Annotated in this window: 52 protein-coding genes and 2 tRNA genes (1 of these 54 running past the window's edge); 19 read left to right on the top strand and 35 right to left on the bottom strand. The window is 62.1% G+C overall.

The window, feature by feature from the left end:
- Window positions 1–4: 4 nt before the first annotated feature.
- Together QKE30_RS05200 and QKE30_RS05205 are read right to left on the bottom strand one after the other, a co-directional pair.
- Window positions 5–75, bottom strand: a tRNA-Gly gene (locus tag QKE30_RS05200).
- Window positions 76–187: 112 nt separating this feature from the next.
- Window positions 188–260: transfer RNA gene (locus tag QKE30_RS05205), tRNA-Thr, on the bottom strand.
- Window positions 261–429: 169 nt separating this feature from the next.
- On the opposite strand from QKE30_RS05205, the gene QKE30_RS05210 reads away from it, so the two are divergent.
- From QKE30_RS05210 to otsB, 5 genes are all read left to right on the top strand, one after another.
- Complete coding sequence (locus QKE30_RS05210) at window positions 430–2,049, top strand: threonine/serine exporter family protein (RefSeq protein ID WP_347934320.1); 1,620 nt, start codon at window positions 430–432, stop codon at window positions 2,047–2,049.
- Between the two features lie 70 nt (window positions 2,050–2,119).
- Window positions 2,120–2,527: a hypothetical protein gene (locus QKE30_RS05215; protein WP_070487281.1), complete on the top strand. Its 408-nt coding sequence runs from the start codon at window positions 2,120–2,122 to the stop codon at window positions 2,525–2,527.
- A 46-nt stretch (window positions 2,528–2,573) separates the two neighbouring features.
- On the top strand, window positions 2,574–4,040 hold the full coding sequence (locus QKE30_RS05220) for a trehalose-6-phosphate synthase (protein ID WP_347934270.1): 1,467 nt from the start codon (window positions 2,574–2,576) through the stop codon (window positions 4,038–4,040).
- Complete coding sequence (locus tag QKE30_RS05225; protein ID WP_347934271.1) at window positions 4,040–4,522, top strand: hypothetical protein; 483 nt, start codon at window positions 4,040–4,042, stop codon at window positions 4,520–4,522. The genes QKE30_RS05220 and QKE30_RS05225 overlap by 1 nt, the downstream gene beginning before the upstream one ends.
- Window positions 4,523–4,526: 4 nt before the next feature.
- A complete protein-coding gene (gene otsB / locus QKE30_RS05230) occupies window positions 4,527–5,363 on the top strand; it encodes a trehalose-phosphatase (protein ID WP_347934272.1) in 837 nt (278 codons plus the stop codon).
- Here otsB and QKE30_RS05235 read toward each other — a convergent pair.
- Window positions 5,328–6,437, bottom strand: a complete 1,110-nt coding sequence (locus tag QKE30_RS05235; RefSeq protein WP_347934273.1) for a LacI family DNA-binding transcriptional regulator — start codon at window positions 6,435–6,437, stop codon at window positions 5,328–5,330. The genes otsB and QKE30_RS05235 overlap by 36 nt on opposite strands.
- Before the next feature lie 138 nt (window positions 6,438–6,575).
- Here QKE30_RS05235 and QKE30_RS05240 point away from each other — a divergent pair, with 138 nt between their 5' ends.
- From QKE30_RS05240 to QKE30_RS05255, 4 genes are all read left to right on the top strand, one after another.
- Window positions 6,576–7,589, top strand: coding sequence for a zinc ABC transporter substrate-binding protein (locus QKE30_RS05240; protein ID WP_347934321.1), 1,014 nt, complete (start codon window positions 6,576–6,578; stop codon window positions 7,587–7,589).
- A complete protein-coding gene (locus tag QKE30_RS05245; protein WP_347934274.1) occupies window positions 7,589–8,290 on the top strand; it encodes a metal ABC transporter ATP-binding protein in 702 nt (233 codons plus the stop codon). Before QKE30_RS05240 ends, QKE30_RS05245 begins: the two co-directional genes overlap by 1 nt.
- Window positions 8,287–9,225, top strand: coding sequence for a metal ABC transporter permease (locus QKE30_RS05250; protein WP_035004658.1), 939 nt, complete (start codon window positions 8,287–8,289; stop codon window positions 9,223–9,225). Before QKE30_RS05245 ends, QKE30_RS05250 begins: the two co-directional genes overlap by 4 nt.
- Window positions 9,226–9,311: 86 nt before the next feature.
- The gene (locus tag QKE30_RS05255) at window positions 9,312–10,967 is read left to right on the top strand and encodes a carboxylesterase family protein (RefSeq protein ID WP_347934275.1); all 1,656 of its coding nucleotides are present in this window, start codon (window positions 9,312–9,314) and stop codon (window positions 10,965–10,967) included.
- A gap of 45 nt (window positions 10,968–11,012) precedes the next feature.
- On the opposite strand, the gene rlmB is transcribed toward QKE30_RS05255, so the two are convergent.
- From rlmB to QKE30_RS05295, 8 genes are all read right to left on the bottom strand, one after another.
- Window positions 11,013–11,969 carry a 23S rRNA (guanosine(2251)-2'-O)-methyltransferase RlmB gene (gene rlmB / locus QKE30_RS05260; protein WP_347934276.1) on the bottom strand — a complete coding sequence of 319 codons (957 nt, stop codon included), beginning with the start codon at window positions 11,967–11,969 and terminating at the stop codon, window positions 11,013–11,015.
- Window positions 11,970–12,172: 203 nt separating this feature from the next.
- A complete protein-coding gene (locus QKE30_RS05265) occupies window positions 12,173–13,045 on the bottom strand; it encodes an HtaA domain-containing protein (RefSeq protein ID WP_296108901.1) in 873 nt (290 codons plus the stop codon).
- Window positions 13,042–13,716, bottom strand: a complete 675-nt coding sequence (locus tag QKE30_RS05270) for a biliverdin-producing heme oxygenase (RefSeq protein WP_347934277.1) — start codon at window positions 13,714–13,716, stop codon at window positions 13,042–13,044. Before QKE30_RS05270 ends, QKE30_RS05265 begins: the two co-directional genes overlap by 4 nt.
- An 80-nt stretch (window positions 13,717–13,796) precedes the next feature.
- Window positions 13,797–14,867, bottom strand: a complete 1,071-nt coding sequence (locus tag QKE30_RS05275) for an HtaA domain-containing protein (protein ID WP_347934278.1) — start codon at window positions 14,865–14,867, stop codon at window positions 13,797–13,799.
- 5 nt (window positions 14,868–14,872) lie between these two features.
- Entirely contained in the window at window positions 14,873–15,745 is an 873-nt protein-coding gene (locus QKE30_RS05280; protein ID WP_005296738.1) for a heme ABC transporter ATP-binding protein, read from the bottom strand.
- Between the two features lie 32 nt (window positions 15,746–15,777).
- Window positions 15,778–16,827 (bottom strand): iron ABC transporter permease, encoded by a 1,050-nt coding sequence (locus QKE30_RS05285; protein WP_005296741.1) that lies wholly within the window; start codon window positions 16,825–16,827, stop codon window positions 15,778–15,780.
- Window positions 16,811–17,878, bottom strand: a complete 1,068-nt coding sequence (locus QKE30_RS05290) for an ABC transporter substrate-binding protein (protein WP_172457320.1) — start codon at window positions 17,876–17,878, stop codon at window positions 16,811–16,813. The genes QKE30_RS05285 and QKE30_RS05290 overlap by 17 nt, the downstream gene beginning before the upstream one ends.
- 72 nt (window positions 17,879–17,950) lie before the next feature.
- The gene (locus QKE30_RS05295; protein ID WP_347934279.1) at window positions 17,951–19,885 is read right to left on the bottom strand and encodes an HtaA domain-containing protein; all 1,935 of its coding nucleotides are present in this window, start codon (window positions 19,883–19,885) and stop codon (window positions 17,951–17,953) included.
- Window positions 19,886–20,094: 209 nt separating this feature from the next.
- On the opposite strand from QKE30_RS05295, the gene QKE30_RS05300 reads away from it, so the two are divergent.
- Window positions 20,095–20,682, top strand: a complete 588-nt coding sequence (locus tag QKE30_RS05300) for a hypothetical protein (protein WP_011273026.1) — start codon at window positions 20,095–20,097, stop codon at window positions 20,680–20,682.
- Here QKE30_RS05300 and cysS read toward each other — a convergent pair.
- Window positions 20,639–22,075: a cysteine--tRNA ligase gene (gene cysS, locus QKE30_RS05305; protein WP_347934280.1), complete on the bottom strand. Its 1,437-nt coding sequence runs from the start codon at window positions 22,073–22,075 to the stop codon at window positions 20,639–20,641. The two genes, QKE30_RS05300 and cysS, sit on opposite strands and share 44 nt — an antisense overlap.
- Window positions 22,076–22,138: 63 nt before the next feature.
- Here cysS and QKE30_RS05310 point away from each other — a divergent pair, with 63 nt between their 5' ends.
- Window positions 22,139–22,957 carry a fumarylacetoacetate hydrolase family protein gene (locus tag QKE30_RS05310; RefSeq protein WP_347934281.1) on the top strand — a complete coding sequence of 273 codons (819 nt, stop codon included), beginning with the start codon at window positions 22,139–22,141 and terminating at the stop codon, window positions 22,955–22,957.
- Here the strand turns inward: QKE30_RS05310 and QKE30_RS05315 are convergent.
- From QKE30_RS05315 to QKE30_RS05340, 6 genes are all read right to left on the bottom strand, one after another.
- Entirely contained in the window at window positions 22,947–23,540 is a 594-nt protein-coding gene (locus QKE30_RS05315; protein WP_347934282.1) for a hypothetical protein, read from the bottom strand. The two genes, QKE30_RS05310 and QKE30_RS05315, sit on opposite strands and share 11 nt — an antisense overlap.
- Window positions 23,540–24,727: an ABC transporter permease gene (locus tag QKE30_RS05320; RefSeq protein WP_347934283.1), complete on the bottom strand. Its 1,188-nt coding sequence runs from the start codon at window positions 24,725–24,727 to the stop codon at window positions 23,540–23,542. The genes QKE30_RS05315 and QKE30_RS05320 overlap by 1 nt, the downstream gene beginning before the upstream one ends.
- Complete coding sequence (locus QKE30_RS05325) at window positions 24,714–25,445, bottom strand: ABC transporter ATP-binding protein (protein WP_347934284.1); 732 nt, start codon at window positions 25,443–25,445, stop codon at window positions 24,714–24,716. Before QKE30_RS05325 ends, QKE30_RS05320 begins: the two co-directional genes overlap by 14 nt.
- Before the next feature lie 78 nt (window positions 25,446–25,523).
- Window positions 25,524–26,015, bottom strand: coding sequence for a 2-C-methyl-D-erythritol 2,4-cyclodiphosphate synthase (gene ispF, locus QKE30_RS05330; RefSeq protein WP_070487267.1), 492 nt, complete (start codon window positions 26,013–26,015; stop codon window positions 25,524–25,526).
- A 53-nt stretch (window positions 26,016–26,068) separates the two neighbouring features.
- The gene (locus QKE30_RS05335) at window positions 26,069–26,896 is read right to left on the bottom strand and encodes a 2-C-methyl-D-erythritol 4-phosphate cytidylyltransferase (protein WP_347934285.1); all 828 of its coding nucleotides are present in this window, start codon (window positions 26,894–26,896) and stop codon (window positions 26,069–26,071) included.
- Between the two features lie 14 nt (window positions 26,897–26,910).
- A complete protein-coding gene (locus QKE30_RS05340) occupies window positions 26,911–27,501 on the bottom strand; it encodes a CarD family transcriptional regulator (protein ID WP_049049590.1) in 591 nt (196 codons plus the stop codon).
- Window positions 27,502–27,768: 267 nt separating this feature from the next.
- Here QKE30_RS05340 and QKE30_RS05345 point away from each other — a divergent pair, with 267 nt between their 5' ends.
- Both QKE30_RS05345 and radA read left to right on the top strand, forming a co-directional pair.
- Window positions 27,769–28,341 (top strand): hypothetical protein, encoded by a 573-nt coding sequence (locus QKE30_RS05345; protein ID WP_241476808.1) that lies wholly within the window; start codon window positions 27,769–27,771, stop codon window positions 28,339–28,341.
- A 94-nt stretch (window positions 28,342–28,435) separates the two neighbouring features.
- Entirely contained in the window at window positions 28,436–29,872 is a 1,437-nt protein-coding gene (gene radA / locus QKE30_RS05350) for a DNA repair protein RadA (RefSeq protein ID WP_080971923.1), read from the top strand.
- A gap of 23 nt (window positions 29,873–29,895) precedes the next feature.
- Here radA and QKE30_RS05355 read toward each other — a convergent pair whose 3' ends face one another.
- A complete protein-coding gene (locus tag QKE30_RS05355) occupies window positions 29,896–30,606 on the bottom strand; it encodes a hypothetical protein (RefSeq protein WP_053088969.1) in 711 nt (236 codons plus the stop codon).
- Between the two features lie 67 nt (window positions 30,607–30,673).
- Window positions 30,674–31,318, bottom strand: coding sequence for a carbonic anhydrase (locus QKE30_RS05360; protein ID WP_347934286.1), 645 nt, complete (start codon window positions 31,316–31,318; stop codon window positions 30,674–30,676).
- 36 nt (window positions 31,319–31,354) lie between these two features.
- On the opposite strand from QKE30_RS05360, the gene QKE30_RS05365 reads away from it, so the two are divergent.
- The 3 genes from QKE30_RS05365 to QKE30_RS05375 all read left to right on the top strand — a co-directional run bounded on the left by QKE30_RS05365 (window position 31,355) and on the right by QKE30_RS05375 (window position 35,408).
- Window positions 31,355–32,404 carry an A/G-specific adenine glycosylase gene (locus QKE30_RS05365; RefSeq protein WP_347934287.1) on the top strand — a complete coding sequence of 350 codons (1,050 nt, stop codon included), beginning with the start codon at window positions 31,355–31,357 and terminating at the stop codon, window positions 32,402–32,404.
- A 136-nt stretch (window positions 32,405–32,540) separates the two neighbouring features.
- Window positions 32,541–34,007, top strand: a complete 1,467-nt coding sequence (brnQ, locus tag QKE30_RS05370) for a branched-chain amino acid transport system II carrier protein (protein WP_035004687.1) — start codon at window positions 32,541–32,543, stop codon at window positions 34,005–34,007.
- A gap of 48 nt (window positions 34,008–34,055) precedes the next feature.
- Window positions 34,056–35,408 carry a lipase family protein gene (locus tag QKE30_RS05375; protein ID WP_347934288.1) on the top strand — a complete coding sequence of 451 codons (1,353 nt, stop codon included), beginning with the start codon at window positions 34,056–34,058 and terminating at the stop codon, window positions 35,406–35,408.
- Window positions 35,409–35,435: 27 nt separating this feature from the next.
- Here QKE30_RS05375 and QKE30_RS05380 read toward each other — a convergent pair whose 3' ends face one another.
- The gene (locus QKE30_RS05380; RefSeq protein WP_347934289.1) at window positions 35,436–38,093 is read right to left on the bottom strand and encodes an ATP-dependent Clp protease ATP-binding subunit; all 2,658 of its coding nucleotides are present in this window, start codon (window positions 38,091–38,093) and stop codon (window positions 35,436–35,438) included.
- A 497-nt stretch (window positions 38,094–38,590) separates the two neighbouring features.
- On the opposite strand from QKE30_RS05380, the gene QKE30_RS05385 reads away from it, so the two are divergent.
- Together QKE30_RS05385 and thiD are read left to right on the top strand one after the other, a co-directional pair.
- Entirely contained in the window at window positions 38,591–40,354 is a 1,764-nt protein-coding gene (locus QKE30_RS05385; protein WP_239200463.1) for an AMP-binding protein, read from the top strand.
- A 237-nt stretch (window positions 40,355–40,591) separates the two neighbouring features.
- Window positions 40,592–41,497: a bifunctional hydroxymethylpyrimidine kinase/phosphomethylpyrimidine kinase gene (thiD, locus tag QKE30_RS05390; protein ID WP_239200466.1), complete on the top strand. Its 906-nt coding sequence runs from the start codon at window positions 40,592–40,594 to the stop codon at window positions 41,495–41,497.
- A gap of 91 nt (window positions 41,498–41,588) precedes the next feature.
- On the opposite strand, the gene QKE30_RS05395 is transcribed toward thiD, so the two are convergent.
- From QKE30_RS05395 to lysS, 3 genes are all read right to left on the bottom strand, one after another.
- Complete coding sequence (locus QKE30_RS05395; RefSeq protein ID WP_347934290.1) at window positions 41,589–42,797, bottom strand: acyl-CoA dehydrogenase family protein; 1,209 nt, start codon at window positions 42,795–42,797, stop codon at window positions 41,589–41,591.
- Between the two features lie 58 nt (window positions 42,798–42,855).
- Window positions 42,856–44,274, bottom strand: coding sequence for an acyl-CoA dehydrogenase family protein (locus tag QKE30_RS05400; RefSeq protein ID WP_071055969.1), 1,419 nt, complete (start codon window positions 44,272–44,274; stop codon window positions 42,856–42,858).
- A gap of 283 nt (window positions 44,275–44,557) precedes the next feature.
- Complete coding sequence (gene lysS, locus QKE30_RS05405) at window positions 44,558–46,165, bottom strand: lysine--tRNA ligase (protein WP_239200472.1); 1,608 nt, start codon at window positions 46,163–46,165, stop codon at window positions 44,558–44,560.
- 213 nt (window positions 46,166–46,378) lie between these two features.
- Here lysS and QKE30_RS05410 point away from each other — a divergent pair, with 213 nt between their 5' ends.
- Window positions 46,379–47,596, top strand: a complete 1,218-nt coding sequence (locus tag QKE30_RS05410) for a hypothetical protein (RefSeq protein WP_239200474.1) — start codon at window positions 46,379–46,381, stop codon at window positions 47,594–47,596.
- On the opposite strand, the gene panD is transcribed toward QKE30_RS05410, so the two are convergent.
- The 11 genes from panD to folK form a co-directional block, all read right to left on the bottom strand.
- Window positions 47,593–48,009 (bottom strand): aspartate 1-decarboxylase, encoded by a 417-nt coding sequence (gene panD / locus QKE30_RS05415; protein WP_034965414.1) that lies wholly within the window; start codon window positions 48,007–48,009, stop codon window positions 47,593–47,595. The two genes, QKE30_RS05410 and panD, sit on opposite strands and share 4 nt — an antisense overlap.
- A gap of 134 nt (window positions 48,010–48,143) precedes the next feature.
- Window positions 48,144–49,403 (bottom strand): galactokinase, encoded by a 1,260-nt coding sequence (gene galK, locus QKE30_RS05420; RefSeq protein ID WP_239200476.1) that lies wholly within the window; start codon window positions 49,401–49,403, stop codon window positions 48,144–48,146.
- The gene (gene galT, locus QKE30_RS05425) at window positions 49,393–50,544 is read right to left on the bottom strand and encodes a galactose-1-phosphate uridylyltransferase (RefSeq protein WP_239200478.1); all 1,152 of its coding nucleotides are present in this window, start codon (window positions 50,542–50,544) and stop codon (window positions 49,393–49,395) included. The genes galK and galT overlap by 11 nt, the downstream gene beginning before the upstream one ends.
- Before the next feature lie 74 nt (window positions 50,545–50,618).
- Window positions 50,619–50,966, bottom strand: a complete 348-nt coding sequence (locus QKE30_RS05430; RefSeq protein ID WP_239200480.1) for a hypothetical protein — start codon at window positions 50,964–50,966, stop codon at window positions 50,619–50,621.
- Window positions 50,967–51,003: 37 nt separating this feature from the next.
- Window positions 51,004–52,659: a sodium:solute symporter family protein gene (locus QKE30_RS05435; RefSeq protein ID WP_239200482.1), complete on the bottom strand. Its 1,656-nt coding sequence runs from the start codon at window positions 52,657–52,659 to the stop codon at window positions 51,004–51,006.
- A gap of 161 nt (window positions 52,660–52,820) precedes the next feature.
- Complete coding sequence (locus QKE30_RS05440) at window positions 52,821–53,789, bottom strand: aldose 1-epimerase family protein (protein WP_239200484.1); 969 nt, start codon at window positions 53,787–53,789, stop codon at window positions 52,821–52,823.
- 34 nt (window positions 53,790–53,823) lie between these two features.
- The gene (gene panC, locus QKE30_RS05445) at window positions 53,824–54,735 is read right to left on the bottom strand and encodes a pantoate--beta-alanine ligase (RefSeq protein WP_239200486.1); all 912 of its coding nucleotides are present in this window, start codon (window positions 54,733–54,735) and stop codon (window positions 53,824–53,826) included.
- 5 nt (window positions 54,736–54,740) lie between these two features.
- On the bottom strand, window positions 54,741–55,646 hold the full coding sequence (locus QKE30_RS05450) for a DUF2520 domain-containing protein (RefSeq protein ID WP_239200488.1): 906 nt from the start codon (window positions 55,644–55,646) through the stop codon (window positions 54,741–54,743).
- A 9-nt stretch (window positions 55,647–55,655) separates the two neighbouring features.
- On the bottom strand, window positions 55,656–56,780 hold the full coding sequence (locus QKE30_RS05455) for an MrpF/PhaF family protein (RefSeq protein ID WP_239200490.1): 1,125 nt from the start codon (window positions 56,778–56,780) through the stop codon (window positions 55,656–55,658).
- A 10-nt stretch (window positions 56,781–56,790) separates the two neighbouring features.
- Window positions 56,791–57,285: a DUF3180 domain-containing protein gene (locus QKE30_RS05460; protein ID WP_239200500.1), complete on the bottom strand. Its 495-nt coding sequence runs from the start codon at window positions 57,283–57,285 to the stop codon at window positions 56,791–56,793.
- Window positions 57,286–57,309: 24 nt separating this feature from the next.
- Window positions 57,310–57,671 carry the 3' portion of a 2-amino-4-hydroxy-6-hydroxymethyldihydropteridine diphosphokinase gene (folK, locus tag QKE30_RS05465; protein WP_239200510.1) on the bottom strand. The gene runs 202 nt beyond the window's last position, so the window shows 362 of its 564 coding nt (coding positions 203–564); its start codon lies beyond the right edge, outside the window — the gene reads right to left on this strand; it ends in the stop codon at window positions 57,310–57,312.

Consider the following 57,671-nt stretch of genomic DNA (forward strand, 5'->3'; position numbering starts at 1 on the left):
TTTGAGCCGGCGACGAGAATCGAACTCGCACTCTCAGCTTGGGAAGCTGATGTTCTACCACTAAACTACGCCGGCAGTTCCAGCACACGGGGGTTGCATCAGTACAGCCCGCCACGTGCTGTCGAATACTCTAGCACCAGGGGTTCCGCCGCCACGATAAGCGGGCGAATTCCCTGGGCGCGAGGTGAGCTGGAGACGAGACTTGAACTCGCAACCTACGGTTTACAAGACCGTTGCGCTACCGATTGCGCCACTCCAGCACTGATCCACCTTCAAACGCGAGCTCTAGCAACCGGCGACGACCGGGGGCTCACCCGCAGGCGATGGACTTTCCAAGCCTAGCAAGCCACACCTGTGAACAGTAAAACTTCCCCGCTGCACCCCATCCCACCTGGGGGAACAGGCTCTTGTGAAATCTCCCTAGCCCCGATGTACGGTGTGGGAGTGTCTAGTTTCATGTCGAGAGCATTGAGGAAGAGCTCTGATCTGCTATTTTCCGGCAACCGGGCAACTATCGATGCTATCCGCTTAGCGCCGCCGCCATCCCCTTTGGCGCCGGTGGATCTTTCCGATCCCGTGAAGATCCACGCAGTGATGGACCTGGCCAGCCGCATCGGCGACCAACTCCTCACCGCGGGCACCAGCAATTCGGATGCGAAGGCGCAGATCCGAAGCATCATGAGTGCCTACGGCCTGAACAATACGCACGTCGACATCACGTTGAACACGATCTACGTCTACTCGCGCTTCAACGAAAACACCCCGCCGACGAACATGTTCCGCGTGGTGCGGCAGCTTTCGACGGATTTCTCCCGCATCACTGAGGTCGACCGCCTCATCCGCTCGATCGTCGCGGGCGCCACTCCCCTGGAGATGGCGCAGAAGATCCTCTTCGACATTGAAACTTCCCTACTGCCCTACCGCAACCGCTATGCGCTGGCCAGCTGGGGTGGGTTCGCCGCTGCCGTCGCCCTGCTGCTCGGTGGTGGTTGGGCCGTGGCGATTGTTGCTGGCATCACCACGATCTTCACCATGTTCGCCAACGCCTGGTTGGCCTCGAAGTCCCTGCCGCTGTTCTTCCAGAACGTCCTCGGCGGTTTTGCGGCGGTGATCCCGGCGGCGGTGACGTATTCGATTGCGGATCGGATCGATTTCTACCTGCCGCCCTCGCTGATTATCGGTTCTTCTATTGTCGCCCTGCTTGCGGGGTTGACCCTGGTCCAGGCGCTACAGGACGGCATAACGGGCGCCCCGGTCACCTCCGCTGCACGTTTCTATGAGACGGTTCTGCAGACCGGCGGCATCATTACCGGCATTGCTGCCGGTATTCAGACGATGGCCGTCATGGGCATTACCCTGCCACCGCTGGATACGACTCATACCTCGGGCGTGCTGGGGTCGGTGACCATTCAGATCATCTCGGGCGCTGTGGCCACGGCATTCTTCTGCAGCGCCTGCTTCTGCGAGCGACGCGCCACCGTGGTCGCCAGCCTGACGGCCTTAATCGCCTCGCTGGCGCTGTTCAGTGTGACGAACGTGCTCAACTGGCCCGGCACCTTCGGCACCGCAATGGCCGCCCTGGTCGTCGGCCTGGCCGGTGGTCTGCTTTCCCGTCGCTACATGATTCCCCCGCAGATCACCGCTGCCGCGGGCATCACCCCGTTCCTGCCCGGCCTGGCACTGTACCGGGGCATGAGCTCCGTCCTCAACGACCAATTCGTCGTCGGTATGTCCAACCTGGGCCTCGCGCTGACAACCGCGACCGCGCTGGCTGCGGGCGTGGTACTGGGCGAGTGGATCGCCCGCCGCATTCGCCGCCCCCGCATCCTGCACCGTTACCAGCAGTTGCGGCGCCCCCGCGTGGATCCCCGACGGACGAACCAGAACAAGCCCCGGATGGGCGCCGACGGACGGGTGCGCCAGCCCCTGCACTGGCGTAGGCGCCGCAAGAGCGCGTCGAAGAGTACGTGGCAGCTGGATAGCGAGATGCGCGCGGCGGAGGGCGAAGAACAGTCCGAAGACCACCCGGCGGACACGAGCGAACACTAAATCGCGTAAAATATTTAAAGTTGAGACTTAAAGTTCCGTACGTCGACTTTGTAGAAATGGGGTCAGGCTCGTGCCTCCGAAGGTCACCGACAACCGTTCCGCCAACAATGAATCCCTGCACGCGGTAGAAGCGGAAACCGCACAGGCAGCGCAGCGCATCGTCGCGACCTTCTCCGAGGACTTCCTCGACGCTGCAACGCTGATGTGCATGCTGGGCGTGGAGCCGGAGGGTCTGATCCACCGCCGCGTGGTTGCCGAGCTCGAGGAGGCGGAGCAGGAGGCCAAGAAGTCCACCCGCAAGACCACCAAGAAGGCCGCAAAGAAGACTGCCAAGAAGTCGACGAAGAAGACCACCAAGAAGGCCGCGAAAAAGACGACCAAGAAGGCCGCCAAGAAGTCGACGAAGAAGACCACCAAGAAGGCCGCAAAGAAAACCACTAAGAAGACGGCGAAGAAGGCCACTAAGGCTAGCGAGTAGCACGTAGCGAATAAACCGCCTAATTGCACCGACACGGGTGATACACATGCAGTCCGATTTTCTGGTTGTAGCCAATCGCCTTCCCGTCGACCGCAACGTGGATAGCTCCACCGGGGAGGTCACGTGGGTTCCTTCTCCGGGTGGGCTGGTCACCGCGCTGAAGCCGGTGCTGGAATCCAACCGCGGCGCGTGGATCGGCTGGCCGGGGGCAACGGACGAGGTCGCGGCCGAGGATATGCCCGCGCCGGAGGAAGCCGGCATCCAGATGGTTCCGGTGAACCTGGACGCGCAGGATTTCGCGCAGTTCTACGAGGGTTTTTCCAATGCCACCCTGTGGCCCCTGTACCACGACCTGATCGTGCATCCCACTTACGATAAGCGCTGGTGGGAGCGCTATCAGCAGGTTAATCAGCGCTTTGCCCAGGCGGCGGCGGATACGGCCGCGCAGAACGCAACCGTCTGGGTGCAGGATTATCAGCTGCACCTGGTTCCCGGGCAGCTACGCGAACTACGCGACGATGTCTGCATCGGCTTTTTCCTGCACATCCCCTTCCCCGCCCCGGAGCTTTTCCGTCAGCTGCCGTGGCGCCGCCAGGTGTTGGACGGCACGCTGGGCGCGGACGTGGTGGGCTTTCACACCCAGGATTCCGCGCGGAACTTCATGGTGGCGCTGCGGGCCATGGATTATTCGGTGCAGATCGTGGACGATTCCGAGTCCGCGAACTTCCTGCGCGGCGCCCGCCTGCCGGAGGAAGCGCAGGTGGTCGGCACCGTCACGCTGGATTCTGGCCGCCAGGTCAAGGTGGGAGTGTTCCCCATTTCCATCGACTCCGCGAAGGTAAACGCGCAGGCCAATCAGCCGGACGTGCTGGCCCAGGCCAGCGACCTGCGAGCCCGCCTGGGCAATCCGAAAGTACTGATCGCGGGCGTGGATCGCCTGGACTACACCAAGGGCATCCAGCATCGGCTAGAGGCCATCGAGTTCCTCTTGGACTCCGGCCGCCTGGCTCCGGAAGACGTGGCCATGGTGCAGGTCGCCACTCCTTCGCGCGAGCGCCTGGATGATTATCGGCGCACCCGCCAGCAGGTAGAGGCCATCGTTTCCCGCATCAACGGCAACCACGGCAGCCTGGGGCGTTCGCTGATCCACTACATGCACTCCGGCCTACCGTTCGAGCAGATCGTGGCGCTGTACACTGCGGCGGACGTCATGCTGATCACCCCGCTGAAGGATGGCATGAACCTGGTGGCTAAGGAGTATGTGGCCTGCCACTCGGATGGTTCAGGGGCACTGGTGCTCTCGGAGTTCGCGGGCGCGGCGACCCAGCTGGTGCAGGCGTACCTGTGCAATCCGCACGATGTCGATTCCATCGCCGACGCGCTGCAGCTGGCCATCGAGGACGAGCCTGCGAATAAGATTCGCCGCATGCGCCAGATGTGGGAGCACCTGCAGGATCACGACGTCAACCGTTGGGCCGATGCGTTTTTACAGCAGCTGCGGGAGGTTGAATAATGCGCCGTGCCGCTAGTTTCCTCGCGCTTGGTCTAAGCGCTGCAACCGTGGCCGGTCTTTCGGCGTGTTCTGATCCGGAGGCGCCGCTGGGCAACTCCCAGTGGCAGGTTTCGGCGATCTACGATTCGGACGTGCGTGGCGGCCTACTGCCGGAGGCTCAGCAGGGCCGCAGTTACTTGATCTTCGGCATGGAATCGCTGAACGGCGCCAGCGGCTGCGTCCACTTGACCGGAAACGTGGAGTGGAAGGACGAGTCCATACACATCACCGACTTTTCCTCCTCCCGCATCGACGGCGCCCAGTGCCTGCCGGGCGACGAGGACACTGCCGACCGCCTGAAGTCCGTCCTCAACGACCAGGACCTCACCTACACCCGCCCTTCCGATAATTCGCTGAAGCTGCAGCAGCCCGCGCCGGAGGACAAGCAGGATTGGCAGTCCGTCCCGGCGGTTGAGTTCATTAGCGGTCCGCAGGAGGGTTAGGCGCATGGATGGTTCGTTACTGCCCCTTCTTTCTGACGCCGACCTCTCCGGCCTGGCCGCCACTCCAGACTTACTGGTAGCGATGGATTTCGACGGCACCCTGGCTCACTTCTCGGACGAGCCCACGGGCGTGCATGCCGTGCCGGGTGCAATGGAAGCCCTGGAGGGGCTGGCGGAGTTGCCGAACACGGTGGCGATGGTGATTTCCGGGCGCAACTTGGAGCAGCTTGCGCATGCGACGATGCTGCCGGTGCACGGCCCGGTGCGCCTGGTCGGCAGCCACGGTGCGGAACCCGCCGACGGTGGCACGGCGAACCTAAGCCCAGAGCAGCAAGCCTGGCTGGGCGAGCTGCGTTCCCACACGGAGGGCATTGCCGCTAAGCACGAGGGCGCGTGGGTGGAGGTCAAGCCCCTGGCGGTGGGACTGCACACCCGCCTGGTGTCAGATAAGGAACTGGCTGCACAGTTGAATCAGCGCCTGGCGAACTTCGCTGCCACCAGCGAGCTTTCTCACGTGACGTGGGGCAAGGACATCTTGGAGGTCGCGGTGGATAAGACCACCAAGGGCTCCTACATCGAGGATTTCCGCCGTGCCTACGCACGCCAGCACGACCGGGAGCTGCGAGTGCTATTCGCGGGGGATGACACGACGGACGAGACGGCGCTCTCCACGCTGCGTTACTCCCCTGCCACCGCGCCGGCCACCGCGCCCGCCCCGGACATCGGCATCCGCGTCGGCGGCGGCGAAACCTCCGCCACGCACCGCTTGGACACCCCGGAGGATGTCCGGGATTTCCTGCAGGATCTACTGCGGCGCCGCGACGGACGTTCCGCGGATTAGCTCAGTCTCCAGCAGCACGCTCGGCGCCACAGCTCGACGAGCGGGCTTGGCCGGATTTTCACTCAGCCGCTGTTCGATGAGCTCGGCAAGCATATTGCCGCTCTCCAGTCCCTTGTCTTTGCTGGGTTGGCGGACGGTTGTGATGTGGGCGTCAATAGCTTCGGGAATACCGTCGAAGCCCGTAACAGAGAGCTGACCCGGCACGTCGATCCCCTGCTCGGCCGCGTAACGCACCACCCCGAGGGCCTGCGAGTCGGTGGTGCAGGCGACGGCGGTGAGCTCGGGGTGGTTGGTTAGCAGCTCCTGGGCTGCTTCGAAGGCGGTCTGGGGATTGTTGATGTGCCGTTCGACGATGGGTGCCTGCGAGATCCCGGCTTCCTCCAGCACGTCCAGGATTCCCAGCACTCGCGAGCGCTGTACGTGCATGTGCGCACCCTGGATGCGTTCGTCGCTTACTGGGCCGTTGTTGGGGGTGCGGTCCAGGCGGATGCACAGCACGCCAATGTGGCGGTGGCCTGCGTCGACGAGCTCGCGGATGGCGGGCTTGATGGCCTCGCGGTCGTCGATGCCCACGAAAGGATCGCCCACTCCGGCGGGCTGGTCGCACACCACGGTAGGCAGACCACGGTTGCGCACGGCGGCCAGGTACGGGTCATCGGCCGCCACGGAGTAAACGATGAATCCGTCCACGCTGGCCTGGTTCACCAGCTGCGCGGGGCGGTCGGCGGTGGGGTTATCGTCCACACCCGCCGGGATAAGCAGCATGGAGGCGTCCATCGATCCGCAGCTCACCGACACACCGGAGACGAATTCCAGCGAGGCCTGGTCTTCGAACGCATAGGGCAGCTCTTCAGTCAGCAGCACGCCGATCGCCCCTGCCCGGCGCGTACGTAGCGAGCGTGCCATCGGGTCTGGCCCTGGGTAGCCGACCTTCGCCGCGACGTGCAGGATCTTGTCGCGCAGCTCGGGCGAAAGCTGGTCCGGGCGGTTGTACGCATTGGACACCGTGGTGCGCGAAACGCCCAGTTCGGCCGCGATGGAGGCCAAGGTGCCGCGCCGTGCTGGTCTGTTCATTCTCTTAAGGGTAGTCGCCGGTCCTTTTTTCTTGGGGGTTGACGCCACCTTCCCCGGCCTGCCGTGGAGTTCCGTTGATGTTTCACCTTCATATTGACGATCATTTTCGTGACCAGTAACCTCGGAAGAATGAAGAAAATGGTTGCCAATTTCGCAGCAGTGTTTAGTATCGCAACGTTGGCTTTGGGCGTGACCGCCTGCGCCGGTGGCTCCGAAGATTCCGCCGCCGACGGCGACAAGATCAAGCTGGTCGCCTCCACGTCCATCTGGGGCAGCATCGCGGAAAACATCACCGAGGGGAACGATGACGTTGAGGTAACCACCATCCTCAGCAGCAAGGACGACGATCCGCACGAGTACGAGGCCACTGCCCGCGACATCGCGGCGGTCAAGGACGCAGACATTGTGGTCGCCAACGGTGCGGGCTACGACAACTGGCTGACCGACAACGTGGAGGAGGGCACTCCGCTGGTTACGGCCCAGCCGCTGGCCGAGGCGCACCACCACGGCGACGAGGGACACGACCACGGTCATGACCACGGGCACGGCGAAGATGCCGAGCACGATGAACACGAGGGTCACGACCATGAGCATGGTGACGAGCACGGTCACCAGCATGGCGACGAGCACGGTCACGAGGGGCACGACCACGGTGGAGCCAACCCCCACGTCTGGTTCGACCTGGACGTCGTCTCTGAGTTCGAGCAGAAGCTCTCCGCCGAGCTGCACAAGCTGAACTCCGACATCCCGGAATCCAACGAGGATGTAACCAAGAAGACTGACGAGCTGAAGCAGCGCATCGAGAAGCTGAGCGGCAAGAACGTAATCCTCACCGAGTCCGTCGCCGCTGAACTGGTAGACGATTCCGAGCTGAAGGACATCACCCCGGAGGGCTTTGCCCACTCGGTGAATAACGAGTCCGAGCCTTCCGCCGCAGACCTGGCGGCCACCCGCCAGCTGATCACGGACAAGAAGGCAGACATCCTCATCACTAACGAGCAGTCGGAAACCCCGGCGGCCGAACAGCTGACCGACGCTGCCAAGGAAGCTGGCATTAAGGTAGTAAACGTCAACGAAACCCCCGATGAGGGTCAAGACTACTTCGAGTACGCCGACGCCCTGATCAAGCAATTGGAGGAAGCAACCAAGTAATGGTTCTCGCTCTCCGCGAAGCGGCAGTCGAACCCCTCTGGCGCGACCTCAACCTCGAGGTCGCGCCGGGGGAGTTTTTGGCTATTTTAGGCCCCAACGGAGTGGGAAAATCCACCCTGCTGAACGTCGCCCTCGGCACCCGCAAACTCAGCCGCGGCAGCGTCAAGGTGACGGACAAGCTGGGCTACATCCCCCAGCAAAGGATGTTCGACCCCACCGTCCCGCTACGCGCGAGAGATCTGGTTGGCCTCGCGCTCGCAGCGGGCGTCATAAAGAATAGGCGACCGAAGAAAGCCCAGGTAGACGCGGCGCTGGAAGAAGTAGGTGCGACCGGCCTGGCCAATCGGCGGGTCGGCGAGCTATCCGGCGGGCAGCAACAACTGATCCGGCAGGCACAGGCGATGGCGCAGGATCCAGAGCTACTGCTGTGCGACGAGCCGCTGCTCTCCCTGGACCTGCGCGCACAGAAGAAGACCGTGGAACTGCTGGATCGCAGGCGGCGGGAGCACAACACGGCAATCGTGTTCGTGACCCACGGAATCAATCCGATCCTTAACGTGACCGACCGGGTGCTATACCTCGCTCCGCACGGCCACACGATCGGCACGGTGGATGAGGTAATGAACAGCGAGACGCTCTCCCGCCTGTACCAGACGGACGTGAAGGTAGTGAACGTAGACGGAAAGCTGGTGGTCGTATGAGTAGCCAATTCCACACCGGCGACTGGTGGGAGGACACCCTCGCGCTGCTTTCGGTGGACTTCGTGCAGAACGCGCTGTTGGCGGCGCTGCTGCTCGGCATCGTCTCCGGTGCGATTGCCCCGCTGATCGTGATGCGGAAGATGAGCTTCGCCGCGCACTCCACCGGAGAGCTGGCGCTGATGGGAGCCGCCGCCGCGCTTTTGTTCGGCTTTAGCGTGAGCTGGGGCGCGCTAATCGGCGCTGTGCTGGCCGCGGTGGCGTTGACCGCGCTGGGGCAAAGGGAGCAGGACGCCATCGTGGCGGTGATCTTGAGCTTCGGCATGGGCCTATCCGTGCTGTTTATTTACCTCTACCCCGGCAGGTCTTCCGCGGCGTTTAGCCTGCTGACAGGCCAGATTGTGGGCGTGAGCTCCGCTTCGCTTGGCATCCTGGCGGTGCTGGCAGTGCTGGTGGTGGTGACGATGGCACTCCTGTGGCGGCCGCTACTGTTCGCCACGGTGGATCCGGTGCTGGCCGCAGCCTCGGGCGTGAAGGTGCGCGTACTGGCGCTGGTGTTCGCTGCCCTGATCGGTGTGGTGGCCAGCCAGGGCGTGCAGATCGTCGGCGCCCTGCTGTTGATCGCGCTGCTGATTACTCCGGGCGCGGCGGCGGTGAAGGTAACCAGCAACCCGGTGTTGGCCGTGGTGCTGTCGGGCGTTTTCTCCGTGGTGTCGGCGGTCGGCGGGCTGGTGGCCTCGCTGGCCCCGGGGCTGCCGGTTTCGGTGTTCGTGACTACCTTGAGCTTTGTGATCTACCTGATCTGCCGCGGGATCGCGTGGATACGTTCCCGGAATGTGCAGGCGGATGCGGTGCGGGCGCGGGAGTATTCGGCTGCTGGCGAGTCGCTCTCGAAGCAAACCAGCAACGAGGCCGCAGGTCACGCGCACCACGCCTAGGTCGGCCGGGCGGGCAAACCGCATAAAAACATAAGCACCGCCCCGGAAGAGGGACAGGGGCAGCGCGGCTCGTTAAGGTAGCACTTGTGATTACCGAGACAACAGCCAACGCACAACCCACCAACCCCTGGATCGTCCGCACCACCACCGGACTGGTCAAAGGCCACGCGGAAACCGGCGTGACCGCCTTCCGCGGAATCCCCTACGCCGAGAAACCCATCGGCGAGCGCCGCTTCCGCCGAGCCGAACCCATCGCCCCATGGGAGGGCGTGTTCAACGCCGCCACCTCCGGCGATGCGTGCTCGCAGTACCGCCCGGCGCGCAAGTCCGCCGGCAATTGGGAAGGCACGGAGGATTGCCTCTGGCTGAACGTGGTGGTCCCCCGCCCTGCGAAGTCCCCTACCCAAGCGATCGACCCGGAAGCCGGCCGTCCGGTGGTGGTCTACTTCCACGGCGGGTCGAACATCCACGGCTCGGCGAACAAGCCCCTGCTTTCCGGCGAGTACTTCGCCCAGGCCATCGATTGTGTGTACGTGGCCGTAAACTACCGCGTGGGCATCTTCGGCCAGCTAGCCCTGGGCGAAGGCACGCACACTCCGGAGGGCATGGATAGCAACGCGGGCCACTCCGACCTGCTGACGGCTCTGCGCTGGATCCACGACAACGCCCGTGCCTTCGGCGGCGACCCGGACCGCATAACCATCATGGGCGAATCCAGTGGTGGCTCCATGGTCACCGCACTGATGGCTACCCCCTCCGCGAAGGGTCTGTTCAGCGCGGCCATCGCGCAATCCCCCGCCCCGATGATCGTCCACACCCGGGCGAATGCGAAGTATTGGACGGACTTCGCCGCCCGCTGGCTGCACCGCATGCGCGCGGAAGAATCCCTGCCGCTGGACCAACGCACCCCGGTTCGCCAGGCACCACCGGAGCTCAGCGACGAGGAGCTTGCAGCCGCCACCGAAGACTTGCTGACCGCCGAGCACGCAATCTTGGGTCGCCTCTCGGACGAGATCGTGCGCTTCCACGCGGACAACCCGATTTCCAAGGCCGGCCCGTTTGCTCCGGTTATCGACGGTGACCTGCTGCCGGAACACCCGCTATCCCCCGGCGCGATGATGGACGTGCCCCTGCTGATCGGCACGAACCGCAACGAGTACGACATGATGCACCTGGAGCCGAAGCGTAGCTCCATGCAGTACATGCGCACGCGCACGTTCGCCCACGCGATTTCCGGCGCCGATGCTCAGGCCACCAACATCTTGGAGCAGCACTATGGTGGCCCGAAGTCCCGCAAGCTCAAGGGACGTTTCTTCGGCGATGCGCTGTTCACCGGCCCCTCCTGGTACTTGGCGCAGAATCACCCGAGCGACCGGGCGTGGGTCTACCGACTGGATACCACCACCCCGTTCCTGCGCTATTCCGGCATGGGTGCGATGCACGCCCTGGATCTGCCGATCCTCTTCCAGCGCTATGACCAGGACAAGGGGCGCATTGCCGTGCTACTGGGCGGCCGCGACGAGATGCGCGCCACCACCGTCGCCATGCAGTCGCGGTGGAGGCAGTTCGTGCACTCTCACGACCCCGGTTTCGATCCCTATTCGCTGGGCTTCGCCACGCAGGTTTTTGACGCCCACTTCCCCACCGGTGAGGAAACCATCTACGACCCACAACCCGAACTGCGGGAAGCCTGGGCGCAAGTCCAGTGGGATAAGCAGGAGGAAATGTTCGGCGAGGGCTAATGATCAGCTAGGGCTGGGACCGGCTGCTGCTGGGACGAAGGGGCGTCACTTAGCAACGCGACGCTGGCGGGCGAACTCGCTGAGCACCACGCCCGCAGCTACCGACGCATTGAGGGATTCCACCCACTTGGCCATGGGGATCGACATGATCGTGTCGCAAGTTTCCGAAACCAGGCGAGACAGGCCCTTGCCCTCCGAGCCGACGACGATGACGGTCGGAGTGGTGCCGTCGTAGGTATCGAGGGTGTGGTCGCCGCCGGCATCCAGGCCCACGACCTGGTAGCCGGCCTGCTGGAACTGCTTCAGGGAACGCACCATGTTGGTGGCCTTCGCCACCGGCAGGCGCGCGGCCGTGCCCGCGGAGGTGCGCCAAGCGACGGCGGTAACTGAGGCGCTGCGGCGCTCCGGGATGATCACGCCGTGGCCGCCGAATGCCGCTACGGAGCGGATAACCGCACCGAGGTTGCGCGGGTCGGTGATGTTATCCAGCGCGATGACCAGACCGGGCTGGGGTGCAGAGGCAGCCTGCTGAATCAGGTCCTCTACCTGCGTGTACTGGTAGGGCGGGATCTGCAGGCCAATCCCCTGGTGCATACCGTTGCCGGTCATGCGATCCAGCTCGGCGCGGGAAACCTCCAGCACAGAAATGCCTCGGTCGGCGCAGGTGTGGACGGCCTCGGCCAGGCGCTCGTCGTTCTTGGTGCCCTCCGCGACGTACAGCGCGGTGGCGGGGACCTTGGCGTGCAGGCACTCGATCACCGGGTTGCGGCCGACCACCAGCTCCACCTGGTTCTCGTCCTTTGCGAAGCGGTCGTGCGCACCAGATGCCCGGCGCTTGGCGGCCTGCTTGCGCTTGTAAGCGGCGTGGTAGACGCGATCCTCCGCCTTCGGCGTGGCCCCTTTGCCCCGCAGGCTGCGGCGCCCCTGGCCACCGGAGCCCTTGGTTGCGCCCTTCTTGTTCTTCTTGCGCACGCCTCCGCTGCGCTGGGTGTTGCCCGCCACTGTGATTGCCCCTCTTACCTGGTCGACTACGTGCGTTTGTGTATGTTACTTCCCGGCACGCAAAACTGGAACCAGGCTCACGAGAACGTGGACAGCAAAGCACCCCACCTGCTGTGAATTTGTTGCTTCCATTACCAATCTTGCCGGCAGCAGCTGAAACGAGCAATAGTTCTTCGCAGATGGGGTGGTACGATGCTTTCCTTCTAGGCAGTGATGCCGAAGTTCTTCAAAACTCCTCGCCAATCCACGGGCCCGAAGGCCAGTGCCCCTACCCCAATCACTGCCACAATGGCGGCGATCACACCGGCCGCGATGCCAAGGGACGAGTTTTTGGAACTGCCGCTAGAAGAACCGGAGAATCCGCTTGCACTTCCCTGCAGTTCCTGCGGGGTTACATCTTCTATCTGCTTGCCATCGTCATAGTCCAGCAGCAGGTCAACGTCCGCGCCCTCCAGCTGCTCGCCCTCGTTGTAGCGGAGTAGAGATCTCTGCAATCCGATACCGGCCGTTGTGGGACGGTTCTGGGCAACGAGATCCTTACCCGGATCAATCGGGGCTTCCAGGGTGAAGGTCACGATTACTTCATCGTCGCCGCGCTTGTCTAGCTGTGTAGGATCGTTCGCCGTGTTACCGGAAAGGGAGTAGTCCCCAATAAGCGATACCGCCTGACCTGTGACATTCAACTTCAAGTCGAAGTAAGAGACATCCAAAGCTGGCCCGCCGTTCTTACCAAGACCTTTGTATGCGGTCACATGTGCGCTGCCGTCCAGGGCAATCGTGCCATTCCCCTGCGGGTCCAGCTTCGTTTCTTGGGTGTTGACCGGGAACACAAACTGGTTTCCCTTAAACTCCGCACCTCCATCACCGATGACAGTCCCCCTAGCGACCGGCCCCTGCACATGCTTAAGGAAAGAGGTTTTGATCGGCCAAGCAAAAGCACCGGCTTCTAACACTGGGGCGGACACTTCCTCTGCCTGTGCTACAGGAACCGCCATGCCGCTTAACGCGACGGAACCGGCCAAGGCGCTGGCAACGAAGTGGCGGGAAGTGGACTTGGACAAGAAAGGTGGATTCACGCGCAGACTCCGTAAAGATCTGTGAACAGTGCAAAATTCATACCAAAAGCATCGATGGCTTCCTCAATCAATTCGGAACGCTGCTGCGGTGTGAGTGGCAGGCTATCGAGGCGCTGCCGGTAGTTGGTTCGGTACGGAGGGATCTTGCCAATAGCGGAGAAGTCATAGAACTTCAATGCCTCGGGATCGACATCGTAGAGGTCTGCTACACGCGCAGCGATAACCTGACCGCCGGAAATATCCCCGAGGTAGCGGACATAGTGGTGAGCGATCACTCGTACAACGTCTTGTTCCCCGAAAGAGTCGAGTCGATCTACATACCGCCGGGTGGCGGGCAGTAGTTCAAGTTGTTTGCGCCAATCGGAGCCGAGGCAATACGTCAGATCGTGGTCCAACGAAGCGCGACGTTGCAGGCGCGGATCTGCAATAACCGACCCGATGGGAGTGCCGGAGACTCTGTCTACAGCGTTCTCCAGAGCGCTGTAGACAAACCAGAGTTGTCCCGAAAGCGCATACACCGCTTGAGCGTCAAGCTCGCCTTTGAAAAGGGTGCTCATGAACTCAGAGCCTTCTGCGCGCCCGTGCGCCTCCGCAGTGGCATTGCGCAGTGCCTGAGAAATCGGCTCGGCTGTGTTAAAGCTTGTGTTTGAAAGTGTGGAGGTCGAAGCCATCACGTTATTCCTTTCGAAAAAGTTTCAAGGTCCGCGTGGAATCTGAAATTGGTCGCTGAACGAGAACAGGGAACTCGTTATTAGCGCAAGTTGTGGTGGCGCAGGAATTCATCAATCTTCTTGTGAATGCCATCGAGAGCGCCAGACACGTTGATCGCGTGTCCAATGATCGCCAACATGCCTAGGATTCCGACCGTGCCAAGAATGTAGTTCCACACCTTTCCAAACTTGCCCAACGAACCTTGGCCTTGCCCCTGGTCGTCCGGGTTACTCGGGTTATCCGGGTTGTCCGGGTTGTCCGGGTTGTCCGGGTTGTCCGAGTTGTCCGGGTTGTCCGAGTTGTCCGGGCCGGAACCACCTTCATCATCCGGATTCGGCTCCCCTGGCGATTCACATTTCTTCTCGGTGGTCAGAGAAACATTGATGTCATCCAGCTCTGGCTTGTAGTCCGCCGAGTAAATGCCCATGAATAGGACGTCTACGCCCTTCACAATGTTCTTGTCCCCATCCGTTCCTGGCTTAGGAACGTAGGTCATGCTGCTTGCATCCAGCGTGACAGTATCCCCGTTGACCTTCCAGTCTCCGTTACCCTTCGAGAACACGTCCCTGCCGGAAACTTTGTTCTTTTCGATACGGTCCTCAGGCGTATATTCAGTCATGTGCTTGCCAGGCACGTAGTATCCCTCATAGCTGGCGCCGCCCTGAATACTAGCTCCCTCGGCCGTGATGTAAGGGGACTTGAAGTTCGAGTACAACGCGCCATGATGGCCTTCGAAAACGACATCGGACGGCTTGGTGCCGATCTCTGCCTTGGTTACGTTGCCCTCGGAATCGACCTCAATGCTAGATACACTTGGGTCTACCTGGAATTGGAATTGGAAGTCCTTGGACTTCTTGTTGGCAGGATCAGATTCCTTAACCTCCCCCTTCGTCTCCCAGCTTCCCTTAGCGATATTCCCCAGAATGTAGCTGCGGAAACTCTCCTTCAATCCCCAGTTGAAGGTACCGCCAGTGATAACAGTTTTGCATTCAGGTTGAGCTTGAGATGCGCCATCCTGTGCCGATGCAACGGGTACGGAAAGTGCAGCAGTGCCCAGGGCGAAAGTCATCACAGTGCCGAGCATGACATTTCGAGTTGACTTAATAGACATGAGAATTACTCCTGATGAATGGATCCTAGGGACTTAGCCCTAGTGAATGGAATGGATTGATATGCAGAAAGCAGTCGAGCTACTGCAGCTGGCGGATCCCTCCGCCGCGGACGAACAGAGACGTCATTATCCGCACTGCGGACAACTTCGATGGGCCAGTCATAAACGCTGGAGAGAATCTCGTCGGTATAGACCGAATCAACCGATCCAGCGGCGGCAATTCGCCCATTCGATAGACAGACGATGTGATCGCAATACGCCGCAGCTGCGTCGAGGTCATGCAACACAATCACCACCGCAGTTCCAACTCTGTGAGCGATCTGCTGCATCAAGCTCAAGACTTGTTCCTGATGACGGATATCCATCGCCGCGGTCGGCTCGTCTAACAACACCACCGGTGTTTGCTGGGCCAAAACTCGGGACAACGCAACCCGAGCACGTTCGCCACCGGAAAGAGTGACGATGTCACGAACTGCCAACGCAGTGGAACCGGTGGCGTCCAGAGCAGCGTCAACAATGAGCTCATCCACACTGCTATCGACTGTCCCTCGCCACGGTCGCCGTCCCATCGCCACAACATCTCGAACAAGAAACTCAAACGCGACTTGGACATCCTGAAGCAACACCGCACGGCGCTGCGCCATTGCCCTTGCATCGGCCCGAGAGGGGTCTAATCCGGCGACGGAAACCACACCCTCAGTAGGTTTAATATCCCCAGACAGCGCGGCGAGCAGCGTCGACTTACCAGCACCATTCGGCCCAATGAGCCCTGTGACCTCGCCGGCACGAGCGACAAAACTAATGTCACTGAGCAACCGCTTGGCACCAACGTCGACGGCGAGGCCAGATACCTCAATGGCCTTATCGCCGATAGCCATACTGTTAGTAGTCGCATCGCTACCGTGAGCACTCATGCGTGCATCCCCTTTCGCATCATTCGGCGCAGCAGAACGAAGAAAGTCGGGCCGCCGACAAGGGCAGTGAAGATGCCAATCGGCAAATCTGCGAATTCAATCAACGTGCGGGCAGCCACATCGGCCAGACCAATCAAGACCGCCCCGCCAAGCGCAGAAGCAGGGATGAGGAGATAATTCTCCGGCCCCATGACCGTTCGCAACAGGTGCGGGATAATCAGCCCTACGAAGCCGATGAGCCCAGCAAAGGCAACTGCACCTGCAGTGAGTACGGTCGCAGCGATGATCACAATCGCTCTCAATTGACTTACATTGATCCCTGTGTGACCAGCGGCTTTCTCACCCAAAGCAAGCACGTCTAGTGCCCCACCCATCCGTAGGGCTACGGCAATTCCCACCATCGTGATCGGCAAAACCGCCCAAACGTGCTTCCACTGGGCACCATTTAGGGATCCCATCTGCCAAAAGATGATCTCTTCCCGACTTGCGGTCGGAGCCAAATAGACCATGAAGGAGATAATTGCTCCACACACGGCATTGACGGCGATACCTGTGAGAACCAGATTGATAACCACAACTCGGCCTTGACTTCGTGCTAGCTGGTAAATCAGGCCAGCGGCAACCAATGCGGAAAGAAAGGCGAAGAACGGAACGGTGAACGTGCCGAAGAAAGCAAGGTTAAAGACGATTGCCAACGCCGCACCAACCCCGGCGCCCGAGGTCACGCCAATAATCGATGGCTCGGCCAGAGGGTTGGCAAACACCGCCTGCATCAATGTTCCAGCCACACCCAAGCATGCGCCGACTAGGAACCCCAGCAGGATGCGCGGCAAGCGAATATCCCACACTACGCTGGAGGCCAGACCTGAATGATGGTCTTTCCCCAGCAAGATTGAACCTAAATCCTGCAGTGGCACGTAGTACTGTCCAAGCACGATCGATAGCACCGCAGCAACAAGCATTAGCACCACCAGTGCACCGAAAATCCCTACCCATCGGCGCGTTCGCGCCCGGAGAAACTCGTTCGTATTAACCGTGTGGGTCATATAACGCCTTCGCTGTCCGCAAAAGTGTTTGCCCAGTCATGGGGCCGAACGCCAACGATTGACCATCTGGAATCGTGATTACGCGCCGCTTCTGTCCTGCCGTGGTTTGAGCTATGCCGGGGCGTTTGAGCAGGCCTTCGATCCCTCCGGTGGATTCCAACCCGCCGGTCATCATGATGAACGCATCTGGGTTTAACCTAGCTAGCGACTCCGCATTGGCTGGTTCGATGTAGGAAAGGTTGTTCTCCGTCCCCACGTCAACCGCACCAACGCCCTCGATCAGGTCTTTTGCTCCGGTCCCTTCGCCCATGATGAAGAACACTCCACCATTTCCACGGGCATAAAGGAATGCCACCCGCATCGGTGTAGAGGGCACCATCTTCTTGATGGTCTCTTTATCCAGATTAATTTCCTCGACTGTGCGATCCGCAAGCTTTTCCGCATCCTCCGGGAGGCCCACGACAGCACCGAGCGTGGTGATGTCCTCGGCTACCGAATCGATCGTGCGGGTCGGTTCCATGACCACGGTGGTCACGCCCGCTTGACGAATCTGATCGATAGCGTCCCGTGGCCCGATGGAGTGGTCCACGATGACGATATCCGGCTCCAACGACAACACGGCTTCCACGTTGATGTTGTGCCCACCTTGAGTGACCACTGGCCTGTCGGCCAAGATGTTTTCAGTAGAAGAGACCGTGCGGCCTACAATCCGATCGGCAAGACCCAGGCCAGTAAGGGTTTTAGTGTAAGTACCGTACAGGTCAAGAGCCAGAATCCGATCGAGCTTATTAACCTTGACATCGTGGCCGTCTGCGTCGGTCAGCTCCACCGGCAGCTTCGGGGATGGATTCTTGGTCACAGGCTCCACATCCGTGAAGTCCTTGACCTCCGAAACGCCCTCAAAGCTACGAGGATCCTGCAGATCAGCAGCATTCTTGATGTCGTTTCGCAGAGCAGCATCAGCTTCGGATTCATAGGCGCCCTTAACGCCACACGCAGCGATGCTAGCCGTGCAGATAAACAACACACAGGTGCGGAACGCTAACCGCACAGTTCGATTAAGAACAATGGACATTAAAACGTGCTTTCTAACTGAGCAGTGTCTTGCCACCTAGTAGGCGGATTAAGACGGATTACTTACAACCAGTCGACCGATGCTTCCACCTGCGACGATGACTCCTACGATCAATCCGAGAAGGTAAGTAGCCGGGTTCTCATCCTGACCCTCAGCCGCAGCAGGCTTAACCTTGAATTTGCTCGATCCGTTTTCGTACCCCGCCGATGAAGAATCGCCGTCGACGCCATTGCCGGAACCGTCCTTATTGCCGGCGAGCTTCGCGGCGGCAGCATTGTGCGCAGCAGAAGAACCACCGCCCGATCCACCCGCACTCGATCCAGATGCTGTCGTACCGCCCACTGCGTCGCAGTCACCCTGGCCACCTAGCTGGGCGCTGAAAGATATGGGCGCTAGTTGAGTTCCCGGATCGTAAAATTCGGCGAAAGCCACAGAGCCATCCTGGGTCAGCGATACACTCGCCTCTCCGCTTACTGAGTTATCCGAGATATCAAGGGAACTAAAGCTCAGGTCTCCCAGCACTGTGCGCCCGAAGTCTCGCTTCTCCCCTTCCATGTTTGAAGAACGAACATCGGCAACAAGCCTTCCTGTTCCACCGTTGAACTGGATCTCCGGATTCGCAATGTTCAGGTCGAGAATTCCGTTGTGACCGGTGAATTGCATCGCGCCACCATAGGAAATCGTTCCCTGCTGAGAAGACGTATCGACGTTGCCGCCGTTGCCGGTGAACTGATACTTGCCGCCGCTGTATCCGACCCCGCTCAAATCCCACTTGCCCTTAGCGATAGAGCCGGTGATGTACGACTGGAAGGATTCCTTCAGAGCCCACGATGCCTTGGCGCTTTCGACTGCCTTGACCGACTCGCAGTGCAGGTCTCCACCGCCACCAGCTGCTCTACCTGCTGTGGCACCGCCCCGGGTTGTTCCGCCTCCGCTGGCGGCCGACCCGCCGCCTGTTCCGCCGTTTCGCGCACCACTGTTCCCTGCTCCAAGCGATGTTCCGCCAGAGGCCGATCCACCACCAGAACCGGAGTTGGAGTTAGAGTTCGTTCCGGAGGTAGAGCTAGTTCCGGAGTCGCTTCCGCTAGAAGATCCGTTCTTTACGCTCCCGCGATTGACGAAAGATTCATACTCGTCCAAGAAGGCTTGGGAGTTACCCATGAAAGTGGTCAGGGCGTTCATCGTGTCGTTCGTCTCAGACAGAATTCCCATAGCTTCCTTGTTAAAGCCGGTGAAGTTGCCATCGATCGTGGTCAGCGTGCGCTTTTCGCCCGATCCCGAGCCACTGCCCGAATCTGATCCACAGCTGCCGTCCAAAGCCACTGAGCCACTGGTTGGATCCATCGAGGTTCCCGCATTGTAAGCGAGAAACAGCCGGCTGCCACCTTGAGTAAGTGTCGTAGAACCAGAAAGGTTCACGCTCCCTGAGCCAGGGGTCACCGGGGTGGACAGATTCACCTTGGCGATGACTTCATCGTCGCCAGTGATTTTGGCTCCTCGCTTGCTCTTATTGACCATGTCCGACTCATAGGAGACATAGTCCACCAGAATCTCGGCGGTTTTTCCCTTTGCGCGCACCTTCCAATCGGAGAGCGTCATATCTAACAGGTCATCACCGCCATAGTTGTGGCCGTTGAAACGGAGAACTCCGTTGAGCGGAACCGTCACCGTATCACCGTTTACCTGGGGCTTTTGGGGGCGGAACTGGAAGGCTCCATTCGGGCCGGTCTTATCGCCATTAAAGCCGATACCGTCGCCACCCCATCCGCCTTTAGCGACAGGGCCTTGGATATAGGCACGGTAGCTCTGCTTGATACCCCAATTGAATTCACAGGTTCCCGCCGCTGAGGCAACGGGGGTAGCGACCGTGGTAAATGCTACGGGAGCGAAGGCAAGTACGGAGGTGGCAGCCACGGCCGTGGATGCGCGGACGAACAACCGTCGCAAGGAGCCTCGACGTGATCCAAACGGTGAAAGATGCATGCTGATCCTACTCAAAACTGAAACATCAAAAGATTTGCGCCGCCTTACCTCTACCCAGGTTTTACCCATTAGCTTAGGATAGTGTTACCTTAATTAGGTAAGGCTCGACTTAGCTGAAAGTATCATGAGTAAGCCTAAGAGACGAAAGCATCTTGTGTTTAGTTTCGTCCCCCACCCCCACCTCTCACCCCCGAGAAAGGACGCGAAGAATGACCGCATACACCCCGGCCCCTCTGGCCAACCTCTACCCTGAAGTAGACCCCCACCAGGCAATTCCGCTTTCCGCGACCGAACGCTTTGCCCTAACCGTATCGATCGGCGTGATGGCATACGGCGCAGTAGTCGGCGACTTCATTATCGCCGGAGTCGGGCTGGCACTAGTCGCCATCGCATGCGTCGTATGTTCTCAGAAAACGCAGCGCCGGATCCGCTCCCAAGCCCGCAGCCGCTTCCCCAGCGAGGACTGGGTCGAATACAGAACCGCAAACAGGTTGAATCTGAACCTCTTCCTCCCCCTGTGTATCGGCTCCATCGGCGCCCTGATTGTGGCCGGTTTTTGGTACATCCCGCCGGAGCACGCAACACTGGGCGGCATCATCATCGCCATCGTTTCTGCCGCCACCATTTGGTTCTTGCCAGGCCTGAACCCCATGTGGTCGAACGACGAAGAATATTTCGTACCCGAAGAAATGTATGACGACGAGGTCGAGCTTCCGGGATCAGAGTTACAACCCGACGAGTACGTCTATGGAACTACCCCTTCAGCGACCACTTCGCGCCATCGGCTGTATCCGTAACCTCGATGCCGGCCTCGGCCAGGCGGTCGCGCACCTCGTCGGCGGTGGCCCAGTCCTTGGCCGCGCGGGCCTCGGCACGGCGCTCCAACTCGGCCTTCACCAGCACATCCAGGGCGCCCATCGCCACATCAGAACCGCCAGCAGCGGCCTTGGTGGATTCCAGCCACGTCTCGCTCAGTGGATCCACGCCCAACACGGCAGCCATCGCACGAACCTGCCCGGCGATCTCCTTAACCTGCCGCTTCGCCTCGTCCGTAGGCTTTGCATCCAGTAGCTTGTTGCCCTCGCGGACCACGTCGTGGATCACAGCCAACGACTGCGGCACGGCCAGGTCGTCGTCCATCTTCTCCGCGAACTGTTCCGGCACTTCGCCCACCGGCAGCGCCTGCGGGTCCACAGCGGTCTCTCCGGTGACGTACTCAATAGCGCGCACCAGGAACTTCTCGATACGGCGGTAGCCCGCAGCGGCCTCACCCAGCGCAGCCTCAGAGTACTCCAACATCGAACGGTAGTGCGCGCTGCCCAGGTAGTAGCGCAGCTCAACCGGACGCACCAGCTTCAGCACGTTCGGGATAGAAAGCACGTTGCCCAGAGACTTCGACATCTTCTCGCCGGACATCGTCACCCAGCCGTTGTGCATCCAGTAGCGCGCGAAACCGTCGCCCGCTGCGGTCGCCTGCGCGGCCTCGTTCTCGTGGTGCGGGAACTGCAGATCCAACCCGCCGCAGTGGATGTCGAACTCACTGCCCAGGTAAGTCGTGGCCATCGCGGAGCACTCGATGTGCCAGCCCGGGCGACCACGACCCCACGGGGTGTCCCAGGCCGGCTCACTCGGCTTGGCTGCCTTCCACATGGTGAAGTCGCGCGGGTCGCGCTTGCCGGTCCCCGCGGATTCACCCTGATCCATCTCGTCCAGCTTCTGGCCGGACAGGAAACCGTAGTTATCGATCGTCGCGGGTTGCGCGTACACGTTGCCGTCTGCGGCGTAGCCGTGGCCGTTGTCGATGATGCGCTGCATGTACTCGATCATCTGCGGTACGTGCCCGGTAGCGCGGGGCTCGATGGAAGGTGGGGTGACGCCCAACTGGTCATAAGCCCAGTTAAACGCGCGCTCGTGCGTGGCTGCCCACTCCCACCACGGGCGGTTGTTCTCCGCGGCCTTGGTCAGGATCTTGTCATCAATATCGGTGACGTTCCTTACGAAAGCGACGTCCAGTCCCTTGGCCTCTAGCCAGTTGCGCAGAATGTCAAAAGCAACTCCGCTGCGCACATGCCCGATGTGCGGGATCGACTGCACGGTCGCTCCACACAGATAGATCGAGGCATGGCCTTCACGGATGAGCTCAAAGTCGCGGAGCTGGCGGGCGGCAGTGTCGTAAATTCGCAAAGTCACACCACACAGTATAGGCATGCGCGTCCGGCCTCTTTGCCCATGCGTGTCAGTATCGTGGAGGACATGAGCACTCAGAACACCCCGAGATTCGCCACCATCCGCCTCAACGATCGGGGTGCATGGCACCCAATTGCAGTCACCTCCTTCTCTGCCGAAGGCGGTGAAGGCAAGCTCCTCGCCGAGTTCCCCTACAAGAAGCAGATCAGCAACACGGAACTGGATTCCCTCCCCACTGTTACCTTCACCGCCGACCAGCTGGGGCCGGTCGTGCCGAACCCGGGGAAAATTTTTTGTGTCGGCCTGAACTACCGGGAACACATCGCGGAGATGGGCCACCCGATTCCGGATCACCCCACCCTGTTCGTGAAGTACGCCTCCGCCTTGGCCGGCCCGTATGACGAGGTTATTGTTCCCCCGGAGCTCTCCGCGCAGGCGGACTACGAGGGCGAGCTCGCTGTCATTATGGGCGAGTCCGGCCAGATCGCGGGCTACGCCGTGATGAATGATTTCTCTCAGCGCGATTGGCAGTACCGCACCCAGCAATGGCTGCAGGGTAAGAACCTGGATCGCTCCAGTGGATTCGGCCCATGGATGGTGCCGGCCGAACACTTCGACCCGATTGCAGAAGGAGCCGTCTTGCGCACCTGGGTCAACGGCGAACTCCGCCAGGAGCACAGCGTTGCCGACCTGGTGTTTAAGCCACAGGATCTGGTGGATTACATCAGCAATTTCGCCTCGTTGGCACCTGGTGACGTCATCGTGACGGGCACACCAGAGGGCGTCGGCCACGGCATGACCCCACCGCAGTACCTAGCCGATGGCGACGAGGTGCGCATCGCTATCGACGGCATTGGGGAAATATGCAACCGCATTAACTGCTGAGCTGAGCCAAACCCGGCTCGGCTTTCTTGATGGCGCTCCGCACTGCCGCGAAAAGTAGCAGGCAGATGGGAAGCGCAATCACAATCACATCGATCCTGGGCGACCAGAACAATGGGAGGTATCTACTAGGCAATACCGATATGAGCAGGCACTGGGCGGCAGTTAGCAGAAGCAGTCCATAGAAGCTCTTTCGCAGGTCCGCTACGAGGCATGCACCGAAAATCACCGACAATGCAATAAGCGTGTACTGCAGCATGCCTGGGTTGCCCAGGATCGCGACAACGCCGCATTCGCCCAGGCAAAGCCCGAGGAAAAGCCAGTCGCAGGCCGCCCACGTGCGAACAGTTAATTCTTCCAGCTGGGAAAGCCGGTTATCCCAGAACATCACCGCGGAGCTAACGATGGCGATGGAAAACACGAAGTTAAACGGGATAACTCCGGACGAACTCCACGAAGCCCAAGGAATGGGAATAGTGGTCGTGCCGAACAGTACGGCGCCCACGACGCCGAATATCTGAAGCATCACCGCGTAGGTCGCGGAATGTCCACGCCAATAGATCTGTACTCGATGTTGGGCAGACACTATCCCTCCCAGCACTCGGAGTTCGCCCGATCCAGGATGAACTTCACGTCCACTCCCGCATTCGTTCCATGCACCCCGCGCCATTGTCCGGAAGGCGTCAAGGTCGCTCGTTCCAGCTCTTCTTCCGTCAGATCGGGAAGAGACTCCGCTACGGATACGGGTTGCTGCGGGGTCCCCCAACACGATGGTGCCCCCTTAAGTGCAGGTTCATTGCTGAGGAGCTCGACCAGGAGCGCGTGCTTTACTTCCGGTTGTTGACCCGAGCGAGCGAGCCGGATGTCGTCGTCCCGTTGCGGTTCGGCGTCGATCAGCCTATAGGTAGTGACGCCCAAAGATTCCCACACCTTGCGGTTAGCGTCTACCTGCCCAGATGGAGTTTCGCGCCAGTAACACACCGCTCCCTCGCAGATCATGTGCTCTTGGGGGCGGGGCACCGCGGAACTGTAGTTTCCGTCTTGGGCGATTCCGTAGCCTAAACTACAGCTCACGCCGAGTAGAACAATGGCTGCCAAGCGGAGTGGCCACGCCGACAACCCCGGAAGCCAGTTTCCATGAAAAGCCGCGATCAACAGCAACGAGCAAACGCATATAGCCCCCAACACCAGAGCCGAAGCCTTCCACAGAATCGGGTCCACGCTCTGTGATACTTGGCAACAGGAGCTGAACGGCTGCCCGAACATTTGTCGCCACGCCACGTTTGAGAGCGACACCGGGTAAGCGACCAGGATATAAGGAAGAAGCAAGCCGACGGCGATCGCCACAATTGCTGGTAGGTACAGCCCTAAAGTTGCTCCCAAGCTCAGCCATGCCACGCCGTGAAGAGCAATAAAGACCAACCCTGTTGCAAGGAACCGTCCGGACTCTACGTAGCCGATATTCGCTAACTGCACTGCGAGGTACGCCAGCACCACTACCACCGCAAGCAATAGTGGCAGCGTCAAGGATCTGAGCCAGACTTTAAAAACATCCTGCACAGACCCGCGGGACTTAAAAAAGGAACGGAAGCGTGCCATCTCTTTGGCGCCGATAAAGCCAAGGATTGGCCCCAGCGAATAGTAGAGGGCCAAGCTATTGGAGATCGCGTTGTCCTGCGTAGGCACCGGGTTTGCGTTGAGTGTAATGCTCAGCAATCCCAGCACAGAAGCGGCGAGTACCAGAGCAACGTTGAGAGCGTTAATCCTCGTCATGGCCGCCGTTCCTGGAAAATGCTTCCGCAAGTTTTCTCACAGTCTCGGAATAACGATGTGACTTCTCCGACTCTAGTGATTCACGCCCAATTCGTAGAAAATCGCCCATGGGTCCCTGGAATTCAATTTTGCCTTCATGCAACACGAGTACATGCTCGAACGGCTTCTCCACCTCCAAGGGCTGATGGCTAGATACCCAAAGACCAACGCCCGATTCCGCGATGGATCGATAGAGCCCTTGAAGTTCCCGTTTCGCCAGCGGGTCGAGTGCAGCGCTAGGTTCGTCTAGCAGAATGTGCTCCGCGTTAGAGTTCAGGGCTGTAGCGATTTGCACGCGGGCTTGCCGCCCGCCAGACAGCTTGCTGCATTGCTTATGTGCGTGTGCTTTAAGTCCGACGAATTCAATCCAATAGGCTGCGGTCCTCTTGCTCTCCGTCCAACCGGCACCATTAAGCCAGGCGACGTAGGAAACATAGTCGACCACACGCGCCCCATTGATGCTTTCGAAATGCTGTGGGACGTACACCGCTCGGCCCAACTTCGGCACAGCGCCCTTGGACGGTTTTAGCTGCCCGGCAAGCAACTTCATAAGCGTGGTCTTACCGGCACCATTGACACCCAGGATCACTGTTGGGCTAGCAGGAACCTCGAGGGAGCGGACCTCGATCCCTTCATCGGAACGCGGGTAGCTAAAGGAAAACGAGTAGCTATTCGACAAGGAAGTTCCAGACCTTTAGTGCACGGAGTTTCTGTTTGATGGAACAAACCTACGAAGGCATAAAAAGATTGTCAATAACTAATTCTGCGACTGCCACACGACCGCCGTCGCCACAGCCGCCACGCCCTCGCCGCGGCCGGTGAAACCCATGTGATCGGTCGTGGTTGCAGAGACGGAGACCGGCGCGCCGATCAGCTCCCCCATCACCTTCTCGGCCTCTTCGCGCCGGGTGCCCATCTTCGGGCGGTTCCCCACCATCTGCACCGCCGCGTTGCCGATCACGAAACCCTTGGATTCCAACAGCTCGCGGCACTCGCGCAGGAGGCGCTCGCCGGAAACGTTGTCGTATTCCTTGCGCCCCACTCCGACGAAACTACCCAGATCCCCCAGCCCTGCGGCGGAGAGCAACGCATCCACTACCGCGTGCGCCACCACGTCGCCATCGGAGTGTCCTTCGCAGCCATCCTGCCCTTCCCACAGCAGGCAGGCCATCCAGCAGTCTTTACCGGGCTGCACCTGGTGAGCATCCGTCGCAATGCCGACGCGGGGAATGATGTGTGGGGTATTCAATTGCGGTCTGCCTCTCGCCTCTGGTTGCGTTCTACTTGTCTATTTCGGGCCTTCTAGCCCTTGCTGCCATTCAGAATCATCTGCGCCACACGGTAGTCCTGGGGCGTGGTGATCTTCATAGCTAACGGGTCAGCGTCCACCGCCACCACCGGGAAGCCTGCCATCTCCATCAGCGAGGCATCGTCCGTTACCAGCGGAAACGGTGAGGCACCCACCCGATCCACCGCATGCGCAGAACTGATTTCCGTGGTGCGCAGGTACTGCTCGTTAGCCTCGATCAGCTTCTCCAAGTCGAATACCTGTGGCGTAGCCGCCGCCCGCAGGCTGGCACGGTCGGGGGTTTGCTCCACGACCGTCTGCCCTGCGCGCGGGCCGGAGGTGGGGGCGTCAATAACTTTAATAGTGTCTACCACCGGCAACACCGGGATCGCCCCGTACCAGGAACCATCCGCGACACCACGGCGCGCGCGGTCGACAACCTCGGCGACCATGGCGGGCGGGGTGAGGCAGCGGGCGGCATCGTGGACAGCAACGAAGCGCCCCTCGGTGGCCTCGCCCGCAGCGCTTAATCGCCGTTGGATTGCAACGAGGCCCGCGTAAACAGAATCAAAACGCTCTCCACCACCGAGCTCCACGCTGACGGTCATGGGCGCCCACTCCGCGACGTTGATGGGATCGCCGACGATGCTTTCGGCGTGGTCGCGCATGTTCTCGCTGACCAGCACGATCGCTTCTTCGATGTTTTGGGACGCCGCCAGGCCGTCCAACGACCTTTCCAGCAACGACCGACCGTTGAGCTCGACGAAAGCCTTCGGGGTGTCGAAGCCCAGGCGGGTACCGCTACCGGCAGCGGCGACGAGTGCGTAGACGTTCGCTGTCACAGCGCCTGCCCGGCTTAGTCTTCGCCGTCCAGCTCGTCGTCCAGATCAATGGAGCCGCCGGACTTGGAGTCCTCGTCCACGCCTGCGGCACGGGCTGCAGCGGCGGCCTCGCGGTGGCGCTTGATGGCGGCCTGCATCTCGGCCAGCAGCGCGTCGGTCTTCTTGTCGTCCACGCCCTCGGCCAGGGCGAGTTCGCCCACGAGGATCTGGCGGGCCTTGGCCAGCATGCGCTTCTCACCGGCAGACAGGCCGCGGTCCTGGTCGCGGCGCCACAGGTCGCGCACAACCTCGGCAACCTTGTTCACGTCTCCACTGGTCAGGCGCTCCTGGTTCGCCTTGTAGCGGCGGGACCAGTTGCCAGCCTCTTCGACGTCGGTCTCGCGCAGCACGGAGAAGACCTTGCGCAGGCCTTCCTCACCCACCACGTCACGCACGCCAACCTTCTCGGCATTCGCGGCCGGGACGCGGACGGAAAGATCACCCTGGTTGATGCGCAGCACCAGGTAGTCGACGGTTTCCCCCTTGAACTCCCGCTGCTCGATGCCCTCGATGACGGCGGCGCCGTGGTGCGGGTAAACGACCGTATCTCCGACTGCGAACTCCATAAGTGTTCCTCTAACGTCCTTCCGAAAGGCTGTGACAGGCTGTGCCGGGCACTGACAGGCACGGCGTAAATACCCGATAGATTCTACCGTAATCGACCGCGCTACCCGCATTTGGGGCATAAAATCCCCAGCAAGTACGCACTAGGGGGCACTAATTAACCTTAAAGGCCTCCTTGGCTAGGTGTACCGGCCCCCTACAGGCTAGGCTGGGTGCAGACGTTTTTATTCAACTGCTTTTAAGACATGCCTCAGATGGAGGAACGCATCGTGAAGACCCTCAAGGCCCAGCCGCTGAAGACGACCTTTGCCCGTGGTGCGCTGGCGCTGGTCGCAGCAGGTTCCGCACTCGCCCTGTCCGCGTGTGGTGCAGGTCAGATTTCCCAGACTTCCAGCCAGGTTGCCGCTGTCAACGGTGCTAGCGGCACCGCCGAGCACGCTGACGTTCAGGACGTCACCGTGGTTGTCGGCCCGGATAACGCTCTGGCCCTGAAGTTCACTATCACCAACGAGGACACCCACGGTAAGCCCGTCAAGGTTGAGTCCGTGAAGGTGGAGGGCAAGGAGGTCTCCGGCCTGGACGAGACCGAGATTCCGGCTGGCGGCTCCCTGGTTGCTGATGGCAAGTTCGCTATGGAAGACATTGAGGCCAAGGAGCAGAAGCAGCTGCAGTACGCCACCACCTCCATCAAGGGTCTGGATGACGTTTACGTGGGCGGCCACAAGAAGGTCACCTTCAAGCTGGATGTCGGCGAGGTTGAGCTGAGCGCTCCGGTTTCCGCTTATGTTCCGGAGGCAGGCCAGCTGCACCGTGACGAGGACGGTAGCCTGACCGACAAGTAGCCCCAAGAGCAAGCTTCAGCGTAGGCTTCCTCAAAATCGAACAAACGCCGCCGCCGGACATTGGTTGTCCGGGGCGGCGTTTATTGTTGTGAGCATGGCAAGTAAGTCGAGCAAAGCAAGCCGGGTTTTCGTCTGTACCTCCTGCGACCACCAGCTGTCGAAGTGGATGGGGCGCTGCCCGCAGTGTGGGGAATGGGGATCGCTGGAGGAGCGGGACACGCGCTCCTTAGGCTTGGGCGCAATGGGGCTCGCCGGAGTTGCGGGTGCTGGCGCTAGTGCGGGGCGCCGCGGTGGGGGACGCGGATCCGGCGGCCTAGTTCCAGGGGCCAGCGCCCAACCGGTCACCCAAGTGGATCCGACCATCGCCAAGCACCGCCCCACGGGCATCGGGGAACTAGACCGCGTTCTAGGCGGCGGCATTGTCCCAGGCAGCGCTGTGCTACTGGCGGGCGAACCGGGCGTGGGTAAGTCCACCTTACTGCTAGAGGTCGCCGCTGCGTGGGCCAAGAAGGGGCATACGGTGCTGATCCTCACCGCGGAGGAGTCCGTGGGGCAGGTGCGCCACCGGGCGGAACGCACCGGTGCACTGCACGACAAGCTCTATTTGGCCAGCGAGAACGACCTGGAGAATGGCCTGGCGCAGGTCGATGCACTAAACCCAGAGCTGATCATCGTGGATTCCCTCCAGACCATGCAGGCCACTGGGGTGGAAGGCGTTGCTGGTGGCGTGGCCCAAACCCGCGCGGTCACCAGCACGCTGACGACCCTGGCGAAGATGTCGGGCACGCCCGTCATCGCGGTGGGGCACGTGACGAAGGAGGGCACGGTCGCCGGCCCCCGCACCATCGAGCACCTGGTGGATGTTGTGCTGAACTTCGAGGGCGACAAACACTCCTCCATGCGCTTCCTGCGCGGCATCAAGAATCGCTTCGGTGCCACAGACGAGGTCGGCTGCTTCGAGCAGACCGCCCACGGCATCCAGGAGGTTGCGGACCCCAGCGGGTTGTTCCTGCATCACCGCACCGAATCCGTGACCGGCACCGCAGTAACCGTCGTGATGGACGGGCGCCGCGCCATGGTCGGCGAGCTGCAAACTTTGGCGCTTAACAGCGAGTTTAAGAATCCGAAGCGCTACATGACGGGCATGGATGCCTCGCGAGTGTCGATGGTGCTGGCCGTGCTCTCCGAACGCTGCGGGTTGCCGCTGGCGGACAAGGAGGTTTACGCCGCCACGGTCGGCGGGATGAAGATTCTGGAACCCTCCGCGGACCTCGCCACCGGGCTTGCGCTGGCCTCCACCGCAAAACGTACCCCGCTCCCCCTTGGGCTGGTTGCCCTCGGCGAGGTGGGCTTAGGCGGGGAGGTGCGCCGCATTCCGCAGCTCACCCAAAGGCTGGCAGAAGCCCACCGGCTGGGATTCCACACCGCGCTGGTGCCAAAGAACTGCCACTACGAGGCGCCGAAGGGCATGAAAGTAAAGGAGGTCTCCACGCTCTGCCAGGCGGTCAACTACTGCCTATCTACTGACTAGTCCACCGGCTGGGCCATTACTGGCTACTGCAAGTTAAACGAGGCCGGCTGGGAAGTATTGTCGCCCACGTGGGCGTACAGCAGGTAGCTTCCCGGATCGACCGGCTTGCGGTCCTCGCACTTGCCCGGAGCGGATGTGGTACGGGACCAGGCGGCCATCTCGTAGTTCGCAGACTCGCCGGCCTTGATCTTCGTATCGCCTACGACCTCCGGCTCGTTGCAGTCGATGTCTCCCCACACGCGCTCATAGTTGCCCATGGTGAAGACCTCGAACTTCAGCGGGGAATCATCGAAGTTGATGTCGCAATCCGCGTTCGTCGGGTTCTCGATCTTCACGAAGAAGTTCGGCTGCTGCTCCGCGTTAAACGTCGGAGCACCCGGCCGAGCGGTGACGCGCAGGTCGGCAAGCGAGCAAGAATCCTTCTTCTCGTCCTTGTTCTCGTCGCTCTCGTCGTCCTTGTCTTTATCTTTGTCCTTTTCGGACGCCTTCTCGTCCTCCGAGTCGCTCGGTTCCGTACCCTTCGGCGGCTCCGGCGAGCTAGTCATATCCTGCTGCTCGGAGGTAGTGATGGCAGTCTCGGTGGACGCCGTGTTCTCGGAGTCCCCTCCCCCACTGACCAGGCTGATCAAAGCCCAGATCACACCGATAACAACGACCAAGATCACCACCGCAGCAATACGGCGGCGGATATACACTTCGCGTGGCAACGGGCGCCTGTTGTCTTCATCAGTCACGCAATTAATGCTAAAGGCTGCCCGCTAAAAGACCGCGCATAGACACGGGGTGAACCCCGCAAAAGTCCTAGTGAACGCGCTGCGCACCCTCAATATCCAACCCGTAGCTGACCAGCGGCTCGGCCAGGCCATCGGACAGGCGGTAGCGCAGCCCCACAACGGCACAACGGTTGTCTGCCAGACGCGCCTGAATCTCCGGCGAGCGATCCACGATGTGGTCGGCGATCTCCGCCACGTGGTTGCGTTCGAAGGCGTCACTACTTTCCATGCCGCGCTTCTTCGCGGACAGCAACGATGGCGTGACCTTCTCCACGAGCACGCGCTGAAAGCCCGCGGGCATGTCGCCGCCGTTCAACGCCTGGGAGGCCGCGGCAACCGCACCGCACTTCTCGTGCCCCAGCACCACAACCAGCGGCACCTCCAGGGAATCCACCGCGAATTCCAGGGAGGCCAGCACGGACAGGTCGGTGATCTCGCCGGCAGTGCGGATCACGAAGACATCGCCGAGGCCCTGGTCGAAGAGGATCTCCACCGGCGCGCGGGAATCGGAACACGCCAACACCACGGCCTGGGGCTTCTGCCCCTCCTGCAGGGAAATGCGGCGGCTCAAGTCCTGGTGTGGGTGGTCGGAATCGCCGCGCATGAAACGTTCGTTGCCTTCGCGCAGGCTATCCCAGGCCTGCCGCGGGGTCAGATGTTGGCTGGAAGTCATGGTTCCATTGTGCACCGCGCTACAGTGATTCGTGCAATGAACTCCCCTTCCGCCGCCTCCCCCGACCTGCCTACCGGCTCGCACAGCAGTCTGCCCGCCAAGTTGAATTATTGGTACGCGCGCAACGCCCGCGACCTACCGTGGCGCCACCCGGACACCACCCCGTGGGCAATTCTGCTGAGCGAGGTCATGAGCCAGCAAACGCCCGTCGCCCGCGTGATTCCCCTCTGGCGGGCCTGGCTGGAACGCTGGCCCACCCCGGCAGATCTGGCCGAGGCGCCGCGATCCGAGATCTTAAAAATGTGGGCCAACCTGGGCTATCCCCGGCGCGCACTGCGCCTCAAGGAGTGCGCGATCGCCTGCGTGGAGCGCCACGACGGAGAGGTTCCCAGCGACATCGCCGAGCTCGAAGCCCTGCCAGGGATCGGCCACTACACCGCCCGCGCCGTCGCCGCCTTCGCCTTCGGCCAGGCCGTACCGGTTGTGGATACGAATGTGCGCCGCGTCTACCGCCGCCTCGTCGACGGACGCTACCTGCAGGGCCCCGCCCGTGCGCGCGACTTGGCGGATGTGGCCTCGTTGCTGCCCCACGTCGATCCAGACCCTCGTTTAGTTGGACGCCAACTGCCTCCACCGCCCCAACCCCAGCCCACTGACACGGGCACCGGCTCCTGGGAGAGCACAGACACGGGCACTGACGCCACAAGAGACGCAGACCGAGACGCCGCGAATCTGATGTGCGCCGCACTCATGGAACTCGGCGCTTTGATCTGCACTGCGAAAAGCCCATCGTGCGACCAGTGCCCCGTAATCGACGACTGTGCGTGGGTGCAGTCGGGCAAGCCGCAGCCGACGGAGGCGGAGGCGCAGGCCGCGGCCCGGCGCGTGCAGAAGTTCGTGGGGACCGATCGCCAGGTCCGCGGAAAGATTATGGGGCTACTGCGGGAAGCGGGGGAAGGTGGCGTCACAAAGAAAGAGATAGACCTACTGTGGCCCGCAACCGAGCAGCTCGAGCGAGCCCTGCAATCGCTGCTCGACGACGGGCTGGTGGCTCGCGACGGCGCAACGTACCAGCTACCGCACTGAGAAAGCTCCGTAGAATCCCCGCAGAATCTCCGCCCGAAATAGGGGCAAAACGCAAATAGTTTTGACCGGCTTAGGCTCTACGGGGATACGTGCATTAGAGTGATAAACGTTACCCAGATCACAATAGGAAAATTTTATGTCGACTCCACCCTCCTCGACTGCCAAGCAGCCAAACACAACTACCACCGTGGCGGCCGTTGGCCTCATGTTGTTTTCCATGTTCTTCGGCGCCGGCAACCTCATCTTCCCGCCCATGCTCGGCGTGGAATCCGGCGAGAACTTCACCCCTGCCATGATCGGCTTCTTGCTGACCGGAGTACTCATGCCGGTGCTGACGGTCATCGCCATCGCAATTTCCGGCAACGGTGTGCGCGACCTGGCCTCTCGCGCCGGCGCACTGTTCGGGCTCATCTTCGCGATCGTTGCCTACCTTTCCATCGGTGCGCTCTACGCCGTACCGCGCGCCGCAGCGATCGGCTACGAGCTGGGCATCGAATCCACCTTCGATCTCTCCGGTGGCTGGTGGCGCCTGGCGGGCACGTTCGCCTTCTTCCTGATCTGCTTCCTGCTGACGCTCTGGCCTGGCAAGGTCGTAGATACCCTAGGCAAGGCCCTAACCCCAGTACTGCTGATCCTGCTGGCCGTGCTGGCTATCGTCGGTCTGCAGAAGCTGAACTCCCCGAGCATTCCCGCCACTGAGGAGTACACCTCCAACCCGCTGGTCAGCGGCATCTCCCAGGGCTATTTCACAATGGACTCCATCGGTGCGCTAGCCTTCGCGCTTATCGTCGTGAGCGCTTTTAGCCAGAAGGGCGAGACCGACCACAAGCGCATCGTCAAGCTCTCCGGCATTGCGGCCTTCACCGCCGGTTTCTTCCTCATGCTGGTCTACCTGGGCCTCGGCCTGGTCGGCGCCCGCATGCCAGAGAAGGAAAGCTACAGCGACGGCGCAGCTATCCTGAGCTCCGCTGCGCATCTGACCATGGGCAACACAGGCGAGATCGTGTTCTCATTGATCGTTCTGCTGGCCTGCATTACCACCGTCGTTGGCCTGACCGCAGCATCGTCCACGTTCTTCCACGAGCTAGTTCCGGCCATCAGCTACCGCTGGTGGGCGACCATCTTGACGCTCGTTGGCCTCGCTATCGCCAACCTGGGTCTGGAAAAGATCCTGAACGTCTCCGGCCCGGTGATCGGCCTGATTTACCCGCCGGCGATCGTGCTTATCGCGCTTTCCTATGTGCACCTGCTGTGCCGCCAGCACAAGCTGGTGTTTTCCTACCGCATCGGCGTGGCCGTGGCCTTCCTGTTCTCCTTCATCGACTTCCTGGCCGCCCTGAACGTGCCGGTCGACGATCTGCAGAGCGCCTTGAGCTGGATCCCGCTGATGGATGCAGGCATGGGCTGGCTGCTGCCCACCATCTTCCTCACCGCCATTGGCTTGGTCATCGACCTGACCCGCAAGGTGCCAAATGACGAGGACAAGGACGTGGACCTGGAGGCGCTGGATCCGTTCACGGCGAATGTGGACACCGAAGGCACAGAAGACAGCGCCGAAGTAGCCGCAGACAGCGCAACCGATACCCCCACTTCACGGGGCTAATTAGCAATACCTAATACTTCGGGCGGAGAAAACACTTAGGATCCCCCTATGACGTTTTCTCGTAGAAGTTCCAACCGTTCCCGTACCCTAACCGCCACCTTCGCAGTGCTGCTGCCCGCAGCCATCGCCGCTTCCGGAATGACCCCAGCCGCCGCAGCACCCGGCGGACTCTATGGCTCCGTCGAGGGATCCGCCTCCAAGGCCGCCGCTACAGGCAGCGGCAAATCCGTAGTGGGTTCCCTGCCTAACTACGACCCAGATGGCTTCTACTCCTCTCTGCCTTTGCAGGTGAAGGGCAAGCCAGGGGAAATCATCAAGACAGCCCCCAGCAACTTTGCCCTCGGAATCCCCTTCGTCGATTGGACGAATAGCGAGGCCCAGCGCGTGGCCTACGTTTCCACCAACTCCCGTGGCGAGACCGTACCCGTCACCGGCACCGTGCTGGTGCCCCGCGCTCCCTACACCGGTGGCGGGGAGCGCCCGCTGCTGGTCGTAGCTCCGGGCACCCAGGGCAGCGGCGATGCGTGCGCCCCAGGCAAGCTGCTGCCAATGGGCTTGGAGTATGAGGCCGCGCCCGTTGCCGCCGCTCTCTCCCGTGGCTGGGCCGTCGCACTGACAGATCTGAACGGCCTGGGCACTCCGGCGCAGCACACTTACATGAACCGCGTGGATCAGGGCAACGCCACCTTGGACATGGCCCGCGCGGCAAAGAACATGCCTCGGGTACCGAAGGCCGCGCCGGTCGCGGTGTGGGGTTACTCGCAGGGCGGCGGTTCCTCCGCTGCAGCTCTGGAGCTGGCTCACACCTACGCCCCGGAGATCAACCTGAAGGCGGGCTACGCCGGCGGAGTGCCGGCGGATTTGGCTATGACTGCCACCGCCATCGACAACGGTCCGCTGGCCGCCGCCCTGGGCTACACGCTGAATGGTTTCCTCGTCTCCAATCCGGAGATCCGCGGCGCCGTGGAGGAAAAGATGAACGACAAGGGCAAGGAGTTCGTCCGCCAGACCGCAAGCGAATGCATCCCCGAATCCCTCGCGCGGCACGCCTACACGGATACGCGCACGCTGACGAAGAACGGCGAGTCACTCACGGAGCTGCTGGAGCAGGAGCCGTTTAAGAAGCTTGTTGACGCCCAACGCATCGGCAGCCGCTCACCCCAGGTCCCTGTGTACGTGGGCCATGGCACGAACGATGACACGATCCCGGTTGAGCAGAGCCGCCGCATGGCCCGCCAGTGGGCGGAGGGTGGCACGAAGGTGAACTACGCGGAGCACAATATCCCGCGCACGTTCCCGCTGGGCGATCACATGGTGCCGATGATCACGCACCTGCTGCCTGCCCTGGACTGGGTGGATAACGTGATCCACGATCGCCCAGTGCAGTTCAACAAGGCCTAGTTAACAAGGCCTAGCCAAAAGGCTTAGTTAGCCTTTCTGATTCCAGTCATCGCTGGAATCTGCGGCGTCAAAACCCTTATCCTCCGGCACGTTGCCCTCGGCGGCGACAGAGACCGCCTCCTGGGCCTCGTCAGCGGCGAAGTCCTCCTCACCGACCTCCGGCAGGGGCTTTGGCTTGGTGCCGAAGACGAACTTCGCATCGTCGCCCTTGGACTCGCCGTCCCAGTTCTCGACGTCGACGGTGACGATCTCGCCGGCGCCGATCTCGCCGAACAGGATCCTCTCGGACAGGTGATCCTCGATCTCGCGCTGGATCGTGCGGCGCAGCGGGCGGGCGCCCAGTACCGGATCGAAACCACGCTTGGCCAGCAGGGACTTCGCCTGCTCGGTGAGCTCCAGGTCCATGTCCTTCGCCTGCAGGGCGGTGCGCACGCGGCCCAGCAGCAGATCCACCATCTGCACGATCTGCTCGCGGGTCAGCTGGTGGAAGACCACGATGTCGTCGATACGGTTCAGGAACTCCGGGCGGAAGTGCTTCTTCAGCTCGTCGTCGACCTTCTGCTTCATCCGCTCGTACTGGGTGTCCTCGTCGGCCTCACCAGAGGAACTGAAGCCCATGCCCACAGCCTTGGAGATGTCCCTGGTGCCCAGGTTCGAGGTGAAGATCAAGACGGTGTTCTTGAAGTCCACCATGCGACCCTGGCCGTCGGTAAGGCGACCATCCTCCAGCACCTGCAGCAGGGTGTTGTAGATCTCCGTGTGGGCCTTCTCGATCTCGTCGAACAGCACCACGGAGAAGGGCTTGCGGCGGACCTTCTCGGTCAGCTGGCCGCCCTCGTCGTAGCCGACGTATCCCGGAGGCGCACCGAACAGGCGGGATGCCGTGAACTTGTCGTGGAACTCGCCCATGTCGATCTGGATCAGCGCGTCGTCGTCGCCGAACAGGAACTCGGCCAGTGCCTTCGACAGCTCGGTCTTACCCACACCGGACGGGCCGGCGAAGATGAACGAACCGGACGGGCGCTTCGGGTCCTTCAGGCCGGCGCGGGTGCGACGGATGGCACGGGAGACGGCCTTGACGGCATCGTCCTGGCCGATGATGCGCTTGTGCAGCTCGTCTTCCATGTGCAGCAGGCGGGTGGACTCTTCCTCGGTGAGCTTGAACACGGGGATGCCGGTCCAGGTGCCCATGACTTCGGCGATCTGTTCCTCGCCCACCTCGGCGACTTCGTCCAGCTCGCCGGCGCGCCAGGCCTTTTCCTTCTCCGCGCGCTCTTCGCCCAGCTTGCGTTCGTCGTCGCGCAGGGCTGCTGCCTTCTCGAAGTCCTGGTCGTCGATGGCGGCTTCCTTCTTGCGGCGCACCTCGGCGATCTTGTCGTCAATATCCTGAATAGCCTTCGGGGCGGTCATGCGCTTGATGCGCATGCGGGCGCCGGCCTCGTCGATCAGGTCCACGGCCTTATCCGGCAGGAAACGGTCGTTGATGTAGCGGTCCGCCAGCTGGGCTGCGGCCTTCAGCGCACCGTCGGTGATGGATACGCGGTGGTGCGCCTCGTAGCGGTCGCGCAGACCCTTCAGGATCTCCACGGTCAGCTCCACGGAGGGCTCCGGGACCTGTACCGGCTGGAAGCGGCGCTCCAGCGCGGCGTCCTTCTCGATGTGCTTGCGGTACTCGTCCAGGGTGGTGGCACCGATGGTCTGCAGTTCGCCGCGGGCCAGCTTCGGCTTCAGGATGCTGGCAGCGTCGATCGCACCCTCGGCGGCACCTGCGCCGACCAGGGTGTGGATCTCGTCGATGAACAGGATGATGTCGCCGCGCTGGTTGATCTCCTTCAGCACCTTCTTCAGGCGCTCCTCGAAGTCACCACGGTAGCGGGAGCCCGCCACCAGGGAGCCCAGGTCCAGGGAGTACAGCTGCTTATCCTTCAGCGTCTCCGGCACCTTGCCGTTGACGATGTCCAGCGCCAGGCCCTCGACCACGGCGGTCTTACCCACACCGGGCTCGCCGATCAGCATCGGGTTGTTCTTGGTGCGGCGGGAAAGCACCTGCATTACGCGCTCGATCTCGTTCTCGCGCCCCACGACCGGGTCCAGCTTGCCATCCTTCGCTGCCTGAGTGAGGTTGCGGCCAAACTGGTCCAAAACCAGTGAGTTGGACTTCTGGCCGGGGCGGCTCGGCGCGCCCTCCGGGCTGCTGCCCACACCGGCGGTAGCGGGCTCGCCGCCACCGCTTTCTTCCTCGTTCCCCTCGTAGCCGCTGAGCAGCTGGATTACCTGCTGACGCACGCGGGACAGGTCTGCACCGAGCTTGACCAGCACCTGCGCCGCCACGCCTTCACCCTCGCGGATGAGGCCCAGCAGGATGTGCTCGGTGCCGATGTACTTGTGGCCCAGCTGCAGCGCTTCGCGCAGCGCGAGCTCCAGTACCTTCTTGGCGCGCGGGGTGAACGGGATGTAGCCGCTCGGCGGGTGGCCACCGGTGCCGATGATGTCCTTGACCTCGGTGCGCACGGCGTCCAGGGAGATGCCCATGGATTCCAGGGCCTTCGCTGCGACACCTTCGCCTTCTTGGATCAGGCCGAGCAGGATGTGCTCGGTGCCGATGTAGTTGTGATTCAGCGCGCGTGCTTCCTCCTGCGCCAACACAACGACGCGGCGCGCGCGATCCGTGAACCTCTCGAACATGGTGTGCTCCCTTTTTCAAAAGATGTAGCTTGCGTATTCGCCAATGTTGCCCACCTTAGCCGTGAGCGTGGACAACTCATATCGCCTTTCACACAACACTGTGTTGTTGTTGCTTTATTCCGACGCCACCTCGGCCTCAACCACCCACATATCAGCAGGTAAACAGGCATTCTGAACTTAAGTTTCTAAGCTGTACGCCGTCAGCGAACGCGCCCTTTAAACCCCTATTCCGCAGCTCCCCCACAACCTGTCCCTTCATAGTTATTTTTTCAAACCGAGAACTTTTTAACCCAGAAACATTAAAGTGATGCACGCCACTAAAGCTCGGGGCAGTGGTGCACAAGGGATCCGTCCGGAGAGGAACCCCAACAAAACCACCCCAGGGATTCCACCCCAGAGATACCGCCCAGTGAAACCGCCCCAGAGAAGCCAACCCAGAGAAACCAACCCTGGGAAGCCAACTCAGTAGAGACCAACCCAAGGAGAGTCACCCAGAAATGAACGCAGCAGCAGCCGCCCAGTTGCCCAAGCCCTCCCTTACCGACCAGATCGGGACCGCCGGCACACTTCTTAAAGGCACACTGCCCCTGTTCAAATCGGGCGTCCTGGGATCTATGGGCCCCGTCGCAGCCGGCAAGGCCCTCAAGGGAATCATCCAGTGGAGCTTCCTGCCCGCCGGCCTGCTGGCCATCGGGGCCGCGCGCGACCCCTACCACACGGCCATCATCGACGACGCCGGTTCGATGACCTACCAAGAACTGCACGAGCAGTCCACCGCCCTGGCGCAAGCCCTCTTCCGCACCGGTGTTCGCGAACGCGACCGCATCGGCGTCCTGTGCCGGAACCACCGCGGCTTCATCCTCGCCCTGTGTGCACACGGTCGGTTGGGCACGGACATTGTGCTATTCAACACTGGGGCGTCAGCAAAGCAGACCCAGGCCGTGCTACAGGAACAAAAAATCGACATCCTGTTCATCGACGAGGAGTTCCTGCCACTGCTGCCAAAGGATTTCGACGCCTGCCCCGTCGTCGTAGCCTGGGAAAACGGCGATACGCTGGGACTTACCCGCGAGGCGGAGGAAGCCCTGAAGAAGGCCTCCAACGTTAGGGATGCGATCGACAGTGGCGACTACGCCACCCGCAGCGAAGACTGGCCCTCCCTGCACGAGGTGCTGAGCACCACCCCGGAAAACCTCTCCATCCCCGCCCGTCCGCGTCAGGGGCGCACCATCATCCTGACCTCCGGAACCACCGGCACCCCGAAGGGCGCGCGCCGACCGGAGCCGAAGACGTACATGCCGGCGTCCTCCATCATGAGCCGCATCCCGATGCGCCACCACCGGCCGTCGTTCCTCTCCGCGCCAATGTTCCACACCTGGGGCTTCGCGCAGATTCAGCTGGCTCTCGCGCTGCGCAACACCATGATCATGCAGCGCCGCTTCTCCCCCGAAGCTGCAGTGAAGCTGATCAAGAAGAACCGCCCATACACCATTGCAATGGTGCCGACGATGCTTCGCCGCATGCTGGAGGTCGTGCCGGAGAACCTCAACTCGGGCACGAAGATCATCGCCACCTCTGGCGAGGCGCTGCCACCGAAGGTAGTGCGTGAGACGCAGGAGAAGTTCGGCGACGTGCTGTACAACCTCTACGGATCGACGGAGGTCAGCTGGGCTTCCATCGCCACTCCGGAAGATCTGCGCAAGCACATCAACACTGCAGGTAAGCCGCCGATGGCAACGACGCTGAAGGTCCTGGACGACAACGGCAAGGAGCTGCCAAACGGGGAGATCGGACGCATCTTCGTGAAGAACGACATGCTGTTCGAGGGCTACACGCGCCCCGGCTCCGACAAGGAGATTATCGACGGTATGGTCGCCACCGGAGACCTGGGCTACTACAACGACGAGGGTCTGCTGTTCATCTCTGGCCGTAGCGACGACATGATCGTCTCCGGCGGTGAGAATGTCTTCCCGCAGGAGACCGAGGACGTGATCAACTCCATGGATTGCGTCGCCGAGTCCGCCGTGCGTGGCGTGGACGACCCGGAGTTTGGCCAGGCGCTGTGCGCGTGGGTCGTGCCGGAGGGCAAGAGCGCCGCCGAGCTGACTGACGAGGAGAAGGCGGAGTTCGAGGAGAAGGCCAAGACGGAGGTCAAGGCTCACCTGGCGCGCCACAGTGTGCCGCGCTACTTCGTCTACCTGGACAAGCTCCCCCGCAATGCGGTAGGCAAGGTAGTCCCGCGCGAGCTGCCGCAGCCCTAGCCAGCCGTCCGCTCGTAGCCGCCCATCCCGCAGAGGGCATCCCAGCTGACTTAAATGTCGGAAAAGTTGCAAAACGTTATTGGGCACAATTTTCGCTAATGGAAAAGCCCTGCTCAGAGAGGCATACAACAAGAGCTGAAAGTAGCAAGTTTGCAGTTTTGCAACTTTTCCGACATTTAGCACCCTGCAGAGCTAACTGAGAGAGTGGGCGCAAGCAAATGCGCCATAATGAGGGGCATGACTAACAACAGCTCCGACATCAACCCCAGCAACCCAAGCCCCAGCGACCCCAGTGGCTCGGTCAATCCAGCCAGCTCTAGCAACCCAAGTCCCAGTAACCCCAGCCCCCTCCGCCCGCGCGTGCTGTCCATCGCCGGCACGGACCCGACAGGCGGGGCGGGCACGCAGGCGGACCTGAAGTCCATCATGGCGGCGGGCGGCTACGGCATGTCTGTCATCACCGCGCTGGTCGCGCAGAACACGCAGGGCGTGCGCGAGATCCACACTCCCCCGCTGAATTTCCTCCGCGCGCAGCTGGATTCCGTCTTCGACGACGTCACCGTCGATGCCGTGAAGATCGGCATGCTCGGCGGCACGGAGACCATCCAGACCATCCGCGATTACCTGCAGGATCACCAGGTCACGACGGTGTTGGACCCGGTGGCGGTGGCTTCCTCGGGCGACCGGCTGCTCACTGCGGACGCCGAGGACGCACTGCGGGACTTCGCTGCCGCTTCTTCGGTTGTGACGCCGAACCTCCCCGAACTAGCACTCCTGACCAAGACCGAACTGGCCACCAGCGAGCAGCAGGCCGTGGACATTGCCGCGAAGTGGGCGCGGGAAACCGACACCACCGTCATCGTGAAGTTGGGTCACCTGGATGGACCGGAGGCCGGAAACATTGCAGTATCTCCTGCCGGGAAGACGCACAAGGTCAGCTCCCCGCGCGTGGAAACAAAAAACACCCACGGTACGGGGTGTTCTTTGTCTTCCGCCCTAGCCACTCGGCTGGGCGCAGGTGATTCGCTAGAGGATGCGTTGGATTGGTCCACTAAATGGCTCAACGAGGCCATAGCCAATGCCGACCGTTTGCTAGTCGGTAAAGGCCATGGCCCCGTTGATCACTCGGTGCACCTGTTCTAGGCAGCTAGCCGGCTAGGCGCGGGCTCGAGCGCGCGGCTCGCAGCCAGACTGCTAGCCAGCTAGGCGCGGGCAGCAGGCGCGCAGCCAGCTACTACTTGAGTTCCTTGGAGGAAAGACCCAGCTCCCGGCGAGCAACAACCAGCTGCTGAATCTGCTGGGTGCCCTCGAAGATGTCCAGGATCTTGGAGTCGCGAGCCCACTTCTCCAGCAGGTCACGCTCGGAGTAGCCGTAAGCGCCGGCGATCTCAACCGCACGCAGGGTCAGGTCGGTAGCCATACGGCCGGCCTTCGCCTTGCACTCGGAAGCTTCCTTGCTGTTCGGCTGCTTGTTGTCGGCCATCCAGCCTGCGCGCAGGGTCATCAGGTATGCAGCTTCCCAGTCGCTCTCCAGACGAATGTACTCGCTGGCAGCTGCGGGCTGGTTCCACTCAGGGGCGTCATAATCGATCTCTACACCTGCGTCGGTGAGGATCTCGCGCAGCTTCTCCAGGGCAGCGCGGGCAACACCAACGGCCATGGCGGCAACCATCGGACGGGTGTTGTCGAAGGTGGCCATCACACCGCCGAAGCCCTTCTTGGTGTCCACCTCCGGGGAGCCCAGCAGGTTCTCCTTCGGGATGCGGACGTTGTCCAAGATGAAGTGCGCGGTGTCGGAGGAGCGGATGCCCAGCTTGTGCTCCAGGCGAACCAGCTCGAAGCCCGGGGTATCGCGCGGGATGACGAAGGACTTGATGGCTGCGCGGCCTGCGGACTTGTCGACGGATGCCCAGACGACAACGTGGGTGCAGCGCTCGCCGGCGGTGACGAAGATCTTCTCACCGTTCAGTACGTACTCGTCGCCATCCAGCTTGGCGGTGGCGGCAACAGCTGCGGAGTCGGAGCCGAACTGCGGCTCGGTGATGGCCATGGCGGCCCAGATCTTGCCGAAGCGCTCGAGCTGCTCGTCATCGGCGACGGCTGCTACGGCTGCGTTGCCCAGACCCTGGTAGGGGATGGACAGGGTGAGTCCCACGTCGCCCCAGCAGGTCTCGATGACGTTGAGGATGGAGGCCATGTTGCCGCCATTCTTGACGCCCTCAGTCTTCTTCTTGTCATCGCCGCGGCCACCGGAGGCACCAGCCATTGCCTGGCCGGCGTCTGCCATGCCCTCGACCAGGCTGGCCATGGTGTCCAACTCGACGGGGCGCTCGTGCTCCGCGAGGTCGTACTTGCGGGAAATCGGGCGGAAGATTTCGGCGGCGGCCTGGTGCGCTTGGTTCTGGCCCGCCTTCAAACGCTTGGGGAGTTCCAGATTAATCATGATGTGGTTCCTTCAAGTTCCTAGTGCTTATTCGATATGGATTCGAATTGTGGCGGGGTTAGACGACGACTACGCCCTCGGCGATGCCGATGGCGCGCATGTCGCGGTACCAGCGCTCGACCGGGTGCTCCTTGGTGAAGCCGTGGCCACCGAGCAGCTGCACGCCGTCGAGGCCCATGACCATGCCCTTGTCGGATGCGTAGCGGCGAGCAAGGCCAGCTTCGCGGTTGAAGGACAGGCCCTGATCCAGGCGGGAAACACCGCGCAGCAGGATCAGGCGCAGGCCGTCGAGCTCGATGCGCAGGTTGGCGACCATGAAGGCCACTGCCTGGCGGTGCGAGATCGGCTCGCCGAATGCTTCGCGCTCATTGACGTACTTCTTGGTGTACTCGAGGATGGCCTCGCCGGTGCCGGCTGCCAGTGCGGCCCAGCCCAGGCGGGAGCGGCGGATGATCTCTGCGTAGTTTTCCTTGCGCTCGTCGGCGGCCAGGTCCTTGCCGCCCAGCAGCTGACTGGCGGGAACGCGGACATCCTTCAGCAGCAGGCGACCCAGGGCGGCGGCGCGCAGACCCATGGACGGGTCAGCCTCAACGACCAGGCCCTCGGTGTCGGACTCGACGATGACGAAGGTGTTCTCGCCGTCGAGGTTCACTGCGATGACGAACAGCTCGGCCTTACCTGCGTTCGGAACCATGGTCTTCACGCCGTTGATGACGATATCGTCGCCCTCGCGGACGGCGGTGGTCTGCAGAGTGAACGGGTCGAACAGCGGGCGGGACTCGGAAACGACCACTGCGGAAGCCGGGACGGACTCGCCCGCGAACTCCGGCAGGTAGGTCTTCTGCTGAGAGTCGTCACCGTAGTTGGTGATGACGTTGGCCACGCCAGCCGGTGCCAGGATGGCGACGGCCTGGCCCATGTCGCCGAATGCCAGAGCCTCGGCGATCAGGGCGTTGGTGGTGGCGCCGGAGGCGGAGGCGATGCCCTCGTACTCTTCCGGCAGGTTGATCAGGGCAACGCCCAGCTCAGCGGCAGCTTCCAGCAGGCCCTCTGCCGGCTCGGATGCCTCATTCTGGTCGTGGCCGGTCGGGCGCAGGCGCTCTTCAGCAAACTCGCGCACGGCTGCGACGATCATCTCCTGATCCTCAGTCGGAGTCAGGTCGAACGGTGCCTTGCCCGGTGCCGGCGCCTCGGTCGGGACCGGCTGGTTGTTCTCGTCGGTGGTCTGGTTGGCCAGGCGAACCGGCTTGCCCGAGCCCTTGATCTTCTTGAACTGGCGGTTCACGGCACCGAGGGTGCGCATTCCGGTCTTGGTGGACTGGTAGGCAACGCGGTCCACCTTCTTGCTCAGACCGTACTTCTCTGCCAGGTCGGAGCCGGTGAACTTCGTCAGGACTCCCATGACGGTACCGATTGCGTCTCGCTTGATGTTGTTCAGGCCAGGAGTTGAATCGGCACGCTTGCTTCGGTCGCTCATTTCGTGCGGCCACCTTTCACTGGTTGTCAGCGCAAATCTCATATCTGCATGTGCGGATAATTATGTACGTAGCATAAACCAGGATAATGGCGCGCATCACACTTTGGGTCAAAATATAGATTGAATTACACCCACACGGGCGAGCTGCACGCCAGCTACTCCCCCAGTTTTCGAGCCGCCCGCGCCCACTTTTCGCGGGCGCGCACCCCTACTCCTGTGCCCCTCCCCCTCGTGGCCAGTCGACCAACCCCGTGGCCGGTCGACTGTCGCTGATCGGCTGCCGTTAGTTGTCGCGCTCCGGCTTCACGATCGGGAACAGCACGGTCTCGCGGATGCCCAGGCCGGTCAGGGCCATCAGCAGTCGGTCGATGCCCATGCCGGTACCGGCTGTCGGCGGCATGCCCTGCTCCATGGCAGCCAGGAAGTCCTCGTCCAGGCGCATGGCTTCATCGTCGCCATTGGCGGCCAGGCGTGTCTGATCCTCGAAGCGCTCGCGCTGGATAACCGGGTCGATCAGCTCGGAATACCCGGTGGCCAACTCAAAGCCGCGGACGTACAGGTCCCACTTTTCTGTCACACCCGGCTTGCTGCGGTGCTGGCGGGTCAGCGGGGAGGTCTCCACGGGGAAGTTACGCACGAAGATGGGGCCTTCCAGCTGGTCCTCGCATAGGACCTCCCAGATCTCCTCTACTAGCTTGCCGTGGCCCCAGCCGCCCTTGGCGGGAACGTCAAGGCCGATGACCTTGGCGATCTCCTTCAGTTCCTCAACGGTGGAGTCGATCGTCACCTCTGGCTGGCCGGGGTACTTGCGTGCAAGCGCCTCGTTCAGCGAGGGGTACATCTCGATTTCCTTCCACTCCCCGCCGAAGTCGAACTCGGTGCCATCGGCGAGGCGCACCTTGCCGGTGCCTTCCAGGTCGGTGCCCTTGGTCAGCTGGTCCACGATGTACTTGATGGATTCGCGGGTGGTGCGGGCGCAGTCGTTGTAGTCGCCCCATGCAGCGTAGGTCTCCAGCATTGCGAACTCCGGGGAGTGGGACTTGTCCACGCCCTCGTTACGGAAGTTGCGGTTGATCTCGAAGACGCGGTCAATGCCGCCCACCACGGCGCGCTTCAGGAACAGCTCCGGTGCGATGCGCAGGTACAGGTCGATGTCCAACGCGTTGGAGTGCGTGACGAACGGACGGGCCGCCGCGCCGCCGTGCAGGGTCTGCAGCATTGGGGTTTCGATCTCTACGAAGCCCTCGCCCTCCATGTAGTCGCGCAGCGCGCGGATGACCTTCACGCGCGTCATTGCGTTCTTGCGGGCCTCCTCGCGCACGATCAGGTCGTTGTAGCGCTGGCGCACGCGGGTCTCTTCGTTCATCTCCGCGAACGCCACGGGCAGCGGGCGCAGAGCCTTGGCAGCCATGACCCACTCGCTGGCCATGACGGACAGTTCGCCGCGGCGGGAGGCAATCACGCGACCGGTCACGCCGATAAAGTCGCCGAGGTCAACGTCGGCCTTCCATGCCGTGAGTGCGTCTTCGCCGACCTCCGCCAGGGAGAGCATGGCCTGCAGCTGCGTACCGTCGCCGTCCTGCAGGGTGGCGAAGCACAGCTTGCCGGTGTTGCGCATGAAGATCAGGCGCCCAGTCACGCTAACTACGTCCTGGGTTTCTTCGCCTGCGGAGAGGTAGGTGACGCCCTCTGCCTCCACCGGCTGCTCTTCAGTTTCACCGTCAGTCTTCTTCACTGCCCACTTTGCGCGCACCTCGGCCAGAGAGTGGGTGCGTGGCACCTCTACCGGGTAGGCGTCCTTGCCGGATTCGAGGATGCGCTGCCGCTTTTCACGGCGGATGCGTAGCTGTTCGGGCAGGTCTTGTGCGGGGGTATTTGCTGCGTCAGTCACGCTTACAAAGCCTAGCGCATGAGGGGGACGGGTAATCGATTGAGGCATGCAGGTCGCCCGGGGGTGTTAGCTTTAGGGAACATAAGCCGTTTTGTTCCCCTTACTCCTAGGTAACTCCCTCCAGTCATTAAGTTTCACCAGCCACAACCGGTAATGGTCCGGAAATAGTCATAACTAGAAATACATAACTAGAAAACAAAGGAAGCTCTCGACATGCCTTCTTCACGCCCCTCTTCCCGCACCCGCACCCACGCCCGTGATTACGCCCGCGCTCTGGCAGCCTGTCTAGCTGCGGGCGCTTTGACCTTCACCGCCAGCTGCTCTGCTTTCCAGCGCCCGGAGGGCGCCAGCGAAGAGATCTCCTACGGGGGACAGAAGGGCGACTCCGGTGGTAACAAAGGGCAGCCCGCTCCGAGCAGCTACTCGGAGGTTTCCACGGAGATTAGCGATGACCAGCTGCGGGAGATCTTCGCCGACGGGAAGTTCAACGACTGCAAGCTGGATCAGAAGTTTTACGATAGCGCTTACTTGGATGGCGGGAAGATGATTCCGCTGGATTCGGCCGATGTCTATGTCAATGCGGAGACTTGTTCTGGTTATGTAAAGCCACAGATCAGTGGTGACCAGCCCGAAGAGCTAAACGATACATCGGTATATGCCGGACTATCCGCCACCAAGCATGGCTCCAACCTCGACGATATGGCCACCAACGATGCCGAATGGAACGATCTATCCGATGAGGGGCTTAAGGGGTGGAAGTCTATCACGATGAACGACATGTGTGTGCTTTCCGGCCCGGAGGGAACCCCTCTGGAATACGCGGAGGTTATCTCCACCTACACCTGCGACCCCGTCAAACCGCTGTTGCGTTCGCTGACGAACCTGGCTAACCGCTACCAGGAGCTAGAGGGCAAGGAAGCGAACATCGGCGGAGCCGACGGCCCGTTGGAGATCGGCGATCGCATTGAAATGGATCTCGTGGACGATAGCTTCCGCGAAGCCCGCGACAAGGCCAAGGGCAAGGACGAGTCGACCACCGAAGAGGTGGGAATCGGCAAGGTGGAGATGAAACTGAAGGATTCTGCGATCCTCATCGACAATCCGCGGGATTACAACAAACTCTGCGTCAAGGTGGAGTATGCCTACAAGGACAAGGCACCGCTTACTCCTCCGACCGAGATCGGCGTACAGGCTCCCAACGGTGAGTTCGAGGTGTTGAGGGCGGAAGGCGCTCTGCAAGCCTTGTCCGATGAGGGCAAAGGTAGCCAGAGTTACTGCTCGGAGGTTGGCGTACGATTCAGCAACACCGACTTCATTGTTACTGGTTTGAAGACGCTCTCGGCGACTAAAGAAGCTCTAGAGAAAGAAGGAATCCCGCTGTGGCGCCTACACGTAGAGCGCAACGACGACGGGAACTACGAGATCAGCTAGGCCTCCGGGTGGCGCGGGTTCTTTAGTCCCGAGCCGTCCGGCACGTGGGCTGGGTCGCCGCCGAGCTCCACCTGCTTGTTGTTTTCATCCACGAAGACCACGCGCGAGGCGTAGTTCTTCAGGTCTTCCTCGCTGTACTGGGCGTAGCCGATGATGATGACGAGGTCGCCGGGGCTGATCAGGCGCGCGGCGGCACCGTTGATGCCGATCACGCCGGTGCCCCGGTCGCCGGTAATGGCGTAGGTCGTCAGGCGATTGCCGTTATCGATATCGACGATATCGATCTGCTCGCCTTCGAGGATGTCGGCAGCTTCCATCAGATCAGCGTCGATGGTGCACGAGCCGACGTAGTGCAGGTCGGCCTGAGTGACCGTCGCACGGTGGATCTTTGACTTCAGCATTGTTCGCAACACGGGTGAACACCTTACCCGGGGCTAACCAAATAAGCTATTTAGCTGTTATTTTGTGCGGCGCCCACGCAACGCTCTGGGGACGTCCAAGCGGCACGCGAGCTCTGCTCGCGCAAGCGTTGCTCAAAGCGAGCCGCTTAAGCGTTCCGGTGCGCGCCGTCGCTCGGCAGGGCGACCACGAACTCGGGCTCGTTGAATCCCTTCTCCGCGAAGGCCCTGGCCACTGCCGCGGCCGTCGCCTCCACCTGATCCTCGCGCAGCAGCGCTATCGCGGAGCCACCGAAGCCGCCACCGGTCATGCGGGCGCCCAGCGCGCCTTCGGCCATCGCAACGTCCACAGCAGTATCCAGCTCCGGGACGGTGACCTCGTAGTCATCGCGCAGGGAGGCGTGGCTGCCCTGCATCGACCGCCCGAAGGCCTCCATATCCCCGGCGCTGACCTGGCGGATCGCTTCGGCGGTACGGTCGATCTCACTGACCACGTGGCGCACGCGGGCGGCCACCACCACCGGATCCATGTCGTTGGACTTGGCCCAGCCCACGGAGGCGTCCTCGGCCTCCTCGGCGAAGCGCAGGCTGCTAACGCCCAGGTCGGCGGTCACCCCGTCAATCACGGCGCGTCGCGCGGCATATTGCCCGTCGTTCAGCTGGTGCGGGGCGTTCGTGTTCATAATGAGGATCGCCAGCCCCCGCGCAGCAATGTCGAAAGGCACTTGGGTAGCGCTATCTTCGGCAAAGTCGATGGCCAGCGCGTGGCCGGCCTGACCGAACAGCGAAATACGCTGGTCAAGCCCGCCCGTCGAGGCGCCGACTACCTCGTTCTCTGCTCTTATGGACGCCCCCATGAGCCCGCTGCGAGCCGCATCATTGAGGGGCGCGCCGCCGTATAGGTCGTAGGCCGCGAGAGCCGCCGAGCATTCCAGTGCAGCGGAACTGGAGAGCCCCGCGCCGACGGGAACGTCTGACTCGATGGCAAGATCCAGCCCACCGACAGGCATCAGACCAGCCTCGGTAGCGGCCCAGATTGCGCCGACGGCGTACCCCGCCCAGTTGGCGGGGTTGCCGGGGCCGACCTCGGCGACGGGGATCTCAAAGTGGACAACCTCCGCGGGCTCGCCGAAGCGGGAGGCCACACGGTACACACCGTCGTCGTTCTTGGCGGCTGCCACGTAGGTGCGCTGGGAAAGCGCGAAGGGCAGGCTGATGCCATCGGCGTAGTCGACGTGCTCGCCGATCAGGTTCACGCGCCCCGGCGCGGACCACACGCCCGCCGGTTCGTAGCTGTAGACCTGCTGGAACAGGGACTGCGCGTCGGCAGTGCCCTGCTCCTCGGAGCGGGTCTGCAGCCAGCGCGGGGTAGCGGCGTTCTGTGCTGAGTTGGCTTGGCTAGTTGGCATTGTCGGCAACCTCCCGGAAGCGCTCGGCGATCCTCTCCGGGGTGGTGTCGGAGATCCAGGCCTCCTGGCCCGACTCGCTACCGGCCAAGAACTTCATGCGTCCTGGGGAGCGCATCATCGAATACAGCTGCAAGTACAGGCGACCGTTCTCCCGGTCCTCCCCCACCGGCGCCTGGTTCCAGGCGGCGATGTAGGGGGTGCGCTCCACACCCTCGAAGAAGCGATCCATGCGGCCCAACAGATCCAGGTAGAAGCGGGTCAGCTCGTCCTTCTCCTCGTCGCTCAGCGCCGCGAAATCCGGGACCGCCCGGTTAGCCATGAGGATGACCTCCACCGGCCACTTCGCTGCCGCCGGGACATAGGCCGTGAAGTGCTCACCGGCCAAAAGTACGCGGGTGCCGGATGCCTTTTCGGCGGACAAGGTGGCGTCAAAAAGATCCTTTCCAGTTTGCTCCCTAAACGCCCGAGCGCGTGCAGCGACCTCGGCGGCGCGCGGCGGGACGAAAGGATAGGAGTAGATCTGGCCGTGCGGGTGCTGCAGGGTCACGCCGATCTCCTTGCCACGGTTTTCGAAGGGGAACACGTAGCGGATGCCCTCGATGGCGGAGAGCTCGGCGGTACGGTGCGCCCAGGCCTCGACAACCGTGCGGGCGCGCTCGTAGGGCAGATCCCTGAACGAGGAGTTCACGTCCGGGGTGAAGCAGACGACCTCGCAGCGGCCGATGGCGGGCTTGCGAGGGAACAGCTCCTGGCCGTCGACGTTCGTAGCGAAGTCCTTTGGCACCTCCATGTGGACCGACAGGGACGGGAAGCGGTTCTCGAAGACCACCACGTCGTAGTCGTCGGCGGGCACCTCGGTGGGCAGCTCGCCGGGCTTGGTGGGAGCCAGCGGGTTCTCGTTGGCCGGGGGCATGAACGTGCGGTTCATGCGGTGCGCGGCGTAGACGTACCACTGGCCCGTCAGCGGGTCCTGGCGCATCTCGGATTCCGTGGTAGCTTGCGGCAGATCGCGGGAATCGTGCAGCTCGCGCTGCTTCTCCCCCGCAACGTAGGCCGGCTCGTCGTCGAAGTACAGCAGCTCGCGGCCGTCCGCCAGCGTGGTTCGGGTTACTTTAAATTCGTGCTGCACAGCGTGGATCACTTCCTAAAAAGTCCTTGGGTGGGGATGGTGCTTAGTTTAAAAATGCCCGCCTCCGGGTGGGGCGGGCATGTGCGTTACTTAGATCGCGAGGCCGGTGAATCGGCGGGATCAGCGGGATCAGCGGGATCTGCAGACTCCGCGGTGTCGGCAGGTTCGTCGATCTTGACCGGATCCAGCTTGGTCCACAGGAAGAAGACCGCCGCCACGACGACCATGGCAAGCCCGCAGACCAGGTTATACGTTTCGTTCTTCGGCTCGCCGGTGGTCACATCCATGCCCGGGTCCAGCAGGAAGTAGCTGAGCAAAAGCACAAGTCCGTACAGGCCCATGAGGGAGCCGATGACGTTGCGGATGTCGAAAGCGCCGGCCATGTGGGAACGCTTGGTTTTCTTAGCCGTCTTGTTAGCCGTGTTGTTAGCCATTGTGTCCGTTCACTCCTTTCTGAAAGTTTAAGCGCTCTTAGGCGAACACGATGTTGAGGACGAGCACCATTGCCAGACAGAGGATGCCCAGCGGGACGGTGCGGCGGTACCACGGCAGGGTGGCCTCGGCGGCGTCCGTGAGGTTCTCCTTCGGAGTGACGGACTTAACGAAGCCCACCAGCTCCTCGTCCGGCTTCGGCTCGGTGAACAGGGAGACTAGGACGGAGGCGATGATGTCCGTGACGAACGCCAGGGAGGCCGCAACGAAGGCCGTACCCTGACCCGGCAGGTTGAAGAACGTTGCGTCGGTGCTGCCGAAGGTGGCCACAGCCCAGTAGACGATTGCCACGCCCGTACCGGAAACCAGACCCACCCAACCTGCGGTGGGCGTCATACGCTTCCAGAACATACCCAGGATGAAGGTGGCGAACAGTGGCGCGTTGAAGAAGCCGAACAGCGTCTGCAGGTAGTCCATGATGTTGCCGAAGTTGGAGGCCAGCAGGGCGGTGAACACGGCAATGACGGTGGCGCCGACGGTCGCGATACGGCCGACCTTGAGGTAGTACTCGTCGTCGCGATCCTTGACGATGTAGGACTCCCAAATGTCGTAGGAGAACACGGTGTTGAAGGCGGAAATGTTAGCCGCCATGCCGGCCATGAACGCGGCTAGCAGACCCGCGATGGCCACGCCCAGCAGGCCGTTCGGCAGCAGGTCGCGCATCAGGTACAGGATCGCGTCGTTCGGTTCGGCGGAACCATCCATGATCGGGGTGACGGTCGCGCCGGCGACCATGCCCGGGATGACCACCAGGAACGGGATGAACATCTTCGGGAATGCACCGATGATCGGGGTCTTGCGTGCAGACGACAGCGAATCGGCTGCCATGGAGCGCTGTACCTCCACGAAGTTGGTGGTCCAGTAGCCGAAGGACAGCACGAAGCCCAGGCCAAAGACCAGGCCGATCGCGGAGACGATCGGGTTGTCGAAGCCCGAGATTTCAGTACCTGGCCAGGTGTGGAAGTGCGACGGGTCTGCAACCTTCTCCTGCAGGCCGGACCAGCCGCCGACTTGGTGCAGGCCAATCATCGTCAGCGGCAGCAGGGCCGCGATGATCACGAAGAACTGCAGCACCTCGTTGTAGATGGCAGCGGAAAGGCCACCGAGGGTGATGTACGACAGCACGATTGCCGCGGCCACCACCAGCGTGACCCACAGCGGCCAGCCGAGCAGGGAGTTAACCACCTTGGCCAGCAGCAACAGGTTCACACCGGCAATCAGCAACTGGGCTACGGCGAAGGAGAGGCCGTTGACCAGGTGTGCGCCCTTGCCGAAGCGGCGGAGCATGAACTCCGGCACGGAACGCACCTTGGAGCCATAGTAGAAAGGCATCATCACGATGCCGAGAAACACCATCGCCGGGATCGCGCCGATCCAGAAATAGTGCATGGTTTCGAAGCCGTACTGCACGCCGTTGGCCGAGTGGCCCACGATTTCTACGGCACCCAGGTTAGCGGAGATGAAGGCCAGGCCCGTCACCCATGCGGGTAACGAGCGGCCGGAGAGGAAGAAGTCGATTGAGCTGGACACTTTGGACTTTGCGGCCCAACCGATGCCCAGGACGAACGCGAAGTAGAGGGCGACCAGCGCGTAGTCTACCCAGCTCGCGTCCAGGCGTAGTCCTTCAGCCGTCATAGCTGCGAACCTCCAGGAACGTCATGTTCCCGTCCCAGGCGCCAATCGTCTTATTTTTCAACTACCAGCGACGAGAACTATTGGATACTTTATGCATCTCGCATTCTAACGCCGCGGGGCGTACTAACGGAAATTTTTTTCTATTTCCAAAAGTACTTTTTCTAATTTGTGACGCCCTCACTCGGAACAAAAGAAATTCCACATTCGAAGCTGTGTTTTTCGCCTGGTTGTAGGCGAATGAGGTCTCGGCCGGAGCGTAGAGCGTCCGGCGGACACGTCATCGGCTCGACGGCCAGGGCCCGCCCCACGCCGGGATAGCCTTCGCGGCGGGCCGGGTCGGCCGTGAACACCTGGAACCAGTCGAAGCCCTCGCCTACCCATAGGCGCACGCCCTCGCCGTCGAGGTTCAGCAGTCGAGCTTCGGCCAGTGCCTCCTCCTGCGCACCGATCTCGCCGAAGCAGTGATCCAGCCACACCCCGGCCATGCGCTGGCCGAATTCCACATCTGGCAGCACCCGGCGAGCCGGAAACTCTGGGCCGGCGGGCAGGTTACGCACGGAATCCAAAGGCAGATTCGTGCTGACAGGCAGGTGCAACACGCAATCATCAAGCGGGGCTCCCAGAGCGCTCAGGTATGGGTGCCAGCCCAGGCCGAAGGGGCAGGAAGCATCGGCCTCGTTGCGGACGTCGAAGACGGCACGCAGCCCCTCATTCGCATCGAGCGACCACGTCACCCGCATGCGCAGCGGCCACGGCCATCCCTGGCGCAGGCCGGTGGACAGCTCCAGCGTCACGAAGTCCTCGCCTTGGTCGGCAACGTGCCAGGCCATCTGCCCCACGAATCCGTGGATCGCGGTGGCGCGGCCCGGCTCCGTGATGTCCAAACGGTGCAGCACGCCGTCGTGGGCGAAGACCCCGTCGGCTGTGCGGTTCGGCCATGGGGCCAGCACAATTCCGGAGGATAGCGGCGGGTAGGCGCCCTCTGGGTAGGAAACCACCAGGGGCTTGCCCGCGTAATCCAGGCTGCGCAGTCCGCCACCGAAGGTGGAGATGCTGGCGCAGTACTCCCCGGCTGAAATATCCACGAAGGGGTGCGAGTGGCGCTTCAAAGTTTCGAGTTCGTCGCTCATGGTCCTACTCAGCTCTACTCAGTTCTGCTCAGTTCTACTCACCTGCGTTGTCCGCGGGCTCGCCGCCGTCGTCCAGCCCCTTGAAACCAGTTCCCAGGGGCACGCCCACGTTGTCGATCAAGCGCGTGGTTCCAACGCGCGCCGCCACCAGCAGGCGGGCCTCTCCGTCCTCCGGAGTGTCGGAAAGGTCCGTACCGCGCAGCTCAAGATAGTCGACGTCCACGCCCGAGGCGGCGTCCAGAATAGATCCGGCAGTCTGCAGCACCGCCGCAGGGCCCTGCTCGGCCACGAAAGCACCGGCGGTCAGGGCGGCGGACAGGGTGAGGGCAAGCTCGCGCTCCTCGTCGGAAAGGTAGACGTTGCGGGAGGACTTCGCCAGACCATCGGCCTCGCGCACGATCGGCACGCCGTGGACCTGTACCTCCATGTTCAGGTCCGTAACCATCTGCTGGATCAGCAACAGCTGCTGATAGTCCTTCTCCCCAAAGAAGGCATGGCCGCAGTGTGTGATAGTGAAGAGCTTGTTCACGACCGTCAGCACGCCCGCGAAGTGGGTCGGGCGGTGGGCGCCCTCCAGAATGCGGCCGACCTCGCCCGGGTGGATAGTCGTGCGCGGCCCGTTGGGGTACATCTCGCGGGGGCTGGGAGCAAATACCGCGTCCACGCCCGCAGCCTTCAGCTTTGCCACGTCCTCATCGAGGGTGCGCGGGTAGGCATCCAGGTCCTCCCCCTCGGCGAACTGCAGGGGGTTCACGAAAATACTGACCACAACCAGTGCGCCCGGGATCTGCTGGGCGGCCTGCACCAGCGAGAGGTGCCCCTCGTGCAGCGCGCCCATCGTGGGCACCAGCGCCACGGGGCGGCCCGCCTTGCGCATGGCGCGGGTGAGCTGCCCGATCTTCTCGATCTCGGTGAAAACCTCTGCTTGGCCAGGTGTGAACGTCATGGCTCTTACTCTAGATCCAGCAGTCTTTCGACCTCAATAGCCCCCGCTTTAAGCGCGGTGCGGCGAGCCATCGCAGTGTAGGCGGCCTCGGCTGGCCCCTCCTCGGCTGAGCCTTCCCCGTCCCCCAGTTCTCGCAGCGCGGCGCGGTGGCGCATCACGGCCTCTGCGTCGTCGCGGGCCACCGGACCGGTCAGCCCGTCCATGCGTTTTTCCAGCGCGTTATCCACCGCGGCGTGGGCGATGCGGCGCAGCAGCAGGGCGCTGTCGGGGCTCTCCCCTGGCGCTTCCATCACACGGTCCAGGATCTCTTGGGCGTCCGTCAGAAGGGTCACCAGGTGGTTGGCCGCGTGCGCCATCCCCGCGTGGTAGGCCGCCCGGCGGTGTTCGGGGATAGCAACGGGCACTCCGCCGAGGCTGGCCACGAGGGTTTGCGCGACCACATCGCCGACTTCGGAGTCGCTGGTCACACCCCATGCGCAGCCGTCCAGCCGCTCGCTATCGGCCGGGGTGCCGGTGAAGGTCATCGCCGGGTGCAGAGCCAGCGGCAGCGCGCCAGTATCGGTGATCGGCTGCAGGATCTCGCAGCCAAACGCCCCGGAGACGTGCGCCACGATCTGCCCATCGCGCGTGTGCTGCGCAACTTCCTCCACCACCTCGGGCAGCTTCGGATCCGGCACCGCCAGCACCACGAGCGCGGCGTGGGCGGTGCTGTCTAGGTTGATGCGGGGGATGTTCGGGATTCTTTGGGACGCCAACTCTTCCGAACGTGCCGAATGCGCATAGATGCCGTGCACGTGGTGGCCGGCGCGTGCGAAGGCCTCCGCCAAAGCCACGCCTACTTTCCCGGCGGAGATAATGCCGACGGAGAGGCGTGGCTGTTGAATATCCGAGCTAGTTTCCGGGCCTGTCACAGGTTGGTTTTACTTCTCTCGATTCTTGAAGCGCTGCATCAGCTCTGCGACCGTGAGGCCGTTTTCCACCTCGTCGGCGCGACGGCGACCGTGGGTGGTTGCCGTTGCCTCAGTCTGCGCCTCAGCCTGCCCAGCCTGCTTCGCGGCAGCGTCCTGGGCGCCAGCTTCCTGGGCGGCGCTAGTGCGGGCACGGCTGGGGCGAACGGCTTCGGCGCTCGGCATCTGCGCGCGGCGCTTCTGGGCGGGCTTGGGCTGAGTGGGCTTTTGCTGAGTGGCCTTGTGCTCTGCGCGCTTCGCCTCGTCCATCGCGGTGGTGTCCACAACCAGCGGCAGCTGGGAGGTCTCCTCGGAGTCCTGGCCGGTCCAGTTCACGGCGGCGAAGGTTCCGCTGTTGAACTTCGGCTTGCTGCGGTGCTGCGCCTTGTGCGGCTGGGCTTCCTGCTGGCCCGCCGACTTCTGTCCCGCCGACTGCGTCTGACCTGCAGTCTGCCCGGCTACGCGTCCGGCAGAACCGCCTGCAGCTCGGGGCGCCTGTCCGCCGGTGCTGTGCCCCAGCTCGCGGACTCGCTCGGCGGTCGCACGCACGGCGCGCTGCTCGCCCTCGTCGAAGTTCTCACCGGTCAGCTCCGCCAGCTGCTTGCGCATGTGAGCCAGCTCCGCACGCAGCTCCTCCAGGTGTTTATCGCGCTGGTCCTGGGACTTCTTGGCCTCTGCGGCATACTTCGCCTGTGTTGCAGCCTCGCGCTTTTCCAGCTGTGCGCGCTCGTGTTCCAGCTGCGACTGGAAGTAGCTCTCCTGGTTCTCCGCCTGCTCGCGCGCCAGCTTCAGGGCACCTGAGTAGCGCAGCACCAGCACCACGCCGAAGAAGGCAGCCCAGAGGGCGGCGATAAGCGCCACCTTCAGCCAACCATCGGAATCCATGAACAGCATCAGCACGCTGGCCAGCAGCGCCAGAACCACCAGGCCAAACATGAGGAAGCGGGAGAGCCCCGAAGGCTCGTTGGCCGCCACGGAAGAGCCCTGGAAGTTAGAGTCGTCCTCATACCCCAGGGGTTCCAGGGACTGGCGCCCGTCAAAGGGCTGCGACTGCGGCTGGTGAGACTGCTGTGGCTTAGGAGTCTGCTGGAAGCTCATGGACAACACACTACCCAACGTCGAGCCCGTTGGGCGTTAATGGCGCATCTGGCGGTGGCGCTTCGCAGCTGCGCTCCAACCAAACCCCAGCCGCAACGGCCGCCAGAGCCCCCAGCGCTCCGGCGATCACGCCCGGCGCATCAGCCTCCGCGGCCATGAGGTGCCCCGCGTTCGGCAGAACATAAAGTCCCGCCCCGACGAACACTCCCAGGAACACCGACCCGGCCCACGCCGTGGCCTGGCCGAGCGCCAGCCACTGAACCACAGTTGTCGGCTGCATCTGCGTGCGATCCATCCCCACCCCGCTGCTGCTGCCGATGCGCTTGCGGATCACCCAGCCCGCCACGGCGCACACGATTGCAAAGACCCACAACAACACGGAGCCGGTGGTCTTAATCGGTGGGAAGCTTCCATAGAAGCTCAGCGTGCTGACCCAGGCGATGAGGGCGCATACGATCGCCACGACAGCTAGCGTGGAGATCTTCGTGCGCTTCAGCGGGCTCATGTGCTGCCTCTGTATTCCTCGTCTTTAGTTCTCGCCAGGATCCGATAGTTCGGATCGATCCGCCGGGACGATGGCTTCCCGTTCGGCCGGATCAACCTCTTCCAGCCATTCCAGGATGCCTCGTCCGCCCAAGGTACACCAGGGTTCCCTGGCCAACTGCAAGTCGCTCAGCGGCACCAGCACAAACGCCCGCTCGTGGGCGTAGGGGTGCGGAATAACCAGCTCAAACCCCCACTTCCCCTGGGACTGTAGGGGCTGGGACTGGGCGTCAAAACCAAAAAGAATGTCCACATCGACGGTGCGCGGGCCCCACCGAACCTCGCGCTCCCGCCCCGCGACGGCCTCGGCGAATTGGCAGTGGTGCAGCAGCGCGAGCGGATCCAGCG

The organism is Corynebacterium sp. c24Ua_83, assembly GCF_039907245.1.
In the GTDB taxonomy this organism is placed as follows: Bacteria; Actinomycetota; Actinomycetes; order Mycobacteriales; family Mycobacteriaceae; genus Corynebacterium.

What these genes read in the sequence shown, in the direction of transcription:
- QKE30_RS05380 (WP_347934289.1), bottom strand. Translation starts at nt 38,093, where the DNA reads ATGTTCGAGAGGTTCACGGATCGCGCGCGCCGCGTCGTTGTGTTGGCG.
- QKE30_RS05320 (WP_347934283.1), bottom strand. Translation starts at nt 24,727, where the DNA reads ATGACGAGGATTAACGCTCTCAACGTTGCTCTGGTACTCGCCGCTTCT.
- QKE30_RS05395 (WP_347934290.1), bottom strand. Translation starts at nt 42,797, where the DNA reads ATGATTAATCTGGAACTCCCCAAGCGTTTGAAGGCGGGCCAGAACCAA.
- QKE30_RS05410 (WP_239200474.1), top strand. Translation starts at nt 46,379, where the DNA reads ATGCCTTCTTCACGCCCCTCTTCCCGCACCCGCACCCACGCCCGTGAT.
- galK (WP_239200476.1), bottom strand. Translation starts at nt 49,403, where the DNA reads ATGCCAACTAGCCAAGCCAACTCAGCACAGAACGCCGCTACCCCGCGC.
- QKE30_RS05300 (WP_011273026.1), top strand. Translation starts at nt 20,095, where the DNA reads ATGACCGCATACACCCCGGCCCCTCTGGCCAACCTCTACCCTGAAGTA.
- QKE30_RS05455 (WP_239200490.1), bottom strand. Translation starts at nt 56,780, where the DNA reads ATGAGCTTCCAGCAGACTCCTAAGCCACAGCAGTCTCACCAGCCGCAG.
- radA (WP_080971923.1), top strand. Translation starts at nt 28,436, where the DNA reads ATGGCAAGTAAGTCGAGCAAAGCAAGCCGGGTTTTCGTCTGTACCTCC.
- thiD (WP_239200466.1), top strand. Translation starts at nt 40,592, where the DNA reads ATGACTAACAACAGCTCCGACATCAACCCCAGCAACCCAAGCCCCAGC.
- QKE30_RS05280 (WP_005296738.1), bottom strand. Translation starts at nt 15,745, where the DNA reads ATGGCTATCGGCGATAAGGCCATTGAGGTATCTGGCCTCGCCGTCGAC.
- QKE30_RS05340 (WP_049049590.1), bottom strand. Translation starts at nt 27,501, where the DNA reads ATGGAGTTCGCAGTCGGAGATACGGTCGTTTACCCGCACCACGGCGCC.
- QKE30_RS05225 (WP_347934271.1), top strand. Translation starts at nt 4,040, where the DNA reads ATGCGCCGTGCCGCTAGTTTCCTCGCGCTTGGTCTAAGCGCTGCAACC.
- QKE30_RS05440 (WP_239200484.1), bottom strand. Translation starts at nt 53,789, where the DNA reads ATGAGCGACGAACTCGAAACTTTGAAGCGCCACTCGCACCCCTTCGTG.
- QKE30_RS05270 (WP_347934277.1), bottom strand. Translation starts at nt 13,716, where the DNA reads ATGGCTTCGACCTCCACACTTTCAAACACAAGCTTTAACACAGCCGAG.
- QKE30_RS05275 (WP_347934278.1), bottom strand. Translation starts at nt 14,867, where the DNA reads ATGTCTATTAAGTCAACTCGAAATGTCATGCTCGGCACTGTGATGACT.
- QKE30_RS05220 (WP_347934270.1), top strand. Translation starts at nt 2,574, where the DNA reads ATGCAGTCCGATTTTCTGGTTGTAGCCAATCGCCTTCCCGTCGACCGC.
- QKE30_RS05250 (WP_035004658.1), top strand. Translation starts at nt 8,287, where the DNA reads ATGAGTAGCCAATTCCACACCGGCGACTGGTGGGAGGACACCCTCGCG.
- QKE30_RS05245 (WP_347934274.1), top strand. Translation starts at nt 7,589, where the DNA reads ATGGTTCTCGCTCTCCGCGAAGCGGCAGTCGAACCCCTCTGGCGCGAC.
- QKE30_RS05400 (WP_071055969.1), bottom strand. Translation starts at nt 44,274, where the DNA reads ATGAGCGACCGAAGCAAGCGTGCCGATTCAACTCCTGGCCTGAACAAC.
- QKE30_RS05235 (WP_347934273.1), bottom strand. Translation starts at nt 6,437, where the DNA reads ATGAACAGACCAGCACGGCGCGGCACCTTGGCCTCCATCGCGGCCGAA.
- QKE30_RS05375 (WP_347934288.1), top strand. Translation starts at nt 34,056, where the DNA reads ATGACGTTTTCTCGTAGAAGTTCCAACCGTTCCCGTACCCTAACCGCC.
- QKE30_RS05430 (WP_239200480.1), bottom strand. Translation starts at nt 50,966, where the DNA reads ATGGCTAACAACACGGCTAACAAGACGGCTAAGAAAACCAAGCGTTCC.
- QKE30_RS05360 (WP_347934286.1), bottom strand. Translation starts at nt 31,318, where the DNA reads ATGACTTCCAGCCAACATCTGACCCCGCGGCAGGCCTGGGATAGCCTG.
- QKE30_RS05385 (WP_239200463.1), top strand. Translation starts at nt 38,591, where the DNA reads ATGAACGCAGCAGCAGCCGCCCAGTTGCCCAAGCCCTCCCTTACCGAC.
- QKE30_RS05310 (WP_347934281.1), top strand. Translation starts at nt 22,139, where the DNA reads ATGAGCACTCAGAACACCCCGAGATTCGCCACCATCCGCCTCAACGAT.
- QKE30_RS05460 (WP_239200500.1), bottom strand. Translation starts at nt 57,285, where the DNA reads ATGAGCCCGCTGAAGCGCACGAAGATCTCCACGCTAGCTGTCGTGGCG.
- panC (WP_239200486.1), bottom strand. Translation starts at nt 54,735, where the DNA reads ATGACGTTCACACCTGGCCAAGCAGAGGTTTTCACCGAGATCGAGAAG.
- QKE30_RS05210 (WP_347934320.1), top strand. Translation starts at nt 430, where the DNA reads ATGTACGGTGTGGGAGTGTCTAGTTTCATGTCGAGAGCATTGAGGAAG.
- QKE30_RS05365 (WP_347934287.1), top strand. Translation starts at nt 31,355, where the DNA reads ATGAACTCCCCTTCCGCCGCCTCCCCCGACCTGCCTACCGGCTCGCAC.
- QKE30_RS05285 (WP_005296741.1), bottom strand. Translation starts at nt 16,827, where the DNA reads ATGACCCACACGGTTAATACGAACGAGTTTCTCCGGGCGCGAACGCGC.
- otsB (WP_347934272.1), top strand. Translation starts at nt 4,527, where the DNA reads ATGGATGGTTCGTTACTGCCCCTTCTTTCTGACGCCGACCTCTCCGGC.
- brnQ (WP_035004687.1), top strand. Translation starts at nt 32,541, where the DNA reads ATGTCGACTCCACCCTCCTCGACTGCCAAGCAGCCAAACACAACTACC.
- QKE30_RS05240 (WP_347934321.1), top strand. Translation starts at nt 6,576, where the DNA reads ATGGTTGCCAATTTCGCAGCAGTGTTTAGTATCGCAACGTTGGCTTTG.
- QKE30_RS05435 (WP_239200482.1), bottom strand. Translation starts at nt 52,659, where the DNA reads ATGACGGCTGAAGGACTACGCCTGGACGCGAGCTGGGTAGACTACGCG.
- QKE30_RS05295 (WP_347934279.1), bottom strand. Translation starts at nt 19,885, where the DNA reads ATGCATCTTTCACCGTTTGGATCACGTCGAGGCTCCTTGCGACGGTTG.